Annotated in this window: 46 protein-coding genes and 1 tRNA gene; 10 read left to right on the forward strand and 37 right to left on the reverse strand. The window is 40.7% G+C overall.

The window, feature by feature from the left end:
• The first annotated feature begins 203 nt into the window (after positions 1-203).
• Genes trmB through ACTIEV_RS11770 form a run of 3 tightly spaced genes read left to right on the forward strand, consistent with a single transcriptional unit; the run spans position 204 to position 1,503 of the window.
• A complete protein-coding gene (gene trmB / locus ACTIEV_RS11760) occupies positions 204-914 on the forward strand; it encodes a tRNA (guanosine(46)-N7)-methyltransferase TrmB (RefSeq protein ID WP_439516526.1) in 711 nt (236 codons plus the stop codon).
• Positions 889-1,092: a DUF5522 domain-containing protein gene (locus tag ACTIEV_RS11765; RefSeq protein ID WP_178888836.1), complete on the forward strand. Its 204-nt coding sequence runs from the start codon at positions 889-891 to the stop codon at positions 1,090-1,092. Before trmB ends, ACTIEV_RS11765 begins: the two co-directional genes overlap by 26 nt.
• 24 nt (positions 1,093-1,116) lie before the next feature.
• Entirely contained in the window at positions 1,117-1,503 is a 387-nt protein-coding gene (locus tag ACTIEV_RS11770; protein ID WP_322195338.1) for an MGMT family protein, read from the forward strand.
• A gap of 99 nt (positions 1,504-1,602) precedes the next feature.
• On the opposite strand, the gene ACTIEV_RS11775 is transcribed toward ACTIEV_RS11770, so the two are convergent.
• From ACTIEV_RS11775 to ACTIEV_RS11840, 14 genes are all read right to left on the reverse strand, one after another.
• Positions 1,603-2,187 (reverse strand): DUF420 domain-containing protein, encoded by a 585-nt coding sequence (locus ACTIEV_RS11775; protein WP_322195337.1) that lies wholly within the window; start codon positions 2,185-2,187, stop codon positions 1,603-1,605.
• A gap of 76 nt (positions 2,188-2,263) precedes the next feature.
• Complete coding sequence (locus tag ACTIEV_RS11780) at positions 2,264-3,076, reverse strand: SCO family protein (protein WP_322195336.1); 813 nt, start codon at positions 3,074-3,076, stop codon at positions 2,264-2,266.
• Positions 3,077-3,149: 73 nt separating this feature from the next.
• On the reverse strand, positions 3,150-3,614 hold the full coding sequence (locus tag ACTIEV_RS11785; protein WP_250686636.1) for a cytochrome C oxidase subunit IV family protein: 465 nt from the start codon (positions 3,612-3,614) through the stop codon (positions 3,150-3,152).
• A gap of 33 nt (positions 3,615-3,647) precedes the next feature.
• A complete protein-coding gene (locus ACTIEV_RS11790) occupies positions 3,648-4,328 on the reverse strand; it encodes a cytochrome c oxidase subunit 3 (protein ID WP_133474391.1) in 681 nt (226 codons plus the stop codon).
• Positions 4,329-4,405: 77 nt separating this feature from the next.
• Positions 4,406-4,927: a cytochrome c oxidase subunit 3 gene (locus ACTIEV_RS11795; protein WP_439516527.1), complete on the reverse strand. Its 522-nt coding sequence runs from the start codon at positions 4,925-4,927 to the stop codon at positions 4,406-4,408.
• Positions 4,928-5,059: 132 nt separating this feature from the next.
• Positions 5,060-5,959 (reverse strand): heme o synthase, encoded by a 900-nt coding sequence (gene cyoE / locus ACTIEV_RS11800; protein WP_322195334.1) that lies wholly within the window; start codon positions 5,957-5,959, stop codon positions 5,060-5,062.
• Positions 5,960-6,129: 170 nt separating this feature from the next.
• Positions 6,130-7,947: a cytochrome c oxidase subunit I gene (locus tag ACTIEV_RS11805; protein WP_178888828.1), complete on the reverse strand. Its 1,818-nt coding sequence runs from the start codon at positions 7,945-7,947 to the stop codon at positions 6,130-6,132.
• A gap of 63 nt (positions 7,948-8,010) precedes the next feature.
• The gene (locus ACTIEV_RS11810; RefSeq protein WP_322195333.1) at positions 8,011-9,087 is read right to left on the reverse strand and encodes a cytochrome c oxidase subunit II; all 1,077 of its coding nucleotides are present in this window, start codon (positions 9,085-9,087) and stop codon (positions 8,011-8,013) included.
• A gap of 151 nt (positions 9,088-9,238) precedes the next feature.
• On the reverse strand, positions 9,239-10,468 hold the full coding sequence (locus tag ACTIEV_RS11815) for a quinol:cytochrome C oxidoreductase (protein ID WP_322195332.1): 1,230 nt from the start codon (positions 10,466-10,468) through the stop codon (positions 9,239-9,241).
• A 126-nt stretch (positions 10,469-10,594) separates the two neighbouring features.
• A complete protein-coding gene (locus ACTIEV_RS11820; RefSeq protein WP_322195331.1) occupies positions 10,595-11,215 on the reverse strand; it encodes a c-type cytochrome in 621 nt (206 codons plus the stop codon).
• Between the two features lie 19 nt (positions 11,216-11,234).
• Positions 11,235-11,825 (reverse strand): DUF3341 domain-containing protein, encoded by a 591-nt coding sequence (locus ACTIEV_RS11825; protein ID WP_322195330.1) that lies wholly within the window; start codon positions 11,823-11,825, stop codon positions 11,235-11,237.
• A 90-nt stretch (positions 11,826-11,915) separates the two neighbouring features.
• Positions 11,916-13,358: an NrfD/PsrC family molybdoenzyme membrane anchor subunit gene (gene nrfD / locus ACTIEV_RS11830; protein WP_322195329.1), complete on the reverse strand. Its 1,443-nt coding sequence runs from the start codon at positions 13,356-13,358 to the stop codon at positions 11,916-11,918.
• Between the two features lie 127 nt (positions 13,359-13,485).
• Positions 13,486-16,593, reverse strand: a complete 3,108-nt coding sequence (locus ACTIEV_RS11835) for a TAT-variant-translocated molybdopterin oxidoreductase (RefSeq protein ID WP_322195328.1) — start codon at positions 16,591-16,593, stop codon at positions 13,486-13,488.
• Positions 16,594-16,832: 239 nt separating this feature from the next.
• Positions 16,833-18,026, reverse strand: coding sequence for a c-type cytochrome (locus ACTIEV_RS11840; protein WP_439516528.1), 1,194 nt, complete (start codon positions 18,024-18,026; stop codon positions 16,833-16,835).
• Positions 18,027-18,393: 367 nt separating this feature from the next.
• Here ACTIEV_RS11840 and purN point away from each other — a divergent pair, with 367 nt between their 5' ends.
• The 4 genes from purN (at position 18,394) to ACTIEV_RS11860 (ending at position 22,612) form a co-directional block, all read left to right on the forward strand.
• The gene (gene purN, locus ACTIEV_RS11845) at positions 18,394-19,341 is read left to right on the forward strand and encodes a phosphoribosylglycinamide formyltransferase (protein WP_322195326.1); all 948 of its coding nucleotides are present in this window, start codon (positions 18,394-18,396) and stop codon (positions 19,339-19,341) included.
• Between the two features lie 161 nt (positions 19,342-19,502).
• A complete protein-coding gene (locus ACTIEV_RS11850) occupies positions 19,503-20,549 on the forward strand; it encodes a hypothetical protein (RefSeq protein WP_439516529.1) in 1,047 nt (348 codons plus the stop codon).
• Positions 20,550-20,573: 24 nt separating this feature from the next.
• Complete coding sequence (locus ACTIEV_RS11855) at positions 20,574-22,028, forward strand: MBOAT family O-acyltransferase (protein ID WP_322195324.1); 1,455 nt, start codon at positions 20,574-20,576, stop codon at positions 22,026-22,028.
• A gap of 146 nt (positions 22,029-22,174) precedes the next feature.
• Positions 22,175-22,612: a hypothetical protein gene (locus tag ACTIEV_RS11860; RefSeq protein WP_322195323.1), complete on the forward strand. Its 438-nt coding sequence runs from the start codon at positions 22,175-22,177 to the stop codon at positions 22,610-22,612.
• A gap of 82 nt (positions 22,613-22,694) precedes the next feature.
• Here the strand turns inward: ACTIEV_RS11860 and ACTIEV_RS11865 are convergent, their stop codons facing one another.
• Positions 22,695-22,901, reverse strand: coding sequence for a YgaP family membrane protein (locus ACTIEV_RS11865; protein ID WP_322195322.1), 207 nt, complete (start codon positions 22,899-22,901; stop codon positions 22,695-22,697).
• Positions 22,902-23,260: 359 nt separating this feature from the next.
• Here ACTIEV_RS11865 and ACTIEV_RS11870 point away from each other — a divergent pair, with 359 nt between their 5' ends.
• Positions 23,261-24,817 (forward strand): S10 family peptidase, encoded by a 1,557-nt coding sequence (locus tag ACTIEV_RS11870; RefSeq protein WP_322195321.1) that lies wholly within the window; start codon positions 23,261-23,263, stop codon positions 24,815-24,817.
• A 243-nt stretch (positions 24,818-25,060) separates the two neighbouring features.
• On the forward strand, positions 25,061-25,870 hold the full coding sequence (locus ACTIEV_RS11875; protein ID WP_439516530.1) for a CHRD domain-containing protein: 810 nt from the start codon (positions 25,061-25,063) through the stop codon (positions 25,868-25,870).
• An 80-nt stretch (positions 25,871-25,950) separates the two neighbouring features.
• Here ACTIEV_RS11875 and ACTIEV_RS11880 read toward each other — a convergent pair whose 3' ends face one another.
• The 3 genes from ACTIEV_RS11880 to ACTIEV_RS11890 all read right to left on the reverse strand — a co-directional run bounded on the left by ACTIEV_RS11880 (position 25,951) and on the right by ACTIEV_RS11890 (position 27,722).
• Positions 25,951-26,424 (reverse strand): GNAT family N-acetyltransferase, encoded by a 474-nt coding sequence (locus ACTIEV_RS11880; RefSeq protein WP_322195319.1) that lies wholly within the window; start codon positions 26,422-26,424, stop codon positions 25,951-25,953.
• A gap of 84 nt (positions 26,425-26,508) precedes the next feature.
• On the reverse strand, positions 26,509-27,162 hold the full coding sequence (locus tag ACTIEV_RS11885) for a tetratricopeptide repeat protein (protein WP_250686653.1): 654 nt from the start codon (positions 27,160-27,162) through the stop codon (positions 26,509-26,511).
• Positions 27,163-27,269: 107 nt separating this feature from the next.
• Positions 27,270-27,722 (reverse strand): VOC family protein, encoded by a 453-nt coding sequence (locus tag ACTIEV_RS11890; protein ID WP_322195318.1) that lies wholly within the window; start codon positions 27,720-27,722, stop codon positions 27,270-27,272.
• Between the two features lie 270 nt (positions 27,723-27,992).
• Between ACTIEV_RS11890 and ACTIEV_RS11895 the strand changes: the two genes are divergently transcribed.
• Positions 27,993-28,064, forward strand: a tRNA-Arg gene (locus tag ACTIEV_RS11895).
• On the opposite strand, the gene ACTIEV_RS11900 is transcribed toward ACTIEV_RS11895, so the two are convergent.
• From ACTIEV_RS11900 to ACTIEV_RS11990, 19 genes are all read right to left on the reverse strand, one after another.
• Positions 28,027-29,601, reverse strand: coding sequence for a recombinase family protein (locus tag ACTIEV_RS11900; protein ID WP_416194665.1), 1,575 nt, complete (start codon positions 29,599-29,601; stop codon positions 28,027-28,029). The genes ACTIEV_RS11895 and ACTIEV_RS11900 overlap by 38 nt on opposite strands.
• Before the next feature lie 259 nt (positions 29,602-29,860).
• On the reverse strand, positions 29,861-30,148 hold the full coding sequence (locus ACTIEV_RS11905; RefSeq protein WP_322195316.1) for a hypothetical protein: 288 nt from the start codon (positions 30,146-30,148) through the stop codon (positions 29,861-29,863).
• A gap of 3 nt (positions 30,149-30,151) precedes the next feature.
• Positions 30,152-30,829: a hypothetical protein gene (locus ACTIEV_RS11910; RefSeq protein WP_322195314.1), complete on the reverse strand. Its 678-nt coding sequence runs from the start codon at positions 30,827-30,829 to the stop codon at positions 30,152-30,154.
• Position 30,830: 1 nt separating this feature from the next.
• Positions 30,831-32,285 (reverse strand): hypothetical protein, encoded by a 1,455-nt coding sequence (locus ACTIEV_RS11915; protein WP_322195311.1) that lies wholly within the window; start codon positions 32,283-32,285, stop codon positions 30,831-30,833.
• Positions 32,286-32,291: 6 nt separating this feature from the next.
• Complete coding sequence (locus ACTIEV_RS11920; RefSeq protein ID WP_439516531.1) at positions 32,292-33,068, reverse strand: DUF4138 domain-containing protein; 777 nt, start codon at positions 33,066-33,068, stop codon at positions 32,292-32,294.
• Positions 33,069-33,075: 7 nt separating this feature from the next.
• Positions 33,076-34,167 carry a conjugative transposon protein TraM gene (traM, locus tag ACTIEV_RS11925; RefSeq protein WP_322195306.1) on the reverse strand — a complete coding sequence of 364 codons (1,092 nt, stop codon included), beginning with the start codon at positions 34,165-34,167 and terminating at the stop codon, positions 33,076-33,078.
• Positions 34,164-34,781, reverse strand: coding sequence for a conjugative transposon protein TraK (traK, locus tag ACTIEV_RS11930; protein WP_322195304.1), 618 nt, complete (start codon positions 34,779-34,781; stop codon positions 34,164-34,166). The genes traM and traK overlap by 4 nt, the downstream gene beginning before the upstream one ends.
• On the reverse strand, positions 34,782-35,708 hold the full coding sequence (locus ACTIEV_RS11935) for a conjugative transposon protein TraJ (RefSeq protein WP_439516532.1): 927 nt from the start codon (positions 35,706-35,708) through the stop codon (positions 34,782-34,784).
• An 88-nt stretch (positions 35,709-35,796) separates the two neighbouring features.
• Positions 35,797-36,420, reverse strand: a complete 624-nt coding sequence (locus tag ACTIEV_RS11940; RefSeq protein ID WP_322195301.1) for a hypothetical protein — start codon at positions 36,418-36,420, stop codon at positions 35,797-35,799.
• The gene (locus ACTIEV_RS11945; protein ID WP_322195299.1) at positions 36,417-37,037 is read right to left on the reverse strand and encodes a hypothetical protein; all 621 of its coding nucleotides are present in this window, start codon (positions 37,035-37,037) and stop codon (positions 36,417-36,419) included. Before ACTIEV_RS11945 ends, ACTIEV_RS11940 begins: the two co-directional genes overlap by 4 nt.
• A gap of 126 nt (positions 37,038-37,163) precedes the next feature.
• Complete coding sequence (locus tag ACTIEV_RS11950) at positions 37,164-39,566, reverse strand: TraG family conjugative transposon ATPase (protein ID WP_322195297.1); 2,403 nt, start codon at positions 39,564-39,566, stop codon at positions 37,164-37,166.
• Positions 39,550-39,867: a DUF4133 domain-containing protein gene (locus ACTIEV_RS11955; protein ID WP_322195295.1), complete on the reverse strand. Its 318-nt coding sequence runs from the start codon at positions 39,865-39,867 to the stop codon at positions 39,550-39,552. Before ACTIEV_RS11955 ends, ACTIEV_RS11950 begins: the two co-directional genes overlap by 17 nt.
• Before the next feature lies 1 nt (position 39,868).
• Positions 39,869-45,307, reverse strand: a complete 5,439-nt coding sequence (locus ACTIEV_RS11960) for a helicase-related protein (protein WP_322195292.1) — start codon at positions 45,305-45,307, stop codon at positions 39,869-39,871.
• A 31-nt stretch (positions 45,308-45,338) separates the two neighbouring features.
• Positions 45,339-45,566: a hypothetical protein gene (locus ACTIEV_RS11965; RefSeq protein ID WP_322195290.1), complete on the reverse strand. Its 228-nt coding sequence runs from the start codon at positions 45,564-45,566 to the stop codon at positions 45,339-45,341.
• A 25-nt stretch (positions 45,567-45,591) separates the two neighbouring features.
• Positions 45,592-45,897, reverse strand: coding sequence for a DUF4134 domain-containing protein (locus ACTIEV_RS11970; protein ID WP_322195288.1), 306 nt, complete (start codon positions 45,895-45,897; stop codon positions 45,592-45,594).
• A gap of 113 nt (positions 45,898-46,010) precedes the next feature.
• A complete protein-coding gene (locus ACTIEV_RS11975; RefSeq protein WP_322195286.1) occupies positions 46,011-46,142 on the reverse strand; it encodes a hypothetical protein in 132 nt (43 codons plus the stop codon).
• A gap of 367 nt (positions 46,143-46,509) precedes the next feature.
• Entirely contained in the window at positions 46,510-47,427 is a 918-nt protein-coding gene (locus ACTIEV_RS11980) for a PorV/PorQ family protein (RefSeq protein WP_322195284.1), read from the reverse strand.
• Positions 47,424-48,098: a PKD domain-containing protein gene (locus tag ACTIEV_RS11985; RefSeq protein WP_322195282.1), complete on the reverse strand. Its 675-nt coding sequence runs from the start codon at positions 48,096-48,098 to the stop codon at positions 47,424-47,426. The genes ACTIEV_RS11980 and ACTIEV_RS11985 overlap by 4 nt, the downstream gene beginning before the upstream one ends.
• 5 nt (positions 48,099-48,103) lie before the next feature.
• Positions 48,104-49,861: an immunoglobulin domain-containing protein gene (locus ACTIEV_RS11990; RefSeq protein ID WP_322195279.1), complete on the reverse strand. Its 1,758-nt coding sequence runs from the start codon at positions 49,859-49,861 to the stop codon at positions 48,104-48,106.
• Between the last annotated feature and the right edge of the window lie 80 nt (positions 49,862-49,941).

The raw sequence follows: 49,941 nt of genomic DNA on the forward strand, positions 1-49,941 counted from the left end.
ACTGTATTGGATAGCTCTAATCCAACAATCACAGACATCCGGTATCAAAAATAAATTTTCTCCGGACAGCAATGGCTGCAAGCTACACGCTGCAAACCTTCATGCAATCGGATCTCTTTTATTGTTTCCTGCACCTTGACACTTTCTTGTTCCCTGTTCCTTGTTTCTTATTTCCTATTCCTCTGTTTTGTACTTTTGCCCGAATGGGACAGAAAAAGTTGATACGATTTGAAGCCATCAAAGGGTTTGATAATGTGCTGGAGTATCCGGAAGGGATGCAAGGTAAATGGAATGAGTTTTTTAAGAATGATCATGCTATTACCGTTGAACTGGCTTGTGGTAAAGGAGAATATGCTGTTGGACTTGGGCGTATGTATCCCGATCGAAATTTTATTGGAATTGATATCAAAGGCAACCGTATTTGGCGAGGAGCAAAAACGGCTTTGGATGAAGGACTAGATAATGTTGCATTCATCCGCTCTCACATGGATAAAATCACGAACTATTTTCAAGTGGGAGAAGTATCTGAAATATGGATTACATTTCCCGATCCTCAATTGCGTATTTCTCGGGCTAAGAAAAGATTAACCCATCCTAAGTTTCTTCGACTATACCAACAGATTTTATCACCCGGCGGATTGGTTCATTTGAAAACCGATAGTCCGGATTTGTATCAGTTTACTTTATTGGTGATACAACTATATGGATTGACATTACTAGAACAGTCTGATAATATCTACGCTCAACCCCATATAAAACCGGAATTGTGTATCAAAACGCATTATGAAGGCCTAGACATTGCACAAAGTAATCGGATTCATTATCTATGTTTTAGATTAGACAAGGAATTACCTTTAGAGACTGATACGATTTTAAAAAGCCACCTGCATGAACCGGCAACTGATAGAGGGTAAAGATTTTTATTACGATGAACATGGTTATGTCGTGTTCACAGAAGCTTACCATATAAGTAAGGGGTATTGTTGTGGACATGGGTGTAGGCATTGTCCGTTTGACTATGAATCAGTACCCGAACCCCGTCGCTCAGAATTACTCGCTCAAAAACAAAAAGCGACTGAGCCAAAAGCGTAAATTGCCTGTATAAATTTTATACAGGTGCCACCAAAAAAATCAACTGAAAAACCCAGGACTGTATTACCATCCGGCAGTAAAGATGTTTCTTTCTTTGAACAGGTATATGATGTGGTTCGACAAATACCTAAAGGGCGTATCACTTCTTATGGTGCTATTGCTGCTTTCTTGGGCACTAAAATGAGCGCCAGGATGGTGGGCTGGGCGATGAATGGATCTTTCCACGTAAAACCAAAAGTACCTGCACATCGTGTTGTGAACAGAAACGGTATGCTCAGTGGGAAAGCGCATTTTGCTACACCCACATTGATGGAAGAATTATTAGCCAAAGAGAAGATCAAAGTGAAAGATGATATGATCGTTGACTTTGAAAAAAAGTTTTGGGATCCGGCAGTAGAAATTGGTTTATAAGCCGCAAGCTTCACGCTGTAAGCCACAAGGTGTTTGTAAAACAATACTGTTTCGAATCAATCACTTGCGGCTTGAAGCTTGTAGCTTATGGCTCATAGCTTAAGTATAGTAAGGACTAATCATCCAATACACAACCGGACCCGTTACAGCTACATAGAACCATAACGGCCAAGTGATCTTCGCGATTTCTTTGTGTTGTGCATATTCACCGGTGAGACCTCTGTAAGCAGTGAATAGAATAAAAGGAAGAATGACTGCTGCTAAAAAAATATGGGTGACCAGAATGATATAGTAGACTATTCGCATACTACCCACCGCTAGTTTTTCTGCTTCACTTACCAAGCCGTCGTGATCTGAATCACCGAATTTGGCTTCTCCTGCTAACAGATGATGTGCAATATAAGATACCAGAAAAGCTACTGATAGTAATAAAGCCAACATCATGATTCGCTTATGCAATGCATAGCTCTTCTGCTTTACTGCAACCAATGCGGCTACCAATAAAACGGCAATGGAAGCATTGATGAATGCATTGATCTTCGCAAAAATATGTACATCGAAATTTACACTGATATCCAGTTTAACTCTGCCAAGTACTACAACCGCTGTAAATACTACAACAGAGAATATACCGATGAGCCAGCGGGCTTGTTTATCGTTTTTGGGGAGAGAGGGTTCTAGCATAATGTTTAGTTTATTGCCAATGTCCGAAGGACTCCTTCGGAGAATACACAGAATAACACTGAATCATTCTAAAAGTTTATCCATTTATTTTACGTCTGCTTCTCATGTACAGCACAAAGAAAATAACTGCTAATACAATGATCAACCACAACCAGCTTAGGTCAATGATCTGCATGAATACAGTGCTCTTTTTCTTTTTATCTTTTTCCAGCATCAGAAATCCAATATCTCTCGCCAGTTTTGAGAGTGAGGTTGAATCCAATCCGTTGTAATATCCTCTTACATAGCGGTCTTTATCCAAGAGTACAAATCTTGTGGTATGTACGAAATCAGGACTCATCGGTTCTTCGCTAAACTTGTCTACTTTTAGTTCTTCATATGCAAAACGATATATGGAATCTTTACTCCCAGTCAGCATCCACCAATTATCGTGGTTTACACCAAAGCGATCTGCATAATCTTTTAATACACTTACAGAATCGTGTTCCGGATCTACTGTAAAAGAAACAAATTGTACAATGGAAGTATCGATCTTATTGCGAACATTGCCACCTTTCAAAAACGACTGTTGCAGCTTTGACATGTTTCTGGTGAGTCCCGGGCAAATGCTTCTGCAACTGGTGAAGAAGAAATCAACCACCATGATCTTACCTTGCTTATCATACAAACTCACTGTTTCGCCGAGATGATTCTGCAAAGTAATGTTAGATGTCTTGTGCCAAACGCTATCCGTGATCATCTTACCTTTCTCTACCCTCGTGACAACGGTATCCAGTAAATATTTACGTGGCATATCCACGGCTGACTCACTGGCATATTTCAGGATCAGGTAACAAAGAATGGGAATGAACACCGCTACCAACAAACCAAGTATCGCTTTCTTATTCATATTGAGAAGTATAAAAAAACCATCGCCAAAACAGCGATGGTTTGAACAGTAATAAGGTTATAACAAGTATCTCTTAGTGTTTGTTTTCCACCGCACCTTCACTCTTATGCGTAGAATCTGCATGGGCACCTGCTGCAGCGCCATGTGATCCATGTTCTTTCTTCTCTACTTTGATGGTGCTTTGCTCTTTGAAATAAGGATCGTATGTATTACGTAAATTTCTGAAAGAGTTACCATCTGCTAGGAAAGCGATGATAAACCAGATAAACAAAGCCAAAGGAACCACGATCGTCATGATCAGATTTTTGATCTCATGTTTCAGGTGCATGAAATATCCAACGATATAAAATGCTTTTGCTAACATCAGAATGATGATGGCACCTTTAATAGCAAGAATCAAACCTTTGTTTTCCATACCAATCATCCAAAAACCAAGTGCCAGTTCAATGATGGTTAAAACAGAAAGTATGATAGTTACTTTTTTGATCTCACTGGTACCGCCGCCATGTGTTTCTTCGTGACCTACTGAATGTGACATATCAATATCTTAATTAAATGAACGAATGTTTGATTAAACCAGATAAAAACAAGTGAATACGAATACCCAAACCAGATCTACAAAGTGCCAGTACAATCCGGCTTTTTCAATCATCAGGTAATGTCCACGCTGTTCAAATTTATCCATCAGTGTCATGATCAACATCACGATGTTGATGATCACTCCGGAGAATACATGGAAACCATGGAATCCGGTGATGGTAAAGAAGTAGTTCGTAAAGTTGGTTGAAGAAGCAGTTCCATCAGCATTCAAGAATGGATTGCTACCCCACCATGCACCTTCATGATGCAAGTGTGTCCACTCCCAAGCCTGACAACCCAAAAACGCCAAACCACCGATGATAGTCCAGATCAAGTTTTTAACCACACCTTTTTTATCCATGTTATGTCCTGCATGCACGGCCAATACCATGGTAACAGAACTGATGATCAGGATAAAAGTCATGATACTAACAAACACCAACGGTGCATTTACCCCTTCTGGTGCAAAAGGGAAACTTTTGAAGACCTCATTGGGGTCAGGCCATCCATTGGTTGAGAAGCGGATGGTACCATAAGAGATCAGGAAAGCTCCAAATGTGAAGGCATCACTCATCAGAAAATACCACATCATCAGTTTACCATACTCCACATTGAAGGGACTCTTTCCTCCACCCCACAATTTGGTTGTTGTTGCAGTTGTTGTCGTTGCCATGATCGTTCTAAAAATTTCGTTACAAAAATATTGGCTGTTGTTCAAAAAAGGTGAATAAACCCTAACTTTTTCTTGAACTATCCGATCCAATTATAAAAGATGAATAGATAGATCCAAAGTATGTCTACAAAGTGCCAGTAAGTACCCGCTACTTCCACCGGAATAGCGCTGTACGACTTCACTTTGCTGCTATATGCACGAATAAACATCACCAATAGTGCAATTACCCCGCCGAGTACGTGTACCATGTGTAAACCTGTGATCACAAACAGAAAAGAGGCGGCCGAGTTGCTTTTAGGACCTACCAAGGCAATACTGCGTGCTTCAAGGTCATTAAAGCCCATGTATTGAAGAATAATGAATAAAAGACCTAATGTCGCCGTCACTGTCATTAGCGTACGGTAGCGACCCATTTCTCTGGCCTTAAAAGCTTTTGTCGCTAGGTACATGGTTAGGCTGCTCACCAATATCACTACGGTAGAATACCAAAAAACAATTGGCAGGTCAAATTCGAGCCAACTGCTTTGGTTCTTTTTTACGATGTAAGCACTGGTTAATCCGGCAAAAGCCATCACAATGCTTCCCATCGCTACCCACATAGTGAATTTGTGGGGGTGAATTCTTTTTGGTTCGTTTGTTGTCGCACTTGTCATCATCTCAATTTATTATTTGTGAAAAGTGAAAGGTGAAAAGCGAAAAGATTTTTTGACTTTTCACCTTTCACTTTTCACTCATTTTATTTTATCCGCCAGCAAAGCCAGCAACACGATCGGCAGATAGATATAACTGCTGAACATCACTCTTCTGGCTGCCTTTACGTCCATTTCTTTATATAGTCTGATACTTTGCACTACCATAAATAAATTAGCTGCTATCACGATCCACATACTCGTTTCACCGGTCAGTCCAAAATAGTAGGGTAGAATACCTACAGGTATCATCAACACCGAATACATCACTGCTTGTAATGCAGTAAATTTTGTTGGTCCCAGATCAGAAGGCAGTAATTTAAATCCTGCTTTACTGTAATCACTATGTGCTACCCAGGCAATGGCCCAGAAATGTGGGAACTGCCAGAGGAATTGTATACCGAATAAGATCCATCCACCTGCACCAAAATCATCATTACCTGCCACCCATCCGATCAAACAAGGCAAAGCCCCCGGGAATGCACCTACCAATACCGCTATTGAATTGATTTTCTTTAATGGCGTGTAGATATAAGCGTATAAAAACAAACTGAAAGCCGACAATAGTGCTGATGACAAATTGAAGAAATACCACATCATGGCAACACCTAATAAGCCTGCGATCAGCGCAAACACATAAGCTTCTTGTTGTTTCATTCTACCATTCGCTACCGGTCTTTTTCCCGTGCGCTTCATCATGGCATCGGTATCTTTTTCTACTGCCTGATTAATAGCGTTGGCACTTCCTGTTACCAACATACCCGCAATAAAAAGAACTACAATCATCCCCAAATCATACTCCACCACTTTTGGTGCCAGCAAATAACAGACCACACAAGAAAAAACCACTGTAAAGCTCAGCGTGAACTTAATGAGCTGAAAGTAGTCTTTCACTTTGGCCGCTACTGAAAACGAAGCGGAATCTTTTGTATCTGCTGTCATGTATTTTAAGGGTCTCTTATACAACGAATATCTATGCCATCCTACTAACCACTAATCCTCTACTACTGATATCCTTTCTTTGAATCTTAAAAACAATGCTCCCGATGTGCGGGAGCATTGTCAATATTAAATACCTGCTTTTGTTCTGAATGATGCAGGTGATTGATCATTTAGTGATGACTTTCATCTGCTCCCACCGGTGTTGTTTGTGCAATGAATTCCTTTCCATCCTTACCATAGTCATACGCCCAACGATGTACTTCAGGAATTTCTCCCACCCAGTTACCGTGTCCGGGTTTGATCGGTGTTGTCCATTCCAAAGTGGTTGCACCCCATGGATTCAATGTCGTCACTTTTCTTCCTTTGAAAATAGAATAGAAGAAGTTGAACAGGAACAATAACTGTACAGCGAATACAATCATCGCAACAGTACTGATGAATCTGTTCAGCTCCGCAAATTGCTTGAAGCTTTCCCAGATACTGTAATCGTAGTAACGACGTGGCATACCGGCCAGACCTTCATAGTGCATTGGCCAGAAGATCAGGTAAGCACCTGCGATGGTTACCCAGAAGTGAATATAACCCATTGTGTTATTCAGGTAACGACCATACATTTTAGGGAACCAGTGGTAGATACCGGCAAACATACCGAACATAGATGCCACACCCATTACAATATGGAAGTGTGCAATTACGAAATAAGTATCATGCAGGTGGATATCCAATGCTGAGTTTCCTAACCAGATACCTGTTAAACCACCTGAGATGAATAAGCTTACAAATCCGATAGCGAACATCATACCCGGAGTAAAACGAATATTGCCTCTCCACAATGTTGTTAACCAGTTGAACACTTTGATAGCGGATGGTACAGCGATCAATAATGTCAAGAGTACGAAGATGGAACCTAAGAATGGATTCAATCCCGTTACGAACATGTGATGCGCCCAAACCAAGAACGCTAGAATGGCGATCGCGAACAATGAACCAATCATGGCCATGTAACCGAAGATCGGCTTACGAGAGTTCACGGAAAGAATCTCTGATACCATACCCATAGCTGGCAACAGGATGATATATACTTCGGGGTGACCTAAGAACCAGAACAAGTGCTGGTACAGGATGGCGCTACCGCCTTCATTAGGCAATGCACCTACACCATTGATAAAAATATCTGAGAGATAGAAACTGGTTCCGAAGTTTCTGTCGAAGATCAACAGAATAAAACCAGAGAACAATACAGGGAATGATAATACACCCAATACTGCAGTGAAGAACAATGCCCAAATGGTCAATGGCATACGTGTCATGCTCATACCTTTTGTACGCATGTTTAATACAGTAGCGATATAGTTCAAACCTCCCAATAATGAAGACACTACGAACAATGCCATTGAGATCAGCCACATATCCATACCGATCTTAGAACCCGGTGACGCATCACCCAAAGCACTCAATGGAGGATAAGCTGTCCAACCACCGCTGAATGGACCTGTCTCTACAAACATAGACGACAACATCACGATACTAGCTGCAAAGAAGAACCAGTAGCTCAGCATATTCATGAAAGGAGATGCCATATCACGGGCACCTACTTGTAAAGGAATTAAGAAGTTGGCGAAAGTACCGCTCAAACCGGCAGTCAATACGAAGAATACCAATACAGTACCGTGTGTAGTAACCAAAGCATAATAAGCTTCCGGAGTGATACGACCACCTTTAGCCCATTTACCCAGGATATCTTCTAACCAAGGGAAAGTAGCATCAGGATAACCCAGCTGCAAACGGAAGAGCACACTCATCAAACCACCCAATACAGCCCAAACCATACCGGTGATCAGGAACTGTTTAGCGATCATTTTATGATCTTGGCTAAACACATACTTAGTGATGAAAGTCTCATGATGGTGATGCTCATGATGATGATCGCCATGACCTTCGTGTGTGGTCACCGCTCCATGTGCATGCACTACTGCTTCGTTACTCATAATCTTCTTTTAAAAATTTCTATCAATGATAACAACCGATTGCTATTACGGTTGAACAATGTTTTACAATTTGGCTACTGCTTTCTTTGCTGCTTCAACAGGTTTCGCAGAAGCTGTCTTTACGCTATCTGTAGCCGGCTTCGGAGCAGCAGGATCTTTATCAGGAAACTGCTGAACATAGTATGGTTTTTGTTTTACCATCCATGCATCATACTCTTCCTGTTCTACTACTTCAATCACGCCTTTCATAGAATAGTGACCATTGCCACACATTTGGTCGCAACTGATTTCATATTGGAAATCAGGATTATTGGTCATCTCTTTCATTTCTTTGGTGGTGTACTTCGGCGTAAACCATAAGGTTGTTGGAATACCCGGAACCGCATCCATCTTCATACGAAAATGAGACAGACCTACGTCATGAATCACATCTCTTGAACCGATGATCAATTTAACAGGCTTTCCTTTTACGAGATACATGGTTTGTTCCATTACCACATCATCATGCGCTAATTCATCTTCCCAGATCAAACCCAAGCTATTGGAAGCATTATCGATGTTCTTGTAATATTTCTTTCCGAAAGAACCATCTTTACCCGGATAGCGATAGATCCATCCGAATTGTTTTCCGGTTACTTCTACCACCATTGCATTCTGTGGAGCCTCACCTGTAAACAGGAACCAGTTGCGCAAACCGATCACCACCAATACAGTTAAAGCAATGGCAGGAATTACGGTCCAAATGATCTCCAATTTATTATTGTGCGGGAAGAAGAACACTTTACGGGTATCGCTTTCCTGATACTTATAAGCAAACCAGAATAAGATGATCTGTGTAATAATGAAAACAATACCTGTTACAGCCAGGGTAACCCATAACATGGAATCTACTCTTGCACCTTCCACACTGGCAGCATCCTGAACCAATAAGGTTTTACCATAGTACAGTTCATTACAATACCACACACCGATCAGACCCAATACCAGAAAACCGATCATCAGGAATCCGTTGATCTTATTGTTCTGCTTACGGCTAACTTCTTCTCCTTTCAGTACTGAAACATATTCACTTGCTTTCGCGATCTGGAAGATCACCACGAAGATCAGTACGATTACGGCTGTTGTTAAAAACATTGTCATAATGCTATCAGTATTAAATCAATTTGAGAATGTATTAATTTGAAAATTTGAAAATGAGATTATCATCATTTTCGGTTATTCAAATAAATATTCATTTTCAAATCTTCAAATTTTCAAATTTTCTTCAACTGAGTCCTTTCGGACAAATTAACTACACCTGGTGAATCACACTCTCCTTTAAGAAAGGATGATATTTTGGTACCAATGGTTTTTTAGTCAGCGCTTTACCTACACCCAAGATCATCATACCCACAAACAAGCTCAGAATTCCGAAATCTAACCAACCTAAGGTCACATGCTCCTTAGACAGACTTCCCATGATCATTTGGTAAAAATCGATCCAATGCCCAAAGATGATCAATACTGCCATAAAAGTTACAAGTGTGTAATTTCTCTTCGCTGAGCGTTTCATCAGGATCAACAAAGGACATAAGAAGTTGATGATGAGGTTCAGGAAGAAGATGCCTTTATATGGACCTTGTACTCTGTGTTTGAAGTATACAGTTTCTTCAGGAATGTTTGCATACCAGATCAACATGTACTGAGAGAACCATAAGTAAGTCCAGAAAATAGAGAACGCAAACATGAACTTTCCGATATCATGCAAGTGTTCTTGAGAAGTTAATTCGAGGTAACCTTTATTCTTCAAATAGATCACCCAAAGAGCGATCAATGACATACCGGATACAAATGAACTTGCAAAAGTGTACCAGCTATACATCGTAGAGTACCAATGTGCATCGATACTCATCATCCATAACCAAGGAACGGTAGAACCTACTGTTAACGCAAACCATACTGTAAATAAAGCAGCACGAATGGTATTTCTCCAGATAAAGCTGGCACCTTTTTCTGCATCCATAGGAACTTCATCTGCTTCACTGCTCAATTGACGCATTCTCCATCCTAAGATGCTCCATAAACCGATGGTCAATGTAGTCCAAACGATGAAGAATACAGGATTCAAGAATCCTGCTTTTCCTTTCAGGATCGGGTCATTGGCAACCGCTTCACTATCTAACCAATGATAGATATGGTGTTTATGTCCAACAACAACATAGATCAAAACTGCAAAAGTGATAGCACCAAAAATAGGCACCATGGTAGAAATCGCTTCCGGAATACGACGGAATGACTGCTGCCATCCGCCCATTGCCATGGTGGTAACGCAAATAAAGAACATGCTGGCATTACATACCAGTGTCCAGAAAATGGTATTGTACATCAGTGTACCCCAGAAAATGGTTTGCTCATGTTCATCAGAACTGAAACCTTTGATCACGAGTCCGGCAATCAGCGCTACAAGACCTACGCCGATCAGGGCATAAGACCATGTTTTCATTTTTCCGGGTATCTCAAATTGCGTTTTGATAGATGCCATTTTTATTCTTTTAGAATCAGTTGTTATATTTTTTCCGGATTAAAATCCGGTTTATTTATTTTCTCCCTCCGGACTGAAGTCCGGAGCTATTTAAAGAATCGGACAATCATTTACCGGCACTCTTGCTTATTTGGCTGCTGTTGTTGTAGCAGCTGTAGCTTTCGCTTCTTTTTGTTTGATCTTAATATATTTAATCACCATCCAGCGTTGCTTGCGGTTTAACTGAGATGCATAAGATCCCATCAAGTTCTTACCATACGTAAGAGAATAGAACATTTGTCCATCAGGCATTACTGACACCAATGGATCTGCAATCAGATTTTTAGGCGCTGCAGTGTACGGTCCGTTACCATCTTTCCATAATGGACCATTACCATCCAATTTGGTTCCATGACAAATACCGCAATTGATTTGATACAGACGCTCAGCTTCGATCGTCTCAGCTTCAGTCATAGAATCAATCGGATTGGGTACTGCTCTTGATGCAAAATAATTAGTGGTATCACCCGGAACATCTTTCGCAATATGGAAAGGCAATTCAGCACCTCTTGGTAAAGTACCTTCTACAGGCATTGCTGTATAATGAATTCCTTTCTCAGTCAGATTGCTATAATCTGCATAAGATTCGTAAGCGCGGCTATAAGCCATATCAGGCATGTAAATAGTACCTGGCGTACGCTTAACATCACTACATGCTACAATGGTAGTTGCAGTGGCAGCAAGAGCTATGATCAGTAATTTCTTCATCTTCTTTCTTATTCAAAAATTAAGCAGCAACGATTTCTTTGTTTTCAAAAGGCATTTCGTCTTTGTCGTAACGACCTAACCACCAACCATCTTCAGCAACCTGAACATCTGTTTCTACAGCACCATTGCTGGTGAGGAATGCTTTCAAATCATCGGTATTGGTTTTATCGGTACATTCAATCACCATCACGAACAGATCATCTGTTGCACGGGGATGGAAATGATGTTTTTTCACAAAAGGAGCCAGTTGACACAGGTAGCAGAAAGTGAGTACCATACCTACCGCTGCAAATAATACGGTCAGCTCGAAAATAATCGGTACCCAAGCTGGCAATGCAAAGTGTGGCTTACCACCAATGTTCAATGGCCAGTCACGGGTAAAGATCCAGCTGATGCAACTTAATGCAGTAGAGGTTCCGGTAATACCATAGACAAAACCTGCAGTGTGCAAACTAGTTTCTCTCAATCCCAGTGCATGATCCAATCCATGTACCGCAAATGGTGTGTATACATCATGGATCTTGTAACCTGACGTACGAACTTTCTTCACCGCAGGAAACAATACTGCTTCGTCATCAAAACAGCCTACTACGAATTTCTTTTTTGCCATACCCCTTGATCCCCTAGAGGGAAATTTTGGTTTACAATTATTTTCAATCATCCAACAACCCACTCAACACCCCCTTCAGGGGCTGGGAGTTTAATGGTGCGCTTGTTCAAGTACAAACTCTTCCAATTTCTGCTCTTCAATATTGCCCATCTTATTCTTATAGCCTTCACCTGTTGTTTTCAATACATACTTGATCTCTGCGATCGCAATTACCGGGAAGTATTTCGCGAAGAGGAAGAAGCAGGTAAAGAACAATCCGAATGTACCGGCATAGAAACCGATCTCCCAGATAGTTGGACTATAGTATACAGACCAGCTTGATGGTAAGTAATCACGGTACAATGAAGTAACGATGATCACAAAACGCTCAAACCACATACCGATGTTTACGATGATACTCATGAAGAAAGTCACGAATAGATTTCTTCTCATTTTGCGGAACCAGAAGATCTGCGGACTCAATACGTTACAAGCCATCATACCCCAATAGCTCCATCCATATGGACTGAACAGGTAAGCACGGCTATACCAGAATGTGTATCCTTCATATTTATTTTGGCTATACCAACCCATGAATAATTCAGTGAGGTAGGCAACACCCACTATAGAACCTGTTAACACAATTACTTTATTCATCGCTTCAATGTGACCGATGGTAACATAATCTTCCATCTGAAACACTTTGCGAACGATCACCATTAGTGTTTGTACCATTGCAAATCCGGAGAAGATCGCACCCGCAACGAAGTATGGCGGGAAGATCGTTGTATGCCAACCCGGAATTACTGAGGTAGCGAAGTCAAAGGATACGATCGTGTGTACTGACAATACGAGTGGCGTACTCAAACCGGCCAATACAAGTGAAAGACTTTCATGACGCTGCCAGTGTTTGGTAGAACCTGTCCAACCGAAAGAGGCAATACCATACAAACGCTTACGCAATTTTGTAAAGGCACGATCACGAACAGTTGCAAAGTCAGGAATCAAACCGGAATACCAGAATAAAAGAGATACAGTAAAGTAAGTAGAGATCGCAAATACGTCCCACAACAATGGAGAGTTAAAGTTCACCCATAAAGGACCACGTGTATTTGGATAAGGAAGTACGAAGAACGCCATCCATACACGACCCATGTGGAAGATCGGGAACTGACCGGCACACATTACCGCGAAGATGGTCATCGCTTCTGCAGCACGGTTCACACCTGTTCTCCAACCCTGACGGAACAATAACAAGATCGCTGAGATCAGTGTACCTGCGTGACCGATACCTACCCACCATACGAAGTTGGTGATATCCCAACCCCATCCAATGGTCTTATTCAGGTTCCACTGTCCAATACCGTAAGTCACTTCACGATAAACGCTGTATACACCAAACAACAAAAGGGCTACAGAGATATAAAAACCGATGTACCATAATTTGGTAGGCTTGGCTTCAATAGGCTTAACGATGTCTTCAGTTACCTGATGGTAAGTTTTGTCACCGTACACCAACGGTTCTCTAAGCTGTGATTCGTACTTTAAATGCATCTGGTCTTATTTTGGTCCATGGATCAGTGTTAGTGGTCCATAGTTATTTTAGATCTTTTGAGTTAAAGTGAAAGGTCAAAGGTGAAACGTGAAATATTTTTCACTTTTGACTTTTCACTTTTGACTTCTATGCGTGTTCTGCTTCTTTTTTAGTCTCATGCTTTCCTTCACCATGCGCAGATTCTGTGTTACGCACTTTTGCGAGGTAAGTAACACCCGGTAATACGTGCAGTTGCTCCAATACATAGAACTGACGATTCGGATTCTCTGTTCTCACCATGGTGATGGCGCTATGTTTATCATTGGCATTACCAAAAGTGATGGCGTTAGTAGGACATGCCTGCTGACATGCTACTTTGATATCGCTGTCTACCAATGGTCTGCTTTCTTTCTTCGCTTTCAACTTGCTCTCTTGTAAACGCTGTACGCAGAATGAACATTTTTCGATCACACCACGTGAACGTACGGTTACATCCGGATTCAGTACCATGCGGGTAAGATCATCGTTCATGTTCAACACCACATCATTTACAATACCTTCCTGGTTGTTACCGAAGCTATCTGATCCAGTGTAGTCTGACCAGTTAAAGCGACGTACTTTATAAGGACAGTTGTTCGCACAATATCTGGTACCGATACAACGGTTATAAGTCATTTGGTTGATACCTTCTGAACTGTGGTTCGTAGCTGCTACCGGACAAACGTTCTCACATGGAGCATTATCACAGTGCTGACACATCAGCGGCTGGAATACTACATTTGGATTATCCATATCACCGCTATAATAACGGTCGATACGTAACCAATGCATTTCATGTCCGCGTAATACCTCAGGCTTACCTACAACAGAAACGTTGTTCTCAGCATTACAAGCCACCACACAAGCACCACAACCGGTACAAGTATTCAAGTCAACGCTCATGCCCCATTTAATACCCGGTCTGTCATAAACAGGATAAATGGTACCCTGACTTTCAAACTTTTCCAATCCGCCCCAAGGCTTCAATTCATGATCACGCTCTTCGCGGATCTCTGTTGGATGTTTCTTATAGTCAGCCAGAGTCAATTCTTTCATTACCTCGGTACGATTACCTTGTGTGGTATCGTAGCGATTGTGTGTTTGCGTCAATGCAACCGGATATTTTTCACCGGTTACAGTGATCTCAACACTTGTATTGGTATAGCTTACTACACCATTGCTGATGCTTGCGAGCGGGAAGGCATTTTGTCCAACACCTGCAGCTGCTTTACCAATATTATTGCTTCGGCCATATCCTACAGCGATACCGATGGTATCAGGATGTGTGCCCGGGATGATCAATACAGGCAGTGAAATTTCTTTACCATTGGCAACTACTTTCACCACTTTCTTTGGAGGATTTACTTCATAAGCATCCGCTTGTCCGCCATTGTTCAAATCGATATCCAAAATAGTTCTCGCCAATGGAGGAGAAACAATTACATAGTTATCCCAAGTAGCACGTGTAACCGGATCCGGTAATTCTTGTAACCATGGGTTAGAAGCACCTTGTCCGGCACCGATACCTACTTTTTCATACAACACCAATTCATACTTACCACCTTTTTTACCTGATGTAGCAGCGGCAACAGCAGCACCTACAGAAGCTCCGTTGAAAGAGCCGGGCTTGGTAGCTGATTCACCCAAACTGATCACACCATCCTGAAGCGCTTTATCCCAACCGGTTTGTCCGCCCAGTTTAGTACTCCAGAAATTTTTCAGATAAGCGAGATAATCAGCAGTATTACCACTCCACTTCAGCAGGCTATCTTGCCACTGACGTGTTTTGAATAAAGGATAAATAGTAGGTTGGATGAAAGAGAAGTGACCGGTTTTTGCTTCTGCATCACCCCAGCTTTCCAAGTAGTGATGATCAGGCACTACGAACTTACACAGTTCAGCAGTTTCATCCATTTTAGAAGCAAAAGAAACGGTTGTTCTTACTTTTTTCAATCCTGCTTTGAATTTCTCAGCATCGAACCAAGTATAAGCAGGGTTTGCACCATAAACCAATAAAGTATTTACAATCCCTGCATTCATGTCTTCTACCAATCTCACAAAATCAGCATCGACACCTGCACGCTGGTGATTCATAACACCCCAGTTGATGGTAGTTCCACCGGCACCGATCGCGTTGTTGATCGCATTCACAATGATCTGAACATTCACATCATTACTACCTGCTACCACCAATGCAGCACCTTTATTTTCGTTCAAGGTTTTCGCTGCTTTTTCAATACCGGCTTTCAGTTTTGCATCACTGATTCCGTTTACACCCTGACCATTTACTGCACTCAATAGAGCAGCAGCAATAGCACCTGTTTCAGATGGGCGGTGTAAATATTTTTCATCGGCATTAGAACCGGTCATAGAAGCTACAGATTCAAAATGAATATGCTTGCTCATGCTTGGGTTCTTCTCGTCGATCTTTTTACCCGCGGCATATTGCTTAGAGAATTCAACCGGACTTAACCAAGTACCTAAGAAATCGGCACCCAGACTCACGATGGCTTTTGCATTCTCAAAATGATAAGAAGGGATACCGCGAACACCATAAGTAGCTTCATTGGCTTGCAACATGGCACTGTAAGAAACAGCATCGTATGTTACGTGGCGGCTACCGGGGTTCTTAGTTAGAAATTCTGCAATAATGGCTTTGGTAGAGGGAGATGTGATAGTGCTGGTTAAAATCACCACATTACCACCTACTGCACCGGCCAATGCTTTATCAATGGCTTCGAATGTTACCTCTTTACCATCAATGGTAGGGAAGCGTAAACGAGCAGTATCATAGAGGTCTAAAACAGAAGCCTGAACACGGGCAGAAGTACCGCCTTTAGTGATCGGACTCAGATCATTACCTTCAATTTTAATAGGACGACCATCACGCACTTTCGCCAAAACACTTACTACGTCACCATCTTGAACATAAGTGGTCGCATAGTAATTAGAGATACCGGGAACGATATCTTCCGGCTTATTAGCAAAAGGAATGGCTTTCTTTACGGGCATTTCACAGCTTGCAGCTACGGCAGCAGCAGCAGTACTAAATCCCAGGTACTTCAGAAAGTCTCTGCGCGGAGCAGCTGTTTCCAGGAAACTCTTGCTTTCATCACCTACAAAGGGCAATTCTTCCTTGAATTCGTCTTTTACTTCTTTATTGTAAGCCTCAGACTGATTCAGCTCTCCAAAACTTTGCCAGTACTTTTTTTCCATCTTGTTAATTTGAAAATGTGAAAATTTGAAGATTTGAAAATGATAGTATCCTCTTCCCCAAATTTCTTTTCGTTACTATATCAATTTGAAAATTTGTGAGTTTGAAAATTCTCAAACTACAATCTTCTTTTTCTAATTATTCTGACACACATTATTAACTTTAAAACCGAAGGTTTTGAAAATCTGAATCTGCTTTCATTTTCAAATTTTCATCCGCCTGAGGCGGACCCATTTTCAAATTAATAATGACATTTCTGACATTCAGTACCACCGATTGCTTCCACAGTAACACCTTTGGTGCTATCCATTTTTCCGCTCTTCAGATCCTGATGGTATTTCTCATAAATGCTATAGAAACCATTGTCTTTGAACTGAACTTGTGTTTCGCGATGACAGTTGATACACCAGCCCATGCTTAAATCAGTGAATTGTTTTACCTCACCCATTTTCTGAATCTCACCATGACAAGTCTGACACTCAACCTTACCCGCTTTAACGTGCTGAGAGTGGTTGAAGTATACGTGATCAGGCAGGTTGTGGATACGCACCCACTCAATTGGTTTTGCTTTTGAAGGATCCCAAGGTTTACCGGGTTCAAAACCTGCGTATTTGTATAATTTTTGAATTTCTGCTGTACCATTGATCTCATCACCGTCTTCTGTGTACATTTTCTCACCATTGTACTCATTGATAGACATGTGACAGTTCATACAAACATTCACAGAAGGAATAGTAGCTTGTTTGCCCTGGTATACACCGGTATGACAATACTGACAGTTGATCTGATTGATACCTGCGTGTACTTTATGAGAATAGTAAATAGGCTGTTCAGGCTGATAATCTTTGCTACGACCCAATGCCATAGCACCTTTTGAGGTAAGGTAACCACCCACTACGAACAAGATCACAGTGATCATAGCGATATAGCTCTTATTTCTCCAGAAAGGAACAGGCTCAATCGGACTGTGACCTTCGCGCTCATCCGCCAACTTCTTCAGGTTTGCATTTACCTGCAACAAAATCAGGGCTACAACGGCCAAGATCAGGGTGAGGATACCAAATAATAAGGTATTATCACTTTCAGCAGCCGCAGCGGCATTCGGATCAGCAACACCTCCAGCAGCCGCAGCGGCACCCGGAGCAGGAACTGAATTAATATAAGTAATGATCGCACCAATCTCCTCATCCGTCAGATTTGGGAACTGGTTCATCGCTGTTTTATTCCATGTATTGTACAGGTCATTCGCGTACTTATCACCTGTTTTCAGGAAAGCCGCACTGTTCCTGATCCAGGAATACAAATTCGCCTTATTCGGCCAACGATCTTCCACACCAGCCAATGCCGGACCCGTAGAAGGTTTATGTACCTGGTGACAAGATGCACAGTTTGTAGTAAAAAGAGCTTTACCATCTTGCGCAGAAACTGTATTCACTGTTGAAAAACCCAAGAAAAGGAGTGCACTCAGCAGGCAAATCTTGGTTATGTGTCTAAAAGATATCATATACACAAACGTGGTTCTTGGTGTGGAAAAATATCCGTGAACGGTTGCAAAAATATGACAGGATGCTGACAAAAACCAAACCTTGTAGAATTTTTTTTATCCTTATCTGGCTTGTGTTTCAGCGAATTGATGCATTTGAGACAAAATGAATGTCATGCTTTGGTGTACATATTTGAAATGCCACTGAAGACACAGAGGAACACTGAAGAAGAAAAAAATTCTGTGCCCTTCTGTGCTTTCAGTGGCAAAAAAAACAAAACATGAAAGTTTCCTCCTCTTTTTATCGCATTTTTGACACATGTTTCGTCGCCTGAAAGAAAAATGGAAGCTCAACTGGACCGGTTTCGTACTTGTTTTCACCACATTTGCCCTTGGCGGAAGTCTTTGCGGTTATACCGGAAAGAAGCTCATGGCCTTTACTTCACTGGATAAAGGACTTTTTTATTATATAGTCTACATCATTCTTGTTACCATCATCTGGCCACTTTGTGTGTTAACAGTCAGTATTCCCATGGGGCAATTCCCTTTTTTCAAGAACTACTTGGCTAAGATGTGGAGGAGGATCTCAGGAGGGGGAGGAAGTGAAAAGGGAAAAGTGAAAGGTGAAAGGGATGTCCATGGACAAAATCCAAATCCGACATCAGACATCAGACATCTGACATCTGACATCAAACGTATAGCCATCTTCGCCTCCGGTGCGGGGAGTAATGCGGCAAAGATCATTGCACATTTAAAAGATCATCCTGCTATTCAGGTTGCGTTGATTGTTTGCAATAAACCCGGCGCGGGTGTCATTCAGATTGCAGCAACGCATAACATTCCGGTATTGATGATCGAAAAAGAAAAATTCTTTCGCGGTGACGCCTATGTAGATGAGATCAAACACCAAAGTAAAATTGACTTCATTGTCTTAGCAGGTTTCTTATGGAAAGTTCCGATTGCATTGATTCAGGCCTATCTGAATCGAATCATTAATATACATCCTGCACTCTTACCAAAATATGGTGGTAAAGGGATGTATGGTATGCATGTACACGAAGCAATAATCAAGGCGGGTGAAAAAGAAAGTGGTATTACCATTCATTATGTCAATGAACATTTTGATGAAGGAGAAGCTATTTTTCAGGTACACTGTGAAGTCACTCCTGATGATACTCCTGAAACACTCGCGCAAAAGATCCATCAACTAGAACATGAGCACTTTCCAAAAATCGTAGAAAAGGTTGTGCTTACACAGATGTCTTGATGGCATGATTTCTCTTTCATAAAATTATTGCTACAATACTTGCACAAATCAATTATTCCCTCTACTTTGTCCTATTGGTACATGATCAGTGTGTTGAATGAATAGCATTTAAACATCTGCTTCATCATAAAGCAAGGTGTTCACTATAACCCTACATCAGCATGAAACACACGCCTTTGCGTAATGCCCTTCTATTGGCATGCGGGATCGTTATTCTCTTTTTAATTTTCTGGGAAACCTATCTAAGATCAACCGGTATCGGTATCTCCTATGACGATGGTCCTGAGTTATGGACACATAAACGTTCTCTCGTAACTAAGGAGCAAGAAAGAGCTACCGTATTTATCGGATCGTCAAGGAATAAATATGATCTCGATATCGAAATATGGAGATCATTGACAGGTGAAGATGCCATTCAACTTGCCTTTGAAGGCACTTCTCCCATGCCGGTGCTGGATAATTTGGCCGATGATAGTTTATTCAAAGGAAAATTAGTAATCGACGTAACAGAGATGCTCCTGTTTTCAACCAATCCGGAGGATTCGCGGCTGGCTAAAAAAGGACTTGATTACTATAAAAATATTACCCCTGCACAATGGTTCAGTTTTCAAGTCAATAAACCTTTAGAATCAAAGTTCGTTTTTTTAGAGCGTGATTATTTTTCTATCAAAGCACTTTTAAAACGAATAGATATTCCTACACGTGCAGGCATGGAAAAAGAACCACTGTTCCCGATTGATTTTGGAAGAATCAGTTTTGATCGTCAAAATAAAATGTCTGATAAATTTTTGAAGGAAATTTCCATTCAGGATAGTGTAAAAAATATCTGGTCTTATTACAGTAGAATGGGAGCGAAACAACCACCTCCCACACAACAATCCATTGACTCTATATTTCAGGTGATCCAAAAAGATGTACAAAAGATTACTGCAAGAGGTGGTAAAGTAATGTTTGTAAGAACACCCTCAAGTGGCATATTCCTCCAGATAGAACAACAAATTTTCCCGAGAGAACATTTCTGGAACAGAATACTCAGCGTGACAGGTGCCCCAGGTATTCACTTCATGGATTATCCTGAGCAACAACTGATTTGTCCGGAAGACTCCCATCTTTCTCCAACTGATGCCATTACTTATACAAAAAGTTTGGTGAAAGTGCTTGAAACAGAGAAAGGATGGAGTTTTCCCAACAAAACAAAAAGCAATTAATTACCGCCACCCAACTACTATTTTATGGTTTTCAATTCATATACATTCATCGTTTTCTTTCTTGTGATGATGGGACTTTATAATCTTCCCATTTCCTGGAAATCCAGAAAGATCATTTTATTACTCGGCAGTTATCTTTTTTATGCAGCTTGGAACCCGCCATTTATTCTATTGCTTTGGCTCTCTACTGTTGTTGATTTTTTTGTAGGCCGAGCTTTGTATACCCAAGAAAACAAGGCCAAAAAGAAACTGCTGCTAGTGGTTAGTTTAATTGGAAATCTCGGCATGCTTTGTTTCTTTAAATACGGAGCATTTTTACTAGAAAATTTTGTAACCGTTGTAAATGCATTAGGCATGGATTATCATCCTGCCAAACCCAATATCATCCTTCCGGCAGGTATTTCTTTTTATACATTCACTACACTTTGTTACACCATTGATATGTATAAAAAAGAAAGTAAGCCGGTAAAATCAATGCTTGACTTTTCTCTCTTTGTTACTTTCTTCCCGCACCTTGTTGCGGGTCCGATTGTTCGTCCACCCCAACTCGCGCCACAATTTGAATCGCCAAAAAAAGCTACTGCCCAGCAGATCTATGAAGGACTGTTTTTATTATCATTAGGATTGTTCATGAAAGTAGTGCTAGCCGATGGTATGCTCGCTTCTCCTGCTGATACCGTATTCGGTGCGCAAAAATCATTGCACACATTGGATGCATGGCTTGGCGTATTGGCATTCTCAGGTCAAATTTTCTTTGACTTCGCAGGATATTCTACCTGTGCAATCGGCGTTGCTGCTTGTATGGGTTTTACATTACCTGAAAACTTTAAATACCCTTATGCTGCCACAGGATTCTCTGATTTCTGGAGACGATGGCATATTACTTTATCAGCCTGGTTACGCGATTATCTATACATACCCATTGGTGGTAACAGAAAAGGTCCATTCCGAACCTATATCAATTTAATGATCACCATGTTACTCGGAGGATTGTGGCATGGTGCTAACTGGACATTTGTAGTGTGGGGTGCATTACATGGTTTATACCTGTGTATCGAGAAATTAATTCAAGATATGTCGAAGAAAAGTAGTCTGGATGAAAATGGTTCTGTTGCATTACCCGATCAAAAGAAAAATATGTCATGGGGGTTCATGAAAGCCATGTTTGTATTCTTTCTGGTAAATGTAACCTGGGTATTTTTCCGCGCTCCTGATTTTACATCTGCATGGCGACTACTACTATCTATGTTTTCGAGTGTTAAAGACAGTAAAGCTGTATTGCCATCTCTTGACGTATTAGTTGTTGCTATCGTTATTGTCTTGATGGTATTGTTTCACTGGCGTATGCGCAATACCAGTGTGCTACAAGCTGCGGCAAAAATGCCTGCTTGGTTGCTGGGTATTGTATGGTCAGCCATGCTCATCTTATTAATATTGAGTCAAGAGAGCAGCGGCTCTTTCATTTATTTCCAGTTTTAAAATAGACAAGAATAAATGAGATATCCCTTATTGGATATCTCATTTATTTTTCCTAAATTTAAGCAACAACAGGTCTTATCATCGCTAGGCTTTTTCCAATCGCAAGTGTGTTTTGCATACATCATTCAACCACAAAACCAATCGATATGGAAACAGGAACTTCCCCTTACCAATACTCAATGGCCACACGTGGCATTTTGGGTGGATTATTTGTTGGCATCGGCACTACCGTCATCAATCTTGCTTTTGATCTGATCTACAGAAAAGTAACCGGCTATGAGTTTGCAGAATGGGTCAACATTAACTCTATCATTTATTTCACGATTCCAACATTGATAGCTGCGGGTATTGTATATGCAGCAATGGTTGAATACCTGAAAAAAGGAGCCGTACTGTACACATTACTTTGCATTTGTCTGGTAACAATTGTAGCATTCATTCCACTGGGGCCTAATATGATGCCCACCGGCGAACAATTACCAGCCAGCGCCCGCGGGCTCACACTCGGCATTGAAATCATCACCGGCATCTCCGGCTGTTTTGCACTTCCTTATTTTGCCAAGCATCCGGATGTTTGGGGCTGAGAGAATCAGGAATCAGAAACATGAAATAAGAAACTAGGAAGTGAAATGCTCCATTACTTTCTCATTCCTGATTTCATGTTTCTTATTTTTTATTCCCACAGCTATTGATACCGAATATGGCATACAAAGGACAAAAACCCATAACAGACACCATCAGAAATACGCCGCCAAATACCAGCAAGACAGTTCCCCAGGTTCCTGTTACGGTACCTGTAAAATAAAGTGCGGAAAAAACAATTGCCAGTATTACACGAATGACTCTGTCTGCATTGCCCATGTTTGTTTTCATATAGAAGTGTTTAGTTAACGAGATTGAAAAAACCGTACGATCAGCCATACCAATGCCACACAAATCACACACACCAAAGCCAACCGTAACCATTTTGATTTCATCTTACAAGGTACTCATTAAGTGGGCATTATTTTATGATAATTGTCATGTCAATTGTGAATCGTGAGCGCTGAATGGAGTGTATCATTAAAAACCGCCCTCTTTCCATACTCAATATTGACAATTCACTACTCACCAATTCAATATTGACAATTCACCATTCACCATTCACACCCCTTCTCCACCGATTAATCCCATACAATTCCCCACTTCGATTTATATTCGAACTTATTCCAATCACCAACTATCTGCTTACTATGAAAAAGATCTTATTGGGTTGTATTGCTTTAAGCATAACAACCGGAATCATGGCACAACGTCCCGCCGGACCTACCACTGGTACTACTAATATCACGGCTTCTACATCAGTCGCGGCTGATCCAAAAGTGGCATCTTTTAATATTCCATTTAATCCGGATGCCACTGTTAGTTCAGAACACGAAGCCACCATTAAAGGTGTTCGAGTTCCTTATAAAGCAACAGTGGGTACTATGCCTGTGTGGGATAAAGATGGCAAGGTTGAAGCAGGGGTATTCTTTACATACTATGAAAGAACAGATATAAAAGATAAAGCAACCCGCCCCTTACTTATCTCATTCAATGGTGGTCCGGGTACCGCTGCATTATGGATGCAGATTGGATATACCGGCCCGCGTATTTTGAATATTGATGATGAAGGTTATCCTATTCAGCCTTATGGTATGAAAGACAATCCACATTCTGTTTTGGATGTTTGTGATATTGTGTATGTAGATCCTGTAAACACAGGTTTCTCTCGTCCCATCAGTAAAGACATCCCAACTACTCGATTCTTTGGCGTTCGTGCAGATGTACAATACCTCGCTGAGTGGATCAACACTTTTGTTATACGCATGAACCGTTGGGCTTCTCCCAAATACCTGATCGGTGAAAGCTATGGCACCACACGTGTTTCAGGACTGGCACTAGAACTACAAAACGCACACTGGATGTTCTTGAATGGTGTCATCTTGGTTTCTCCTACCACATTGGGTATTGAAAGAAGTCCAAGAGAAGCCGCTGCATTACGTTTACCTTATTACGCAGCAACTGCATGGTACCATAAAAAACTACCTCCTGATCTGCAGAAAAAAGACCTCACCGACATGTTACCTGAGGTAGAAGCATTTACCATGAATGAATTGATTCCTGCTATCAACAAAGGATGGTTATTGGGTGATGCGAAGAGAAAAGAGATCGCTGCAAAAATGGCGCGCTATTCAGGTATCAATGAAAAAGTGATCTTACAAAATAACCTCGATGTTGCTACCACCTTATTCTGGAAAGAACTACTACGTGAAGAAGGTTTTACCGTTGGACGCCTTGACTCTCGCTACAAAGGCATCGATAAAAAAGATGCAGGTGAAGCTCCTGATTACAACTCAGAATTGTTATCCTGGGAACATTCTTTCACACCGGCTATCAATATGTACTTACGTGAAGAGCTGAAATACAAAACCGATCAGCGTTACTATGTATTCGGACCGGTAAACCCATGGGATCGCAACAACGACAGAACAGGAGATAACCTTCGTACTGCTATGGCAGAAAATCCATTCTTACATGTGTTGGTACAATCCGGTTATTATGATGGTGCTTGCGATTATTTCAATGCTCAATACAACTTATGGCAAATGGACCCCAGTGGACGTTTGAAAGACCGCATGAGTTGGGAAGGTTATCGCAGTGGACACATGATGTACCTACGCAAAGAAGACCTAGAAAAAAGTAACAATAATTTACGTGCTTTTATTAGAAGAACGATCCCCGAAGCTGGCCAGCCTGCAAAATATTGATTCTCAATATGAATCGTCCGAAAAAAAGCCTGCCCCAGTGGCGGGCTTTTCTATTGAAGTTCATCATAAAGACATCATTTTAACTTGAGCAATTCTAGAATCCTGTACAAACTTTATAGCAGTTTATAGATGTAAACTTGAACAAGTAATCTTTTTTTTTGCGGTTGAACAACCAGATAATTTAAACCCTCGTATATATAGTGATACTATTTTTTAATGTACAACCTTATTCAAATGAAAAAAATGAATTTAATCGCAATTGCAGCTTTGTTTGTAATTACTGCGACTTCTTGTAAAAAAAATGAAACAGCACCTGCTGCAACCGTAACAAAAGAAATTACTGTTCTATTAGCAGCAGCCAATGAAAACCCACAACCATCTGGTAGAACAGAAACGGGTACCGCTTCTATTAAAATTTTCAGTGACAAATCTGTAACAGTTGACATTACTGTAACCGGACTTGCTTCCGGTGATAATATCACAGCAGGACATTTTCATGTTGGAGATCCTGTTACCAATGGTGGTGTAGTGGTAGATTTAAATCCTACTGTCATGGGTAATATGGTAAAAGCCAAACTGACAAATCTACGCAGTTCTTTCATTGATACTTTAATGAATGGAACTGCTGATATTTATCTCAATGTACATTCCACACAAGTACCTGCTGGAATTGTTAGAGGTCAAGTATTCAACGGTGTAACCTTTGCTTCCAGTGTGGCACTATCAGGAATGAATGAAGTGCCTGCAGTAAATACTACGGCTACTGGCATGGCTTTACTTAGAATTACAGCTAATAACAAACTTTATAGTAAAGTAACTGTAACGAATGTGGAAGCAGGAGATGCTGTGACAGCTGGACATATCCATACAGGTGCTGCAGGAACAAATGGTGGTGTACTGATCGGAATATGTGAAAGTGCTGCTGACTTTGGTGTTACTAAAATTTTTACACCTACTGCTGCCATTCTAACGGCCATCAAAACAGATGCCTTATATGTAAATGTTCATTCAACGAATAGACCCTCTGGTATCGTACGAGGACAAATTCGTTAATCAATAATTTTCCAAACTAAAAGGCCATTGACAAAATATGTATTTCGTCAATGGCCCTTTTAATAAGATGATACCACAATTTACTTGATTTTCTTTTCCATGTATACTACACCTGAAAGTGGATTCTCATTATAAGCTTGCATATTTTCGAAACCTAAATTTTTATACAGTGAGATAGCGGGTTTCAATCTCTCCAAAGTATCCAATCGCATCTCAGTATATCCCAGTTGATATGACTCCGTTATTAATTGCTCAACCAAAGAGCGTCCTATTCCATACTTTCTGAATGCAGGTTTTACATAGAGACGTTTCATTTCACATACGCCTGCTTCTTTTAAAGGCTGTAAAGCGATACATCCTGCAGGTGCTTCATTCCAGTAAGCAATAAACAAAGCTCCTCTTGGCGGACCATATTTCTTCAAAGGGTCTTTCACTTCGGCATCAAAACTTTGGAAACATAAATTTTCTTGCAGTTCATCTGCATACTCCAAAAAAAGCTGCCGCACAGTTTCCAATGCGGCAACATCTGATGATATCTTTTGAATGCGAAGCATGTAGAAATTTGATTTTTTGATCTTTGAATTTTTGATCTATTTAGATTTCCTAAATCAAGAAATCACAGATCAAAAAATTAAAGATTATCCCGGTACCCTCGAAATGTATTTCTCCACTTCCTTAATCTGATCCACCACTTGTTTGGTAGTAGGTTTGCAAGCTTTGGCTTTACGGAAGAAGTCTTTGGCGGCGCGGAACTCTCTTTTGTTCATGAAGATTTGGCACATGGTGAGATAAGCTACTGCTTCACTTTCTTTATCAGGAATACCGGCACGAATGGCGGCACGGATATAACTTTCTCCTTGTTTCAGATCACCACGTTGCATCGCCATCATACCCAATTGTAATTTATTAGCGCCTTCAGCCTCCGGCATTGGAGAACCCAGATCGGTACTTTTCTTTAAATGTTTTTCAGCCGAATCAAAATCCTGCTTCATCATCGCCAGATTACCCTTGATGGTGTAGTAAGTAGAACGAACAGGTTTGTACAATAAATTGGGGAACCAGATCGAATTCAGGATTCTTTCCACTTCTTCAATATTGCCCGACTCCATCGGTTCCTGGATCAAACGAAGCGGACCAATGAAAAAATGGCTCAACAATCCGATCAAAGCGATGAAATAGATGGGAAAAGTAGGCCAAAACCCTGTACCCGTTGTATTCAAAGCCACCCCACCCGCAATCAACACCAAACTGAGCCAGAAGCGGTATTTAATGATAATATTATAAAATTTCATAGAATGTTTTGAGAGAGCAAATATAGTGAGTAGTGAGCAGTGAGTAGTGAGTCAGGGGGAAAAAAGTGAGTAGTCAGCAGTCAGTACACATACTCACTACTGACTACTCACTCCTTCGCGTCATTCACCTCAATCCAATATCCATCCGGATCACGGAACCAGATTTGTTGAACGCCGTCCACTCTTTTGGTGATGGCTCCTTGATTGCCATTCACATCTTCAAAGACAACCTTACTCGTTTTAAGTCGATCCACAAATAATTGCATATCACTCACACTAAAACAAGTGTGTTGGTTCTTATAATATTCTTTACTCTCCGTCGCACCTGAGATAATATGCAATGCCATTTTCGGTCCAATACGAAACCATTTATGACGACCGATGCGAAAGGGCTCCGGAATCGTATCCAATCCGATCACATGCTCATAAAAGAAAGCTGCTTTCTGCAAATCTTTCACATAAATGGCGGTATGATTCAGCCGAATAGAAATTTTCGTTTGTTGTGCATCAGCATTAGTTACAATGGCTACAAACAAAGAGTATAAAAAGAGTATACGCATACATTGGGGTTAAGCCTCTAAAAATACAGAAATCCCAACACCCATACCTCTAAACCACTATTTTTGCGATGGTAGAATTTGAACATTGATTTTTGAATATTTCTTATTCCATATTTCTCTGTTTCTCATTTTCCCCCGGTCCCATATTTTTCGCCTCGGCGGAGATAGAATATCCCCACAATACTGTGGGGAATAAACTTTGAATACAAGTTCTTATAAATAGAAATTTGGGTATTCGATATTCATCATTCAATATTCATGATTTCCCCCGGTCCCGTAGTTCAATGGATAGAATAGAAGTTTCCTAAACTTTAGATACAGGTTCGATTCCTGTCGGGACTACCCTACGGGAATGATGCAAAAAAAGCGCATCGTTCCCGTTTTTATTTCCTCTGTAACTCTTATCCATACTGCGTATCAACCGAATGGCTTCATTGACTCTTGGAGTTCGATAAGCTTTCCCATCAAAAACAAGTTTTTCTGGATATATCGAACCAATGATCTCCCTTTTCTTAGCTGTACTAGATGTATGATAAAGGGTGTCTAGTTGCGGTATAATATGAACAACCCTTTTAAATAGCAATTCCAGACTATGAGCCGAAGAATAGTTCGATTTCGCATCTGTCAGGTCAGATTCCAATTGTATAATTCTTTTTTCGCAGTCCATTTTCATAATCTTGAATTCAGTCGCATCTATATCATCCGACAAAAGCAGTTCCCGTGCTTTACTCAATCGATCATTTTGCTTTCTAATTTCATCCATTAATTGACGACTATTATCTTGTCGCTGGTTGCCATATGCTTTATGCAAATTCAAGAGCAATACTTCTGCAAGACTTTCAAGCCCCTCAGATCTATGAGGAAGAAGCCTTTTCAATTCTTTCTCAAACTCGGTATGAACGATTTCTGTTTTGAAACGACACTTACATCCCAAATTGCAATGATAATAGTGATAAAACCCACCTCTTCCCTTTGACGTACTCCCTGTTAACATTCGGCTGCAATCAGGACAAATCAGAAAACCCCTCATTGGAAATTCAGGGTTAGTATCTAGCTGAACTAGTTCCTTTCTCGCCTTCCGTTTATTACCTTCTAATACACGTTGTACTTTATTGAACAATGCATCAGAAATGATAGGCTCATGCAAACCTGGTACAATAGAGCTTTCCTCGTTTTTAAGAGCAGGAATAAAAATCTTACCACAATAGACAGGGTTTCTTAACAAATTATAAAAAGCACTTCTGCTTATTCCAAAACCCTTTCTGTTTAGTTCCTTTCTAATCTGATCCGGGAATATAATTCCTCGTGAAACTTCTTCAAAAGCCCATTTGACAATATTAGATTCTGGCTCTTTAATACCAATAAATTTCTTGCCTGCGTCAGTTGTTTTATTAATGTAACCAAAAGGAGCAGTAGCCATCCATCTGCCTTCTTTTTTCGCTCTTCGCATACCGTATAAAACGTTAAGTGCCCTGCGATCATTTTCTACTTCTGGTGCAGCAAGGTAGAATGCAAGCATCATTTTATTTTCGGGAATTGTAAGATCGAGTGGTTGTTCAATAGCCTGTGGTTCTACACCAATCATACGCAGTATATTAATCATCTGATAAGCATCTGCGGCATTGCGGCTAAAACGATCCCATTTTGTAAACAATAAAGCATCAGATTTTCCTTTGCTTCGTTTTAAATCAGATAGATACTTATTCCATTGTGGGCGTTGGAAAGTTTTTGCAGAGTAATCTTCAAAAAGAATCTTGCGAATCAACAAAGAATTATTTTCACAATACTTCCGCAATACTTCTTCTTGATTTCTTTGAGAATACCCTTTATCGGCTTGCTCATCCGTACTTACACGTATATACAAATCAACTGTCTTCATACTTTTGATTTAATGCCTAAAGTTACTAAATTTTTTAGCTGAACCCATTAAAAAAAACGCCTAAGAATTAGACGTTTCAAGAAAATAATTTTCATAGGCAATTCGCGTCAGTTTCATCATAAATTCTAAAATGATGGCAGCTTGTTCTATCGTAACATTTATTCCGCCATTGTTTAATATTTCTCTTGCTTTACTGACAGGGATTACATCCACTTCACACACTACCATTCTTCACCTCCTCTTTTTTACAATATGATTTTTACAACTTTCGTAAATACACTATGCTTTTAGCATTACCATTTTGGGGCAGATAACGGATGTAGCCAAACTCATGCAGGGCATGCATACATTTTTGATAAGTAGTAAATGAGTTTATTTTGGATCTCTCCATCACCTGTGATCGCTTGATCTCCAGTTCCTTATCCCAACCTTGTTGTAATCCTTCAAAAACTATCGCTACATAAACACTAATCAATGTTGCATTGATACGAGTATCCTCAGCAATTGTTTCATAAAATTTAGCTAACCACCCTTCTCTGGTATCCACTTATTATTTTTTAGCTGGTTTCTTTTTCTTCTTTCCTGCACCATGAATAATACTTGACTTTCTTTCAGGGTCACTAGCAGTCGCTAACAACTGCCTTTGTAAATGAAATTTTTTCTCCACCCAACGGTTTTGTAGAAACTTAAATGCTTCTTGTGCTGAAATGGTATGTACTTCATCAACGACATAAAAACGCTGTGATATTTCTTGGCGAGCTTTTATTGCCGAAAGATTCGGCACCAAGGCTTCGAGCGGTGTATCTACCCAATATTTATACAATATCAAAGTACTATCCTCAATTCCTGCAAGTTCTTTTAATAGCAGTGTAGCTTCCTGTATCATTTCAAGTGGTACTACTATCTGTTTAGATGAACCCCTTGCCTCAGCGATCTGGAGCCAATTTATTTTTTCCATCTTCCTGTCATAAGGCTTTAACAATTCATTTAACATAATACCTTTACGCAGCACAGCAATGAAATAAGGGATATCGTAACCTTCTTTGTCAGTTTTTTCCACTTTAACACTATAATGACAACTGTCATTACCGTTAACATGATTAAAATGAAGAAGAAAACTGTCTTCAGAAAAACACATTCTACTCATCAATTTCTCTTCCATGCCGCCGTCAAAACCCAGTGAAAGCAACCGGGTTTTGAGCGACATGATAACGGATGTATCTAGCATATCAGTTGATTTTTTGTCCTACGTTATGTTTTACTTCATCATTCACTGGCAACAAATCCGGTTTCTTTTCGCCGAGCGCATCCCCAACGTTGACCTGTAGGGATCCTTCCAGTTTTCTCTCATCTGCGGGAGCGAGGCCGTAGCGCTGGTCGGGTTTTTCAGCAGGCACGTATAACTTTTTTCCATCCGTGTCAAACATTTTAAGCGTTTTGTATTGTGGATCGGCAGTTATCAGTACCGCTTTTTCGTTACCATCCTTCAACAGTGTAACAGATGCCAGATTCCCTTTTTCAAGCGATGCAACAAGTGTTTGCATTTTATCTGGATCAGTCAATTCTTTAAGAGGAATACGAGCCACTGCTTCTTTCACATCATATCCAAAGTTCTCGTGAAAGTGTTTCACTTTGGCATTACCGCTTTGTTCCCGCTCTGAAAAATCCAGTTTTACCCAAGCCTTGTATTTTTCTCCTTCTTTCGGGGAAAGCTCTTTGAACACTGCCCGGCCATTCAACAAGTTGCAAGATTCTTTGAAAGTGATGCTTTGTCCTTTGTTGTTAATGTAAAAGGTTTGACTCATTTCACGACCCTCTTGTTTAAGGGTAGCATCGTACTTGTTAAAGAAATAAAACTCCTTCTCATCACGCTCAGAGCGCTTAAAATAAAGGACGGCCTCCATTTCGTCCTTACCAAACGTATGTGATGCCTTCATCTGAAAATCTGGTAGACCTTCTTTCAGATTTTTTTCAAGTTGTTCACTCAAGCCTTCTCCAAATCCCAGAAACTTCAGTTGATTCTGGAGGTAGTCCATGTTCTCTACATTCATAACATTGTTTTTATGGTTAAATAATGAATCCTTGTTTGAATGGAAGTATTTCCCTTTGAGTATATCTTCCAAATATGGTTCCATAGCCGTTCCTTTCCAGTGCCGTTCAGCAAGTGTGGTAGCAGCTAACAACCCTTTTCCACTGTGAAGCGCCAATGCAGAAACCCTTTCAAGTGTGTACTCCATCCTATTGCGTAATATTTGTTCATCCACACTCATTGAAGTATGGTTGACCATTAATGGATCGTAAGTAACAGCTGTCCAATCATATCCATCCATTAGTTGTTCAACCTTTGCATAGGAGCGGGAATAAAGTAATTCAGAATAATATTCCAGTATACTGAGGTCATCGATTTCAATGTGTGAAAACTGAATACCTTCTTTTTGATTACTTCGAACAGTTTCCTGTATGTAGCCAAGAACTGCTTCCGTCGGAAGTAGTGTGACTTCTTTATCTTGACCATGATTAAACAGTTGAAAATCCTGTGCACGATAAACGAGGTCAAAAAAATGAAGATCATACGCTGATAACTGCTGGATTCTTTCATCAAATCCAAGCCAGAGTTTATCCTCTCTTAAAGCATCTTCTAATGCCCTGCAAAATGTCGGCAAATGAGAAACGGGAATATTCATAGTTATTTATTTAAGTAAATACGCTTTAAGCAAAAGATGATTAGGAACGGTAAGTGACAAGTGTCTTTCCCCTGCTCTTTCATGAAGCTGAATTTGTAAAGTATGTGTAGGTGTAAATGCCGACTTTGGCACCAGTACGACAATAATGGATATCTGTTTTCCTCTTACTAAACTCGTTTCCATTTCTGTCAACAGCAGCGGTAATTCACGTTCCTGCTCAGCTTTACGTCTAGCTGTGCGCATTGTGCCAAGTCTCGCGGCGATACGCCCCACTTCATAACTAAATGGAGAATGATTCTCCATCCGCATCTTCACTGCAATAATTTCTCCATTCGTATATACCCCATGAAGAGAAAGGCTTACATTGCCAATGCTGTACCTGACTCCGTGCATTCTGTTATTGAGATGAATCACCCTGCGGGCAAAATGAAGCATCGCCGTATCCTGATCTATTCGCTCGGATACACCAAGATTTAGGGTCAGTATCGAAGGGTAATTAGAAAACCTGACCAGAAAGGAATACAACTTCCCCCCCGCTGTGACAACAGTAAGATTCGTAGTGTCCGAAAATAAAGTATCCGCTTTCACGCGTAGAATATTACTGATCGACTTTTGTACTACAATACGTTCACTCCCCCTATCAACCGAAACAATATCTGATGGAAATATCAGATTAGTTGTTTGGTTATTACTCACCTCAATCAGTATTGACCTGATTACGCTTTGTCCGTGAACTTTGGCAAACAATACCACTATACAAATGATCATCCACACTTTTTTCATACCACTATCATTTATTTTCTTTCAACAATATTTTATACCCTGCTGCAATTCGGACACGAACTGTTCTCACTTTTTTACCCAACAGATTTTTAGCTGCACCAATTCCAGCTATTGCTGCCTGTGTTTTAATTGAAGGATCAAGACTCAATACATTAACCGATCCAAGCGATTGTTCCGCTGTTGATTTTATAACATCTCTTTTAATAGATCCTGGCACATAAATCCCTTCGATACCATCAAGATCATAAATTGATAATGCAACTGTATAAATTTGGTTAGCGATACGAACTGAGGGAATTCGAACTATCAATCGCTCGTTATTCAAAGAAGCAAGTCCATAAATAAAAGTCCCTGTTGGTAGTTGTTGAGCTCCAACGGAAATTGCTTGATTAAGTTGCAACTTCACCATTGACCCTTCTTCCAATACTTGCGCATTGGGTATGCACGCAGAAAACGATTGATTGTTCAGCAGAGTTGTATCTTCATCTAAAAATCTCTTTGATTTTTTTATCGTTTGCTTTCTCCCAAAGAAACTTTCTTCGACCTGAGAGCCACTAAGCACACCCACAATATTTTCAGTAATCGCTTCTTTATTTGCAACCACCTGAGTTGGCTGTTCTATGGCGGCTAGTTTATCCAGCACTTTATGGATTGCTTCCAAGTCTGGATCAACTTCATCTAGTTTAGACAATTGCTCAATTTTAGGCAAACCCCTTTCCTCTATTGGAGTTTCGTTCACGCCTAAACTAGCGGGATAGGTTTTCGGATAAAATCTATTTGGTTTTTTTTCAAATATTGTTTGATCAACTTCATGACTTTTTTCGATGCTATCTACAGTCAATGCATAAGGGTCTCTGCTGATCTGCTCCTGTCGTCTGATAGAATCTGCATCCGCCAATTCATAAAAAGCCAATTTATCCTTGCTACTATCTTTTACATTAATTGCATTAGGTAGCTTAGTATTCAATCCATTAATCTTCTGTGTAGCGTCTAGGCTTGCTTTACCACCCCCCATCAGCCAAAACATGACCGTTACAAATGGAGTAACCAGAAGTGGCAATGCGATATAAAGCCTTATCGTTTTTAATTGTTCACTCATCTGCTTTCAATTTTGAGATCTTTGTTTTCGATAACTTCCCAATGCTCGATCAAAAACCCATGAGGGTTATGATCCGAACGCGCCACCTCTCTTAAAACACCTCTTGTAACAAGACTTCTTTTAACTATACTGGTGGAACGAGTGATCGTAATGGTTGCTGAACAATAAAAGGAATAGGGTGTGGTAGTAACGCTAACCGCAACACTATCTATATTGATTTGCTGACTCACATTCCCTGAAATGATACCAGCGATATAACCTGTCTCAACCAAATCATCATATTGTTTCTTCGCTGATGCGTCAGCCATATACAATGCCTTTCTAATAGAAGTAGTAATCGCTTTTTCATCGGGATCAAGTTCAAAGAACCAGGTATGAAACATAACGATGTGATCACGCGCTTCTACATTTAAGTTTTCTTTTCTGTTTGATGCCATAACTTCCACGGCCTTACCGTTGGCCAGAATATATACCCTGTCCTGCATCCTTGCCGAGAGACCGGCATTTTGATAAACGGCATAACCGCTTACCAGTAAACTACCTGTGACAACTACCAGCATCATTGCTTTCATCGCACGAAAAGCGGTATCTATATTTTGAGTTGGTTTAAACATTTATTTACTGTTTAATTTGTCTTTGAAATATCCTCCGCTTACGCTGGAATCACTCATGCTGCTACTCATCTTGTTAGCGCTGCCGCCTAATGCATCAGCAGACATTCCTGAAGTAGCTACACTTATTGCCTGTTTACCCGCCCCTACTGACATCGTGGTTACCTTATGCAATAAGGCATTACCTCCGCCAGCGTTAACGATGTAATTGGCTACTGAAGGAACTGTAAAATATCCGATGATACCAATCAACAGAAATGCTATATAAGCCCAATCGGTGGTAGAGAAAGGCTGACCAGGCATGGTGGCACCAATTGTTGAACCAGTGATCATATTCTCCTGTATCTTGGCAATGATAGCTCCGAAAATATTGGCGACTGGTAACCACAAATAAACATTGATGTACCTGGCAAGCCACACAGTAAGTAAATGTTGAAACCCATCAAAAATGGAAAGTGCAAATACAATGGGGCCTACTATAGCAAGTACGATCAGATAAAAAGTTCGTATGACATGTATGATTAATGCCGCAGCTTGAAAAACGAGTTCTAATAGTTCTTTTATACCGGCTCTGATCCAGTTCGCAGGGTTTAGTGCCCCCATACCCCAAGTACCCGTTTCGTGTAAGGCAAGGTATTGTTCCATCGCCTTATTGGAATCTTTAACCATAGCCGCTGTGCCTTCTACTGTCGGCTGCAATATGCCGTTGAATAAGGCGATCACATTCGGGAATATCAAAATACAAAAGCCTATTACAAAAGGTCGAAGCAACCCATATAAATCGATGGGTTGTGCGGTAGCAATATTGCGCCAGATACGCATAGCGATATAACAAAGTGTTGCAAGTCCACCAATACCACGCGCTACTACGATGAGTTGACTGCACATCGGCATCATGTCGTTATACAATTGATCTAGTATCGATTGCATATAACTCCCGTTGGAGATCGACTGGGCTGTCACACAAATGGGCAAGATCATTGCCATTCCTACATACATCACTATTCTCATATCTCTACTAATGAATGGTTCCCAATTTTCTTACTGCCCCTATATCTCTTTTCTTTTGCGAGCGAAGGATCATCTGCTTATAATAGTCATCACGTAAGACATTCAATTTTAAAACCTGTCTATCAATACTCTGTTTAATTTTTGAAACAACATCTGTTCGTTCTCCATCACTCATACGAAATTTATTGGGCGTAAGAACAGTAACTAACAATTTCACATCTGTATTGACAACTTCTTCTATTGCGTAAAAAGCAGTCCTAACTTCAGATAGTTCTACAGTAGTGAAAACATTACTTAGCGATAGTTCACGCAACAAAGTTTTGAAATCAACCGCAAGTTGCTGCTGGCTATTATAAATCCTATTAACCATAGGATTATTGCGGAGAGTGGGGCTAACAAGCAATAAACCATCTAAATAATTTTGATGTAGCGTGAATGTGGATTTGTCAACATCAAGTATCGCATTGTACCCATTTTCTAATGTCCGGTAAGTAGATTTCATTTGCGATAGCATCAGCTTAAATTGAGCGAGTTTTTCTAGGTTTAGCCGAAGCTGTTCCAGTTCTTGCGCCTGCGCAGATAAACGCAGGTAAAACACTAAGGAGAACAAAAAACACAGTATTTTTTTCATGGTTGCTGATTTAGTTTTCGAAGAATTTGGAGTTCTGTTTGTTTACTCAACTTATTATCAGAAAGAAATCTTAACTCTTTATTGAGCAAGTTGATTTTATCAAGACAATCAACCATTGCATCACGTAGTGTTGTAATAGTTACAATTCTCTCCGCATCTTTCATCGTTAACTGCCCGGTCGTTAATACTACTTGTAGTGATCCTATTATTTTTCTGCTCAGTTGTAATAAATCATCAAATGCCCTTTGCTGCAAAGGATCTTTAGCAAATATTTTGCATGCAATTGCCACTTGCACCTGCATTGATAATATTTGTTTTACATGCGGTAATGATTTCACCTCCCCATTCACCCCTTGCATTTCATTAAAATAAGTTGCATATAGTTGCTGTTGCTTTTTTTGCCAATCATTGATTTCGACAAGTTTGTTTTTAGAAAGCGTTTCCTCAGCAACTTGTTGCGACCTCTGCAACCAGATAGTTTCATTCTGCAACTTTTGAATTTTTAAGTCAATTGCTTTGATAACTTTTGCAACGACCAGCGATACAGGATCAACACTTTGCGCAGGAAGCACTTGCGCAAAACAAACCATCAAAAAAAGAATGATTACTTGTTTCATTTTTCACAAAAAATTTTGATATACATGTCAATCATGGCATCTTCACATATCTTGCGCGAAGACCACACACGATACATAGGTAAATAATAGCGATAACTGCTGCTAGCAGCAGTATATATTTTAATTTCATAGTACCATTGATTTAATACCTGCTTCCATACTACCAAATCGCTCGGCAGCCTGTAACACCTGTAGTTTTTCTTTTTCTTCTGTGGTATAAGTCAGGTATTCTTCTGGCGATACTTCTACACGGTAGACTTTGCTTACCCTGCCTCCCAGCGAGATAAACACTTCTTTGTATTTCCTACCGGACTCATTATTCATATTTAACGACAATACCAGTGTTCGCTCTTTATCCGTTAGCCCCAGCAACTGCTGCACTTCATCAAAGCGATGTTCATACTTGGATTGATCGAGTAGTATTTTACAATCTGCATTATTAATAATGGCATTTTTAATAATATCCGAATGGAGGATATCATCGATCTCTTGGGTGATCACCACCGGCTCACCAAAATATTTACGTGCGGTCTTGTAGAGATATTTGATGTATTCGGCCATGCCTGCTTTTGCAATGGCTTTCCAGGCTTCTTCAATCAGCATCATTTTGCGTACACCCTTTAATTTGCGCATTTTGGCAATGAACAGTTCCATGATGACCAATGTGATGACAGGTAAAAGGATCGGATGATCTTTGATAGTATCCAGTTCAAATACAATAAAAGGCTGATCCAACATATCAAGGTTCTCTTCTGCGTTCAGCAGGTAGTCAAACTCGCCGCCTTTGTAAAAAGGTCTTAATACATAAAGAAAATTCTGTACATCAAAATCATGCTCCCTGACTTTATCATGTTCCAATACTTTCACAAAGTCAGTTTGCAGGAATTCATAAAAACTATTGAAGCACCTAAAGCCTATGGAACGCTCATAATAGAGTTGCAAGGCATTGGATAAAGCGACGTATTCTGAGCGTTGTAAAACTTCATCATCTCTTTTCCATAGTGTAACAAGTAGTGTCTTGATACTTTCCTTTTTTTCTGTATCGGGCACACGACCCTGCTCAATATAAAAAGGGTTAGATCGGATTGGGCTTTCTTCTGAGTGTGTATAATAATATCCGTTCTGTAGTTCACAAAGCCCTTTGTAAGAGTGTCCGACATCGATCACTACGATATGTGCGCCTGCTTCAAAATAAGTTCGGTTTAGATGATTATCTAAAAAGGATTTACCACTACCCGACGGTCCTACGATGATCTTTCCCCTGTTGGAGATGATGCCTCGTCGCAGCGGTTCATCAGAAATGTCTACCAAAAGTGGCCTGCCTGATTGGCGGTCGCCAAGTCGTAGCCCAAAACCACCTGTGTCAGAGCGATAGCCAGTTTCGTTATTAATAAAACAGGAAGCCTGTGCAGCAAAAGTCAGAAAGGTTTCATTACTCGGCAGGTCAGCCGCATTTCCGGGAATACCAGCCCAATAGAGTTGTGGCGCTCCTACAGTTTCAATTTTTGTTCTTGCATCAATAGATGCAAGTGCGGCACTGCACTTGTTTTTGATATCCTGCATCTGTAATGAATCATCTGTCCATGCAAGGATATTGAAGTGTACTGATACTGGTGTACCCTGCTGTCCTGCGGCTTCCTGCAGGTATTCTTCCGTGGCTTTTTTTGCAATTAAATTATCCCGAGAATAGGCTGAGAGCGATTGCAAACGGAGTCTTTTTCTCTCCAGTTCTTTGACAACACTCTGCGGCTCTTCTATGCGGATAAACTGCTGATAAATATGATTGACACTCAGGAGCTGGCAAAGCGGTGCGACAAATCCCACAGGAAATTTCGTGGTATCAGTAGAATATTTGTCGTAAGTCATTCTGGATCCACAGAAAGAAGGCAAATCTTGTGGATTTCCAAGTGTAAACAGACTACAGTATTTCTCACCCACTCTCACCCCATCTGAAAAATCCAAATCACGGCGAATACCATCATTGCCAAGCAATAGATATTCATTGACAATACTTACCAGCTCTGTATCAGTAAGTCTTTTGCATTGGATGAATCCACTATCAGATAGGATATGTGCGAATTGCATACAGACCCCTTCAAATATGTTTGCAAAAGCCGGATCAATTGTTTGGATGGGAACGAGATGCTTACGTAATAAAGAAGAATATAAAGATGTTACTTTTTTACGCATACCGTCAGGTAGTGTTAGCATCAGTAAGCTTTTGTGCGCAAGAAACGGTCGCTCATGAAAAAAACGCTCACTGGCATGTGACAGGAAACTATGTTCCTTGTCAAAATCACCTATGTATTTTTCTTCAGTGAACCAATCCTGCTTATGTAGCAAATAACCCACCGGTAATGCCTTAATAGCTTTAATCCAGCTCTGGTGAATTGCTTCATACTCCGAGTTCGAGATGGCAAATATCTCTGGTAAGGTTAGGGCAAAGCCAATCGTAATATCCCCCGATTTGGAAATTAGCATATCCCGCTCCGCACAGTAAATAGGTATTATCTCAGAAAGATTTTTCATAGCTTAAAAAAAGTTGATCACAAAAAATTGTTTGAGGAATACCACGTGCCGCCCTTTGCTTCATCCAACCATGAACACCATAGCGCTTGTTGAGGGTATACACCAGCGTAAACAAGATGCTTCCAAGTATAATGATGAGCAACGTACATATTGTGAGTGGCGCTCCCAATAGATACAAGCACACAAACAGCAGGAGAAGCACAGTCATACCAATTGCCAGATAGTAGATGTATTGTCCATAGAGACCCCTGAAAACAATCGGCTTCCCAATTCCTTTATTTATGTTATAAATACTATTCATGTTATATCCTGATTGCTTTTATTATTTCTTGACCGACCTGCGGAAGCAGTTCATCAATCTCATCCTCCTTTTTCATTTCAGAAAAATCCATCTGCTTAACCCCTTCAGAAAGTAGTTGCTGTTTTTGAAGGTTGACAGTGATTTCTCTTTCAAGTCGAGAGAGTTCTGTTTTCATATTTTTAAGTTCGACCTCTTTCTCAAAAGGTTTTTGACTTAAAGAATCCAGTTGCGGAATCTGTCGATCAGCCTCTATTATCTCTGTTGTATATTTTTTTATCAGGTTGTCTACACGGTCAATGGCGTTGAGGAAATAGCGAGCTGCGAGCTTAGGATGATCCAGATTTAGGTGACCCGAATTATACGTATACTTAATACCCGTTTCTTTTCGCGTGGCATAAAAAGTATTGACTGTCCGGTATTCATACAAGCCTCCTTGTTCATAAGCCTCACGGGAGTGAGCGATATAGCAACCAAATCCATATAATTCGCCAATTAGTTTTTCTTTTCCCTCACCATTCTCCGGTATCCATTTCTGAGAAAGACGCATCAGATATTTACCAATGGTCTCTGAATCTCCCTCTACCGCATGCACATGAAGTGCATTAATCTTTGTACCATCGGCTTCCAGTTTCAATAGACTCTTGTATTGTTCTTCATCCGCTTTCAACTTGTTATGGATAGCAAGATTCTTTGTTCTGTCTTGAACCAGATTTTCCAGTTGGTAACGGCTTCTCATGAGCTCACGCATATGAGCGGCGCGAAGACCTTCCATAACCGCAATCTTTTTTTCGAGCTTTGATTTTTCGAGAAGCGTGGTGTCACCGGATAGGATAGCGATGTATTCAGAAAAATTCATTCCAGTTTTTTCATCCATAGCACCTTCATCAATACTGCGCACATGGAGTTCAGTATTTTTCATTTGTGAAATAAAAGTCTGCTTGTTTTTGAGCAAGTTAAATTTGTAATTATCCAGTGATAGCTCCACGGCGTAGATATAACTTTTGACCTGGTTGTTCAGTTTCGCTTTCGCCAGCTCATTTCCTTTTCTAACACCACGACCATTACGTTGTTCCAGTTCAGCAGGCTTCCATGGAATATCAAGGTGGTGCATGGCAGCAATGCGTTTTTGTACATTTAGTCCTGTCCCCGCTTTCTCAGTGCTGCCGAGCAGTATGCGGATATCGCCCACATTCATTTTTTTGAACAGTTCCCCTTTTTGTTTGTCTGTCCAGTCATGAATAAAACTGATATGATGAGCGGGAATGCCATGGTCATTCATTAGTTTTTGCTTCAGCGCATCGTACAAATTAAAACTGTCTGCCTTGGGTGTACCAATATCACTGAAAACGATTTGTGTACCCCGATCTTCAGAAGTGTTGCGGTAGATATCTGAAACTTTTGAAGCACAAACATTTACCTTATGGTTGGGATGGTCTTCATAAATATGTTCATTGATGAGCCGCATATCGGCGGCCATTTTCTTGGCGTAGTTAGTAGCAATCAGCATCCGACCTTTATCCTCTTCCTCAGAAAGTTTTCCGCGTCCGATGAGTTCACCATTACCTGTTTTGGCAAACTGCATCAGCTTTTGAATAAACTCCTGCTGATCGGGTGTGGGTGCAATATTGACTAGTTCCTCGACCAATACGGGTCGATCCAGCCCAATATGTTTGGCTGTTTTATAGTCGGTAATCTCGTTATAAAACATGGCCAGTTCCGGCACTTTGATAAAATGACGGAACCTTTCCTTAGCGATGATCTGGTTGGTTACTGAAAACTCAAAATCAGTAGACTTTTTAGCAAACACAGCAGCCCATCCATCGAAATTGATGGTCTGTTGGCGTTCCATTTCCCGAGGACGCAAATACTTAAATAGCAAGTACATCTCAGTCAGGCTGTTGGAGATCGGCGTACCAGAAAGAAAGGTCACACATAGGTCGCTGTTAAAACGGCTCTGCAATTCCCGTACAGCAAAAAGCATATTCAGCGCTTTCTGACTCCCTTCCAGATTACCCAGTCCGGCTACCCTAGTGTGGCGAGTGGTGAAAGTGAGATTTTTGAATTTATGGGATTCATCCACAAAGAGGTGATCAATACCCATGGAGCAAAAGTCAATGCCAGCATCCTTTTTTTCTTCAATGTTTTTAACGACCTCCTGTAGTTTAGCGGCAGTGTTATTTTTGCGTATCTCCAATCCTTTGAGCATGCGACGGCCGATGGAACCACCCATTTCTTTGAGCGTGTTTAAATCACGTTCAATATTGTCTAACTCCGTTGTGAATATTTCCCTTTGTATTTCCTGACTCTGTGGAATTTTTCCAAACTGGTCATGCGTTAAAATAATACAGTCCCAACGATTATTTTTAATCTCATGAAATAGTCTTAAACGATTAGCAGGACTAAAATCAGTTTCAGACGGTGCTAGTAACCTTGCATTAGGGTAGGCTCTACGAAAAGTATTGCGTATATCATCCACATTTGCTTTCAGTGCAAGAATGACAGGTTTATCAATAACCTGCAACCTTTTCATTTCGTGTGCCGCAACAATCATGGTCAGTGTTTTCCCAAGACCCACTTCGTGATCAATAAGTGCACCACGGTTCTGAATGATCCGCCAGATAGCATTTTGTTGGCTGCTATAAAGGTTATCAATCCCTAGTCGTTGTTTATCCAGACCGGGTAAACTCAGGTGACTTCCATCATACTCACGTAACACATAACAGTTAAATGTCCGGTTATAGAGTTCTTCTAATTCTTTTCTCTCTTCAGGTGGTAATGCGGTAAGCCACTCTACAAACTGCGATCGTATATTTTCAATTTTCTGATGTGCGAGTTGCGTAGCTTCATTATCCGGCACTCGGATGGTGCGATCACGAACTTCCATTTCATACGTAAAAAAAGGATAAGTATTCTCCAATGCGTTTTCTAACAGGGCATCCCCATACATGGTTTTGCCATTTTTGGGTACCACCGCATATTCAGCATTGAACTTTGTATTCTGTCCCCGCACATCAACCCTGAATGCATCAATGGATGGGAAATACTCTACATTCACACGCAGTTCAAAAAGGTTCGTACAAAACCGTTGGTAATAATCAATGGGTATCCATCTTTCACCCATATTGAAGTCGAGTAATTCAAAAGGAATTTTTTCAGGCTGCACTTTTTCCAGTGCTTCAACAGATCGTATTAATTGAAGATTTCTCTCGTCTTCTTTCAGAGCTTTACGTGCGATATCCAGTTTTTCTACGACATTCCCACTCAGGTATTTATCAACAGGTTCAAAGACAAGAGAAGATGGATTATAATAAATATGTTGACCAAGTGCGGTTATTGCTTCAGTTTCACTGCATCCGAGTGCAGCCGCTATAAATTCTAGGTCGACGATACCGCGGTCATCCAGACTATGTGCCATCGCGTCGAGCGGTTCATCGGTGCGGAACAGGTCTTTCTCACGAATCAGTGACTGCGTAAGTATATCCGACTTCACAAAATACTCACCTTCCCTGCGCTCCAAAGAGGAAAGTAAAGTTGTGCCGTACAGGGTATCACGCCCGATTTTCTTTACATTGGCGGGTAGGTTCAAAAGACCATGTGATTCCACAAATCTTTCATAAAGTAGGTTAAGCGCAGCTCGGCGCACTTCAGTTTCATCCTGCTGAAGCAGTATATAGGCATCACGAAGCGCAGTATAGGCTTCATAAAAAGCTACATCCTGAAAAGGTGAAACCGAAGGTTGGAAAATGGGTTTTGCACCTTGCTCGTAATGCACAAACCCAATCTGTTCCCCATAAACAATCAGCATTCTTTCACCATAAAACGATGGAAGGTTTTCTAAAACAGGATATAAGTCTTGCTTACTGAGAGGTGCAGAAAAAATAGTTTCCCCTTCATTATAAAAGGTATAGTCATACTTTGAAAGCTGGAGCCCGAGTGAAGAAAGCTGTCTTGTGACCTGAGAGGCATTCATCCACTTGGCACTGACATCTACTTCCTCTAGGTTACTATAGAGTCTGTATACAAACTCTTTTGAGTAAACAGATCTTGCAGTGATCAAAACGATGCTGTCATGACTAGGTTGCTCCTTTGCGCGAATCGTATTGATGATCTTCGCAGACGATTTGAGAACACTATTCTGATCCATCTCCGTGATATAACCCAACGCTTTATTAACCGATACGGCTGGTGCCATATCAAAAAGACCGAGCTGCACACTTGTTGTAGCATCCTGTGGTTCTGGAACATCTAAAAAATGCAAGGCATTTTCCTTTGTCAGTTGTTGCGCAGGAGACGCTGTAAAACGAAGCCGCTCGCTAAAATCTTTTCGCAATCTTGATTGCAGATTTTCTGCGATCTCTTCCATAGAGCCGTTCTGCCACACCATCTGATGTGCCTGCCCATACTGGTTCTTGCCAGCAGCTATCTTATCACCCAGTATGATATCTATATGTTCTGTGATATATTGATTGATGTGAAATACACCGAATTCATTTCGCTGTTGTACTGTTTCAAGCAACAAGGTCTCTGCTTTTGATAACGCCAGCTTATTTTCTCTTTTTTGTACTATGAGTAAATGAGTGGGGGCCTCTACATTAGCATTTTCTTTCATCAGGTTATCAGGCAGTACAGTAAGAGATATAAAATCTGCTCTTTTAAACAAATACTCTCTGACTGTTTTGTTCGAAGGACTACTAAGAAATCCATCGGTAGTGATATAAGCCATCAGTCCACCATCACGTAGTTTTTCCAATCCCTTTGCAAAAAAATAATTGTGGATTTTTTCTGTAACACCCTCTCCCTTAAACTCAGGATCGTACACTGGAAAATTACCAAAAGGAATATTGCTGACGATTAAATCAATACTTCTTTTTTGATCCACTCCGGTTTGTTCGAAGGGTTTAATAGCGACATGAAGATTAGGAATTCTACTACCAAGTGCCGTTAGTATTTTACCGGTCAATATATCTTTTTCTACTGCGATGATTTTCTCAGTATCTGGAAAGGCCTTTACCGCAGCTTCTACAAAAACACCAGCACCTGCACTAGGTTCGTAAATAGTTTTGTGTACTGTACCCTGTTCTCTTAAGACATCACACAAGGTTGTAGCAACAAATGACGGAGTATAATAAGCAGTCAGCACACTATTCTTGATGGAATCGATAACTGCTTTATAATCAGGTGCCGATAGTTTTGCTTCGAGTAGTGCATGGAGTTCCATCACTAAAGCATGAAGTGTAAGATCAGTATCTGATGCTCCCTGTGATACCCACTCATCAATAGGTGCGCGAGGATAAAGCACTGCTTTTATACCACCAAATCCTGCATACGCACGTACGGCAGACATTTGTTGATCCGAAAGCTGGTCACCCGGCTTCCAGTCAAGTGCAATGCTAATCGCACGCATATTGGTTCTTAATGTTTGTACTGCATGAAAGCCCATGACTCACATTTTCTTGACTTCACATTTTGTTTCATCCTTCCTGCAATGCCAGATACTCAGCAATGGCACCAGTGATCGCATAAGCGAAGAATCGATTGTCCTCATCAAAACTCAATTCATCAAATACTTGCCTGCAATGCAACTGTATGTTTACTAGTTCAGCATCAAGAAGGCTCAACTCTTGGTAGCGCCAATAAACATCCGGGAACTCTTCCTCTAGGATGCGGCGTAAATAGTTTTGTTGTTGATCTTGTTGCATGATTTTATAATGTTTATGCAATAAATTAAATACCGAAGAATGCCCGAATCACCGTTGTTACTACGACCAGGAATACGCAAGAGCCAAACCAGGCAGCGGCTACTTTACCTGTGTCATGATCGCCTGCATTCCACTTATTAAAAACTTTGATAGCACCTATCAGTCCTACAATGGCCCCCACTGCATACATTAGTTGTGTACCGGATGCAAAATAGCTGCGTACTCTCTGGTTGGCTTCCAATATGCCGGCATTCCCGTCCTGAGCAAAAGCAGCCACAACGAGGACAAGCAATAGAGAAAGTATTTGTATTTTCTTTTTCCACTTTTTCATACACTCATTATTTGTTTGTTTAAAACATGCCCGCCACCATCTGACTTACGCACTTGGTTCTCCTGCACTTGAGGCGGCGGGGCATGTGGGTTGCATGGGTGTTTATTCCATACTCACTCTTTCTTCCGCTCTTTCCACCACTGCAACAATTCTTTTCTGTACATCCATCCCACAGCGATATAATAACCTGCTAATACAAGTATAATCGCACCGATGTACTGCATCCAACTGATTCCTTGAAACATATTCGTCGATTATTTTTTAAACCTCCTTCCCTCCCTTCACTATTGTCTTTTGCTGGAAGTAAAGAGCTTACCTCACACTTTGAAATCTCTGTTTTATAATCAGAGAGTACCGTTTCAGTTTTTTCAACTAACGCTGGCATTTCCTGAGCGTAGTCTTGTAAATAATAACATAGCCAACCTTAAAATATTGATGAATGACCCTGTTAAGCAGTTCAGGATATTCGCTTTTCAGTTTATCACCGATGTGCCCCACTACTTCTTCCATAATCCCGAATGAGCGTGTAACCTTGTGTTCTAATTCGCAATCATTGGCAAGATCAGGCACAGTTGTACCTACGTACCTACCATGCTTTCATTAAATGGTTTACTATTGAAAACTTCCAATGTTCAAATACAACGTCAGTCCATACGCCTGTTGCATGGGTGCCAAAGCCGCTTTGATACCAAATGGTATAATATAGTGTAGATCAATACCCCATGACTGATCTTCAACAAATCCTTTATACCCTGCACCTAATGAACCATATTTTCTATTGCCATAGTCTTGGTGTTCAAGTGATAGACCAGTACGTAGAAAGAAACTTTCTGCAAAACCCATTTCCGCTCCCAGCGAATATCTTGACGAAGCAAATGAACCTTTCAATGGTTTACGAATATCCAGTGCTACTGACCATGCTTTCATTTCATCCTGATCTGTGTAAGCAAAGCCGACTCCAGTTTCACCAACCTGCCATAGATCATTTCCCAAATTGTTTACCACCATACCCAATGAAAATTTTCCTATTGCATGATAATATTGTAGATCAGCTGACACACCATAACGGTTCAATGCACCTCCAGCTTCAAAGCTTCTTGCACCGAGCAATCGAAGTGTAGCACCAATACCCGACGATGAACTTAACCTTACCCCGACAGTACCACCGATGTTATAAGCCACATTACGATAAATCGCGAGGCTTGCCCCATAATTATCACGGGTTGTAAGGTTGCCGAAATCAAGATAATTCACCGCAAAACCTAATGTTGTTGACTCTCCTGTTGTTGTGAGATAATCAACACGAATAAATTTGGTGTCCTGAAACAAGTGCCGCATCCATGGCAAATAACTTACAGAAGTCTGATGCAGGTAATTGGTGAACACTGTCTTACCTACATTATATCCTAGTTGCTGGTTACCAGTTGCAGAAGCTATACCTGCATCACCCATCGCTGCCCCCCTGCTATGTGTACTCAACTGAGCGTATATATGTCCAGGCACTAATAGTAAAATCAATAGCCATCTCATAACACATCAATTGTTTGGTTAAGTGTATCGGAATGCTTCCCTAAATCATCCACCACAAAAAAGGAAAGAGGATAACTGCCTTTCTGATGAAAAATATATTGGAGTTTATCAGTGGAACTGGTAATCGATTGACCAGCTATATCATAGTGATATGAAAGTATTTTACCGTAAGGTTGTACACTACCACTAGCATCAAAATAAAATCGCTTTCCACCTAGATCACGGTCATCAGCTCTCCAGCTAAGTTTTGCACTGGGTCTTTGAGCTACCGCCGCATGAATCATTAATTTTTTTATTACAGATCTGCCTAACTGATCTTTCAGAGATACTTCTACTGCATACAAACCACTTCGGTTAACCGAACAAAAAACAGTATTCCATTCTCCAGCTACAATTACAGGTCGATCATTGGTAAGTGCTTGCCCACGATAACTAAACTGAATTTGCCCGCTGCTGTCATAAAACTTTAGGTGTAGCTGATGTGCTGCAGGTAATGCTTGCAGTTGAAATATTCCATTGCCATTGATATTAAAGGGATCTTTTTCCCTTACATACATGGTGTCTTTGGAAAAAACAATCTTTGGACCTGTCTGGGTTTGCTTTAAAGAAACTTCCTTATTACTGCAGGCCGCGGTTAACAGCAATAGTAACCCACTAAATATATTTTTCATACATATTATTGTTTATAGATTTTATCTGTGTGTTTGACACCATTATAAAATCCTGTGATAAAATAAGTTTGCTGTCGAGGTAGGTCATGCACATCTTCTAAAACAAAAAGATTCTCTCCTTGTCTGCCGGACTTTAACCAACTTTTTAACCATCTACCATCTGTAGCAAACAAATCAATCCTTACCTGCTCGTGTTTGTTTAGTATCACAGACAGCTTCAGATGTTGATCAAATGGATTGGGAAATACATTCCAGTCCTTCAACTTTCCTGTGAAAGATTGATCGGGCAATACTGCCGTTTTCATCGCACCTACTTTTATATGAGAGTAGAACATTGCTTTACATCCACGTATAGTGGTAGCTTCGAGCGATACAGGAATACTGTCGCCTGAGGTATAGTAATATTCTTCAATAATGCGCTGCTGTGTAACTACATTTCTACCATTACCTAGGCTCCATTGAAAAGAAACTGCTGGATTAACTGCCGCAGTTAATTGCACGAGCCCACCATAATTAATCTCGCTTGCACCTAATTCAATTTTTCCCGCCGGGAACTCAGTATCATCTGCTGTTACAGTAAAATCTAAACTGTCAGCACATCCTTCACGCTCTACATTCACGCGATACTGCCCGGCTTCAAACGAAAAAAGGCTGTCCTCCGAAAGGACTCCCCAAATTGGGGAGTCCTGCATCCATCGCCACCTGTCAAAACCTAAACCTTCTTGTGAACCAATCCGAAGCGGCGTTCTTCCGCCTGGACAAACTTTTCCTGTTCCAATGATTACCGGAGTTGGAACCGTTCCTGTCGTGATGATGATAGTGTTAGATTCAATAGTCGTACATCCGACAGTACTGATGGCTTTCACGCTGTAAGTTCCTGCTGTAGTAACACTAATAGATGTAGCGGCACTACTGGATAACAGTACTCCATTTTTAAACCATTGGTAAGTTGTGCCTGCTTCTACATTTTGCACGCTGATTACTGTCGAAGCTCCATTACATAAATGTGTGTTCACAGTAGTTAGTATAGGCGTGACTGGCATAGTATTCACCACCACAGTTGCGCTGCCGGATTGAATATTGGCACAAGCCGTACTACTGGCATCACGCACACTAACCAATCGGTAGGTAAAGGTTCCAGGTATATTCGTGGGTACAGTAATAATCGCAGTTGTTCCAAAACTGGTAAGCGTTTGAACAGCACCCCCATTAAGTTCATAGGTAAACACATAAGGAGCAGTTCCACCATTACCCGTTAATGTAATTACGGGAGAAGTTGCACCAGCACACACGGATGTTGATCCACTGATAGTTGCAGTAGGTAAGCTATTCACCTGAACCGTTACTTCACCACTCGCACTGTTCTCGCAAGTAGTTGCACTACTCTCACGCACACCCACCAAAGAATAAGTAAACGCACCAACCGAATTTGAAGGCACACTAATGGAAACACTATTACCAACAGTGGTAGTAATTGCTTGTACATTACCGCCATTTACACGATAACTAAATGTATATGGTGCGACACCGCCACTCCCCGTAAACACAACAGTTGTGCTTCCACTATTTTGACACAAACTTCCTCCACCACTAACCGATGCTGTTGGCAAAGAGTTCACGGTCACATTCACTGCAGCAGAAGTTGCAGAACATCCATTATCATCAGTGACCGTAACATAATATGCACCCGTACTGCCTACGTTAATAGCTTGATTTGTTGCACCCGTATTCCATGAATAAGTTGTTGCACTGCTACTTGTCAATATCCATTGCTGTCCGGAGAAAATTTATTTTTGATACCGGATGTCTGTGATTGTTGGATTAGAGCTATCCAATACAGTGT

Source organism: Sediminibacterium sp., from assembly GCF_051861365.1.
Classification (GTDB): Bacteria; Bacteroidota; Bacteroidia; order Chitinophagales; family Chitinophagaceae; genus Sediminibacterium.

Excerpts from the sequence above, each read along its gene's own strand:
- ACTIEV_RS11965 (WP_322195290.1), bottom strand. The coding sequence starts at position 45,566 with ATGCAACAAGATCAACAACAAAACTATTTACGCCGCATCCTAGAGGAA.
- ACTIEV_RS11785 (WP_250686636.1), bottom strand. The coding sequence starts at position 3,614 with ATGTCACATTCAGTAGGTCACGAAGAAACACATGGCGGCGGTACCAGT.
- traK (WP_322195304.1), bottom strand. The coding sequence starts at position 34,781 with ATGTTTAAACCAACTCAAAATATAGATACCGCTTTTCGTGCGATGAAA.
- ACTIEV_RS11890 (WP_322195318.1), bottom strand. The coding sequence starts at position 27,722 with ATGCGTATACTCTTTTTATACTCTTTGTTTGTAGCCATTGTAACTAAT.
- ACTIEV_RS11915 (WP_322195311.1), bottom strand. The coding sequence starts at position 32,285 with ATGAATATTCCCGTTTCTCATTTGCCGACATTTTGCAGGGCATTAGAA.
- ACTIEV_RS11825 (WP_322195330.1), bottom strand. The coding sequence starts at position 11,825 with ATGGCAAAAAAGAAATTCGTAGTAGGCTGTTTTGATGACGAAGCAGTA.
- ACTIEV_RS11910 (WP_322195314.1), bottom strand. The coding sequence starts at position 30,829 with ATGCTAGATACATCCGTTATCATGTCGCTCAAAACCCGGTTGCTTTCA.
- ACTIEV_RS11900 (WP_416194665.1), bottom strand. The coding sequence starts at position 29,601 with ATGAAGACAGTTGATTTGTATATACGTGTAAGTACGGATGAGCAAGCC.
- ACTIEV_RS11765 (WP_178888836.1), top strand. The coding sequence starts at position 889 with ATGAACCGGCAACTGATAGAGGGTAAAGATTTTTATTACGATGAACAT.
- ACTIEV_RS11820 (WP_322195331.1), bottom strand. The coding sequence starts at position 11,215 with ATGAAGAAATTACTGATCATAGCTCTTGCTGCCACTGCAACTACCATT.
- traM (WP_322195306.1), bottom strand. The coding sequence starts at position 34,167 with ATGAGTGAACAATTAAAAACGATAAGGCTTTATATCGCATTGCCACTT.
- cyoE (WP_322195334.1), bottom strand. The coding sequence starts at position 5,959 with ATGACAGCAGATACAAAAGATTCCGCTTCGTTTTCAGTAGCGGCCAAA.
- ACTIEV_RS11865 (WP_322195322.1), bottom strand. The coding sequence starts at position 22,901 with ATGAAAACAAACATGGGCAATGCAGACAGAGTCATTCGTGTAATACTG.
- ACTIEV_RS11795 (WP_439516527.1), bottom strand. The coding sequence starts at position 4,927 with ATGTGGGTAGCGATGGGAAGCATTGTGATGGCTTTTGCCGGATTAACC.
- ACTIEV_RS11880 (WP_322195319.1), bottom strand. The coding sequence starts at position 26,424 with ATGCTTCGCATTCAAAAGATATCATCAGATGTTGCCGCATTGGAAACT.
- ACTIEV_RS11850 (WP_439516529.1), top strand. The coding sequence starts at position 19,503 with ATGAAACACACGCCTTTGCGTAATGCCCTTCTATTGGCATGCGGGATC.
- ACTIEV_RS11835 (WP_322195328.1), bottom strand. The coding sequence starts at position 16,593 with ATGGAAAAAAAGTACTGGCAAAGTTTTGGAGAGCTGAATCAGTCTGAG.
- ACTIEV_RS11970 (WP_322195288.1), bottom strand. The coding sequence starts at position 45,897 with ATGAAAAAGTGGAAAAAGAAAATACAAATACTTTCTCTATTGCTTGTC.
- ACTIEV_RS11920 (WP_439516531.1), bottom strand. The coding sequence starts at position 33,068 with ATGAAAAAAGTGTGGATGATCATTTGTATAGTGGTATTGTTTGCCAAA.
- ACTIEV_RS11805 (WP_178888828.1), bottom strand. The coding sequence starts at position 7,947 with ATGAGTAACGAAGCAGTAGTGCATGCACATGGAGCGGTGACCACACAC.
- ACTIEV_RS11780 (WP_322195336.1), bottom strand. The coding sequence starts at position 3,076 with ATGAATAAGAAAGCGATACTTGGTTTGTTGGTAGCGGTGTTCATTCCC.
- ACTIEV_RS11985 (WP_322195282.1), bottom strand. The coding sequence starts at position 48,098 with ATGAAAAATATATTTAGTGGGTTACTATTGCTGTTAACCGCGGCCTGC.
- ACTIEV_RS11775 (WP_322195337.1), bottom strand. The coding sequence starts at position 2,187 with ATGCTAGAACCCTCTCTCCCCAAAAACGATAAACAAGCCCGCTGGCTC.
- trmB (WP_439516526.1), top strand. The coding sequence starts at position 204 with ATGGGACAGAAAAAGTTGATACGATTTGAAGCCATCAAAGGGTTTGAT.
- ACTIEV_RS11810 (WP_322195333.1), bottom strand. The coding sequence starts at position 9,087 with ATGACAATGTTTTTAACAACAGCCGTAATCGTACTGATCTTCGTGGTG.
- ACTIEV_RS11935 (WP_439516532.1), bottom strand. The coding sequence starts at position 35,708 with ATGCAATCGATACTAGATCAATTGTATAACGACATGATGCCGATGTGC.
- ACTIEV_RS11975 (WP_322195286.1), bottom strand. The coding sequence starts at position 46,142 with ATGTTTCAAGGAATCAGTTGGATGCAGTACATCGGTGCGATTATACTT.
- ACTIEV_RS11950 (WP_322195297.1), bottom strand. The coding sequence starts at position 39,566 with ATGAAAAATCTTTCTGAGATAATACCTATTTACTGTGCGGAGCGGGAT.
- ACTIEV_RS11875 (WP_439516530.1), top strand. The coding sequence starts at position 25,061 with ATGAATTTAATCGCAATTGCAGCTTTGTTTGTAATTACTGCGACTTCT.
- ACTIEV_RS11870 (WP_322195321.1), top strand. The coding sequence starts at position 23,261 with ATGAAAAAGATCTTATTGGGTTGTATTGCTTTAAGCATAACAACCGGA.
- ACTIEV_RS11945 (WP_322195299.1), bottom strand. The coding sequence starts at position 37,037 with ATGAAACAAGTAATCATTCTTTTTTTGATGGTTTGTTTTGCGCAAGTG.
- ACTIEV_RS11855 (WP_322195324.1), top strand. The coding sequence starts at position 20,574 with ATGGTTTTCAATTCATATACATTCATCGTTTTCTTTCTTGTGATGATG.
- ACTIEV_RS11980 (WP_322195284.1), bottom strand. The coding sequence starts at position 47,427 with ATGAGATGGCTATTGATTTTACTATTAGTGCCTGGACATATATACGCT.
- ACTIEV_RS11940 (WP_322195301.1), bottom strand. The coding sequence starts at position 36,420 with ATGAAAAAAATACTGTGTTTTTTGTTCTCCTTAGTGTTTTACCTGCGT.
- nrfD (WP_322195329.1), bottom strand. The coding sequence starts at position 13,358 with ATGCATTTAAAGTACGAATCACAGCTTAGAGAACCGTTGGTGTACGGT.
- ACTIEV_RS11860 (WP_322195323.1), top strand. The coding sequence starts at position 22,175 with ATGGAAACAGGAACTTCCCCTTACCAATACTCAATGGCCACACGTGGC.
- ACTIEV_RS11885 (WP_250686653.1), bottom strand. The coding sequence starts at position 27,162 with ATGAAATTTTATAATATTATCATTAAATACCGCTTCTGGCTCAGTTTG.
- purN (WP_322195326.1), top strand. The coding sequence starts at position 18,394 with ATGTTTCGTCGCCTGAAAGAAAAATGGAAGCTCAACTGGACCGGTTTC.
- ACTIEV_RS11955 (WP_322195295.1), bottom strand. The coding sequence starts at position 39,867 with ATGAATAGTATTTATAACATAAATAAAGGAATTGGGAAGCCGATTGTT.
- ACTIEV_RS11815 (WP_322195332.1), bottom strand. The coding sequence starts at position 10,468 with ATGGCATCTATCAAAACGCAATTTGAGATACCCGGAAAAATGAAAACA.
- ACTIEV_RS11960 (WP_322195292.1), bottom strand. The coding sequence starts at position 45,307 with ATGGGCTTTCATGCAGTACAAACATTAAGAACCAATATGCGTGCGATT.
- ACTIEV_RS11790 (WP_133474391.1), bottom strand. The coding sequence starts at position 4,328 with ATGGCAACGACAACAACTGCAACAACAACCAAATTGTGGGGTGGAGGA.